Below are 57671 nucleotides of genomic sequence, written 5' to 3'. Positions count from 1 at the left end.
TATGAAAGCTTTAGAGAACGATTTACATATTCCTCTTTTCGATCGGTTAGGGAAAAAAGTGCTACTTACAAAAGCCGGTCATCAATTTCATCCTTATGCATTAGAATTACTTTCAATATATGAAAAAGCGCAAGAAATCCCCCAAAATACAGATTATTTAGAAGGTACATTAAGTATTACATCTAATGAATCATTAGCGGTATACCGATTACCACAATTATTACGTACTTACAAACAGAAAAATCCGAAAGTAAATATCGTACTTGAAACGAACACAAATGAACAAGCATTACAAAAATTACGTGAAGGAGAAACAGACGTTGTCTTCATAATTGGAGAAAGTATAGAACATAATGATTTTATTACGCGTACTTTTAGTAATGAAACATTTGGATGGATTTTACCAGCTTATTCCGCTGCACATACAAATCCATTCCAGTTATTACAGGAAACCCAGTTCATTTTTACAGAACAAAGCTGCGGCTATAGGACAATGGTAGATCGTTTTTTACGTCAAAGCGGAAATATTCCAGCTAAAACATTTGAAACTTCCAATGTTGAAGTCATTAAACAATCCGTCATGTGTGAGTTAGGCATTTCAATTCTTCCTTATATCGTTGTACAGGAAAGTTGTCAAAAAGAACAACTATGTTTTCAGCCTATCGAAACTCCATCCGTTATTCAAAGTCATGTAATCTATCATAAATCCAGATGGATTTCCCCGGTGTTACAGTCGTTTCTTTCCTTACTTGAACGAGATTAAGATATTAAGAAGTACATTTAAAAAGAGTAATTGCCTAATAAGCAATTACTCTCTTACATTAATTAGTATATTATTTATTAGTCTGTCCGCCACCTGCAATTAATTTACTACCTGAATATGTACCTTTGTTCATAAACACTTGATTAATTAATTCTTTTTGCTCAGCTTCCGACATTACTCCTTTTCCTTCTCCTAAATTCCCACTTTGTAATTTCCAAATCTTATTGTGATCCCCATCAACCTTTTCATATTTTCCTTGTTTCCATCGTTCTAAAATTTCTACATATGTACTTCCCTGCACAAGATCATTACTCTTTACAATATCAATTAAGCTTTCAATCCGCTCTTGTGTAATAAAAATATAACCCCACTTTTGATCAGCTTTCGCTTTTTGATGTGCCATTTCATGTAATGCTGTCTGTATGTTCTCATCTGTCCATTTAAAATTTTTATTAAAACCACTATTTGGCAATGAATAATTGCCATTTTCTAAAATCTTTGCATCTTCTGCTTTTACGTTACTATCAGCTAATACTTCTACTGCTGGAGCAGCTGGTGATGCCTTTTTCGCAGCTGGTTTACTATTATTTAAATAATGCAGCATACCATATGTTAAACCTACTCCGATTACCGCCATACCAGCTATAACACCTATTATTTTCAAAAATGTTTTCATCTCGCTTGTTTCCTCCCAAATATCTCTGTTCTGACTACCTAATTATTTCTTATATAAAAACTGTTACTTCATTCAAAATATCGCATCGCATCCCCTATCATATTATTTATATATACTTCCTCATATTGTATTTCTTTTTCTTTAAAATTGAAAGATTATTCTGTTAAATAATGAAAATATTCTACAAATTTTTCCTTTATATTTATAAAGAAACAAAAAAACAACGAGCGCGTTCTACAACACTCGTTGTTTTTACTTTATGCACGATTTTCTTTTAACCACTTCGTAATAGCATCTAACCTCGAAACATCAAAACGTCTTTCTTCACACACATCCAATTTTTTTGAGTTTCTCACTATTTCTAATTCATTATTTCTTACACTTTTCGCCTCAATTAATTTACAATACCCATCTGTAACAGTATTTAAATTTTCATAATAACGCTGAAACGATTTTGATATATGTAAATGTTTTTCAAAGTTTCTTCTTCTTTTCGTCTCATCAGATACTTTCCGCTTTCTAAGTTCTGCATCGTTCGTATATAAATAAAAATATTGATCCGGAAAACCAATTTCCCTATTTATCATCTTTTCTTTATAAAAATTTTCTATTAAAGATAATGGCTGATTAAATATATCAAAATGAAAGCACCAATTATAACTAAGTGGTTGATATATATCCCCATCGAGTATTACTAATTCATATTGCTCTGACTTCTGAACAGCTATATTCCAGCGCTCAACTTGTTTTTCAAAATACCATGTTCTATGTTCATTTTTTGGCCTTTCAAATAAAGAATTCACTTCAGGTATTATATAAGCACCATAATTCTTTTCTAATTCACGGCACGTGGTACTTTTACCAACAGCGCTTGCTCCCTCAAATGCTATTATCCCCATAGTTTCCCCCTCTTTCATTAACTAAAATTTCGTTGTTTCGCTTTTCTTCCCCATAACTTTCTCCATAAAACAATTGAAGCGATAGTGAGCATGATTGTTGTAATGATACTACCTTCAATTCCGAACGTGCCTCCATGCAATGTTTCTGGTCCATTTGTTATAGACTTAAAAATTGGAGTAGAATATACAGTTGTGCCACTAACTGCAAAGCCATATACATTATATTGAGCCCAGTTCCAAATTGAGTGCCATGCACATATTCCCCACAGACCATCTTCTTTCAATACGTATAAAGCTGCGAAAACACCCACTAATATTATATTCGATATAGATAATATTGTAATTCCCGGATTAAGTAGATGAAGAAATCCAAATAAAAATGAAGTTACAATTATTCCAACCCATATACGACTTCTAACAGAAAGAACCGGGAATAACCAACCTCGTACAATAATTTCTTCCGTTGCCCCTTGTATTAAAAATGCAACTAGAGATCCTACTATTCCTACTATTACTGTTGAGGTAATATGTTGTACTTGCAATTTCACACTCCCCATTAATAATAGTAGAATAACTGGCGTTGAAATAAATACAAACCCTATTAACGCACCTTTTAAATACTTTCTCATCCATTTCTCTTTCCAAAAGCCAATGGATGAAAAAGGTCTTTTTTCTACAAAACGAACCCATATAAATAAAATAAATATAGCTCCGCCAAACGTTAACACCATTCTAACATTGTCATAAATACCTTTCATGAATATCGTTTCAGCTTTTGGTAAAAATAACATAAATAACATAAAAAGTTCGCCTAAAGTCAAAAATATAATGGCTAATATTACAGCAAAGACTGGATGCACCTTTTTTCTCCCTGCTTTTGCTGCTTCAATTATTATAAATGAATTATTTTTCACTTTCTTTTCTCCTTTTATAATATTTAACTACTAACAGTTAACAACCATATTTTACCATAAAAAATGCAATATTAATATTTACTCTAAGTTTTTCTTACATGATTTTGCATAAATCCAAATTAGGAATAATATATAAATAAAAGAGGTGCCTTTGTGCCTTTACTATTATCACCCAGATTACTCAGTGGTATTACCAGCACTTGCTATTTCCAACCATTTGTTGTAAGATAGTAATTAAGGTCAATTTAACACTATATTTTCTTTGCATATTATCAAGTATCAATCAGGACATTTTGTATTCCTTATGGGTTTTTGATAATATGTGAACTTTTATTTTCATTCAAATAAGGCCGATCATATTGTAATTTTTCTACTTTTAGGAGGCATTACCATGACATTAACAGGTAAAGTAAAATGGTTTAACAGCGAAAAAGGTTTCGGTTTCATCGAAGTTGCAGACGGTAACGATGTATTCGTTCACTTCTCAGCTATCACTGGCGACGGTTTCAAGTCTCTTGACGAAGGTCAAGAAGTTAGCTTCGAAGTTGAAGAAGGTAACCGCGGACCTCAAGCTAAAAACGTTGTAAAGCTATAATTCAAACAATAAAAAGGTTGTTACCAGCAAGGTTAACAACCTTTTTAATATATAACTAAAATTTTTTACATAAAAGGAGTGGTTACATGTATCGCAATCGAAAGAACGATGTAGCAGAAGTACCACCAGAACAAACCCCTGTTTGGGAATGTGAATCAGAGGATTGTTTAGGATGGATGAGAAAGAACTTTTCATTTGAAGAAGAGCCTAAATGCCCTTTATGTAAAAGTAGCATGAAAAGCGGAGAACGTTTATTACCTAAATTAGGTTAATTTATAATAAAAAAAACCTCTTTTAATTAAGAGGTTTTTTTTATTATAAATTTATGTTCTCAATATCAGTTCGTACTATAGAATACAATAATGCATCGTGTTGCTTATTTCCTTGATGAATATATCCACGCAATAGACCTTCCTTTTGGAAGCCAATTTTAGATAACATTCTACAAGAAGTATCATTTTCAGGATATGTAATAGCTCCAATTCTAAACAAACCTAAATCTTTAAATCCATAATCAATAATTTCTCGAGCTGCTTCCGAAGCGTAACCATTTCCCCAATAACGAGGATGCAGATCATATCCAATCTCAGATCGTTTACTCCATAATTGTAAATTGTTTAGTCCAATTGTTCCTATTAAAACGTTCGTTTCTTTTAACACAATTCCCCATCGTATTGCCTTTTTCTCAAAGTAATTTTTTGAAAAAGATTCGATCATACGTGAAGCTTGTCCAAACTCCGTAAAAGAATTCATACCGTAATAACACGTCACTTCATCCAATGAAAAGATTTCATATATTTTTTGACAATAAGATTGTTCTATTTCAACTAAACGTAAGCGTTCTGTTTCTAATATAGGAAATGCCATAGGATCACTCCTTTCTCTCTACTCATTCATTATATCAGAAAAAATATGTATAATTAGTAAAGTCCTTATTGTTCCATAAGTCAAACATTTCTAATGGCGCATTCCCTCTTTATTCTATATACACGAATTGGATACCTTCTGATTGCGACTCAAACATGACGCTATAATTTCCATAAATCAAATTTTAAATTATAAAGAACTGTAAAGAATTTGTTCCTTCATTTTTTCCTTCTAAACAACCACCCTAACCCATACATTTATGGTAAAATATAGTTAATCCATTTTACGCTATGGAGGTGTAAAAATCTATGTATATATTCATCGGCTTATCCCTCTTACTCATATTACTTATTTTTTTATTCGCAAAAAAATTCACACCAAACTCATTCATGATGACTAGCTTTAAAGGCAATAGCTTTAAGACATTTTCAATCGGTATTTTAATCGCTGCCATACTCTCACTTTCATATGGAACTTATCATGCAGTAACATATCAACCTAGTTATTTAGATATTAAATTAAAAAATCAAAACTATACTGTTTTCGGTAATGTAGGCGAATTCGGTTATTTCTCCGAAGAATTATTAAAAAAAGATACAGAAGTACAACTATATTTCGTCTCTTGGAAAAAAATGCAGTTAAAAAATCCGGTAATACTTATAGAATATCCTTCAGGAAAACAAGAAACATGGAAGCCAAATATCGTATCAATACCGGTAAATAAATTACAAGAAAAACTTGATATAAAAGATATTTATCAACTATCACCGTATTCATTTAAAGAGTCTGGAGAAATAATATTAACAATAAAAGAAAACAATGTAAAAAACAATACAATTTCCATTCAAATAAAATAAATAAAAACTGTTCCTCCATTTTGCTGAAGGGACAGTTTTTATTTATTCTACAGTATTATTTATTTAATGTATCCATTATTTCATTGGCTATATTCTTTCCATTTCCAATACACGCACCAATTCCAACACCATAATATGAGGCACCAGCTAAATATACATTTGGATAAAGATTCATCATTTTTTCTTGTAATGCTTGAACCGCTTGATTATGTTCTAAATGATATTTCGGCATTAAATCTTTCCAATTTGTAACTTCAACTACTTCTGGTTCACCTTTAATCCCGAGACTCTTTTCAATATCATATAAAGCGACTCGTACTAATTCTTCTTCATTGTAATCCTTGATTGTTTCATATACCGGATTGGTACTCTTATAAAACATTCTAACTAATAATTTTTGTTTACCCGATGTATGTTTCCACTTTCGACTTGTCCATGTACAAGCATCACAATGTAAATCACTGTTTTCCGTTACAATAAACCCCGTACCGTCAGCTGGTAGTTGTTCATCTAGTATGTCAAATCCTAAATAAATACTAATAAGAGATGAGTTTTTAAATGTATTAAACTGCTCATTTAACTCATTAGACTGTAATAAAGTTTGCGCTATATCATGTGGAGCTGCTAAAACAACATAATCTGCTTGTATTGTTTCATGATTTGCAAAAGAAATCTCATATCGATCTTCTTGTTTACTTACAGCCGTCGTTATAGCACCTTTTTTTACGACAGTTTCAGTCAGCACTTCTTCTAAGCGATTAATTATCGTAGATAGTCCACCCTTAAATGATACGAATTTTTTATTTCCTGCTGATTGAAATTGTTTTTTATTCTCTTCAAAACCTTTAATAATACTTCCATACTTATTTTTATAATCCAGTAAATACGGTAATGTAGATGCCATTGTAAGCTCATTCAATTTACCAGAATATACGCCTGAAAGCACAGGAGCAATTTGTCTTTCCACTAACTCTTTCCCTAAAAAGCTTTCTAAAAATAGAGCAAGTGATGTATCTTTCGTAAACTCTTTATTTTTCGTTATGAAATCTTTTAAAGCTACGATTTTCCCCTTCGTTGAGACTAGCGTACTGCTAAACAACGACCGGGCGCTCATCGGTATCCCAAATATAGTATCAGAAGGAATCGGATGTAACATGTTTTCAGAATATATGTAAGAAATACCCGTTTCATTATATACCATTTCATTTTCTAAATTTAAATCTTTTACAAGTGGCATAACATGTTCATTACGAGCAACTATTGAATCCGCCCCTGACTCCATAATGAAATCCTTTTTTTCCACACTATGGATTTTACCACCTAAATACTCTTCTTTCTCAATAAGAATTAAATTTAAATCGATATTATAATCCTTTTTTAATTTTTCTAAATAAAACATAGTAGAAAGTCCCGTTATACCTCCACCGATAACAACAACTGTTTTCATATGTGCTGCGCTCCTAACCGATACAATTAATAATTCCTTTTTATTATAACCAAAAGTCCTTATATTCGACTAGCAAGTTGCGCATTCTGTAAGAAATTAGACAATATATTTTAATATATTTTCAAATTACCTAATAAAAAAGAACTATAACATTTACAAACCCCGTCATAGTTCTCTTTATTTTAAAAACATAAAGTAATTGATTAATTTGTCTAGTTCTTGACTCAATGCCAATACTTTTTCATGTTGAATTCCATAATCCGATACTAAATATAAAAGTTCTTCTTTTTTTATTTCAATTACTTTTTCCAATTTCGCTAGTTCCATGTCGTTTTACATCTCTCCAAAAATAAAATGTATGTATTTCAGTATAGCCTACTTACATAATTAGTAAAAGTAAAATACGCATGTAAAATCTTACATATTTGAAAAAATAATATACTACTAACAAAAAAAGAAACTAGATTAAGCTTCCTTTTACAGATCATTAACGTTCATTAAGAATGAATAACATAACGGAATTTTTCTAATGTGATATCTTTATAATTTGGAGCTCTCTGTATATGATTAAAATAACTATATGAGAATTTAAATACATGACCAAAATCCCAATCGAATTCACTATAGTCTTTTATCCAAAATATATTTTCAGTTGGTAAAATATTTGCACGTTTAGATTGAATTAAAGGTAATCGATCTATAGGTGAGTGTAAAGTTATTTCCGTATTCAGCTTGAGCTTTTGGCTAGCTCTTAGTACGTATACTAGTTTTAACAGCGGACGTATCCCTCGTTGAAATATATCTATATGTCCTAAATCGTACATTATATTAATTGCGTGGGAGTATGTAAGCAAATGCCCAATTAAATCATGATGTGATTCCGCTCGATAAATACTATTAAATTTCGATAACTCATTTAAAATGAACTGAGATACTTGTGTTGGATTACTCAATTCACTTTGTATCTCCTCTTCAAAACTTAATTGTTTTACTTCTTTCGTCGTATAACCAATCCACGATCTACCTGGAATTGTTTTTCGAAATGATAAAATAAGAGTAGTAATCCCTTTAATTGCTTGATTATCACCCCATTTTTGTAGCTCTTTCATAGCTAATAAACTTAATGACGCATAAATGACGTTATGCCCCACCCAATGAAGCTCATCAATCGTTTGTTCTAAAGATTTTATAATCATATTTTCCGCAATTTTAAAATCTATTTCTTTTTTATCATCAATCATCTCACCAATTTTTTTCTTGTTCAGCATCATCCTTGTTTGCGAATACATATTACGAGCTGTTTCTTCATCAATATTATTATCTTTCATAAAAAAATAACTAGCAATTGCAGCTGCTCCAAAATGTGCATGCCAAATATCATTTGTTTCTTTTTTACATTGAGAAATAATTGAAAGACCGCCTTTCAAAATACTTTTTTCCATTTTCTTTCTCCCCTATTAAAAATCACTATATTTTCATCCTAAAGATGGTGTCAGTACAAATAAAATGTGATTCGATTCATCACTTTTATTCAAAAATCGATGCTTCACATTCGGTGGAATACGTACAACATCGCCTTCTTCTAAATAATATTCTTTTCCCTCCAATTCCACATACACTTCCCCTTTCATAATAACAGCAATCTCTTCCTTATCTTCATGGGAATAATGGCTTTCTGTTGTGTTTGCTCGTTTATTTAAATCCATCATTAACATTTCAATACGTGCTTTCATAAAATCAGGTGTTAATACATCATATACAATGTGATCATTGTTTTCCCGATATACTTTTTTTCGATCTTTTTTCTTAGAAATGAGCGAATCTGTATCGATATCATTAATAAAAAGTGTAAACAGCGGTACATTTAATGCTTTTGCAATTAACTCCAAAACATTTAAAGAAGGATTAGCATGTCCTCTTTCAATTTGGCTAATTAGTGATGTACTAATCCCTGCATAATCAGCGAATTCACGAATTGTCATATTATTTTTCTTACGATAACTTAATACTGTTTGTCCAAGCCTATCATGTATCATAGTAAAACTTCCTTTCATCCATCATAATGCATATTTCATTGTCTTTGTGCTGACATACTAAACAAAGGCAAATAATCCTTTCCTATTATCTCCGGGACTTATATACTTACCTTTGTACATTATATCGTATTAAGTTTATTATAATAAACACTCTATCGGAGGGACAAACTTTGAAATCACCTATTCTTTCATATTTCATCTTATTTTTTGGTGTATTCGCCTTATCAACTTCAGCAATCTTTGTAAAATTGGCAGATGCTCCTGCGACAATCATTGCTTTTTACCGATTATTCTTTGCCACACTAATCCTGTTACCGTTATTACTATTTAATAAAAATAGTCGAAATGAGCTAAAAACTTTAACGAAAAAACAATGGACATTCGGATTCATATCTGGGCTATTTTTAGCTGCACATTATGTACTATGGTTTGAATCATTACAATATACTTCTGTAGCAAGCTCTACAGTTATCGTAACGTTACAACCTTTGTTCTCAATGATTGGTGGTTATTTTTTATTTAAGGAAAGATTTACGAAAGGAGCGGTTATTGGTTGCCTCATCGCTATTTCAGGTAGTATCATCATTGGCTGGCAAGACTTCCAAATTAGTGGAGAAGCTTTATATGGAGATATTTTAGCATTTATTGCTGCCGGTATCATTACTGCTTATTTTTTCATTAGCCAACACGTTCGTAAAGATTTGTCACTTATACCCTATTCAGTAATTAGTTATGGAAGTAGTGCTGGCTTTCTTGGCATATTTGCTTTCACGCAACAAGAATCTTTCATCCATTATTCTACACAAACTTGGTTGTGTTTTATTGGATTAGCTTTCATTGCTACAATTTTAGGACAAACCATTTTTAATTGGTTATTAAAATGGATGAGTGCTACTGTAATTTCAATGAGTATTTTAGGTGAAACAATTGGCACTTGTATACTAGCGTACTTTATATTACATGAGACCATTTCTTTACAACAAGGACTAGGAATTACCGTTATTTTTATTGGTTTAGTATTATTTTTATTGCAGCCAAGTTCTAATAAAAAAGCATGACAGTATACTGTCATGCTTTTAACTATTCATTATGTACAATTAAACCATTCGGTCTAAAACGACTCATCATAATTTCATTAATAAACTTTCCATGAGCTTTCAAATTCCCTATCTTTACTCCCTCTTCTACAAATCCAAATTTTTCATATAAAGCTTTTGCTTTTGGATTCGTTTCTAACACACCTAGTTCTACTCTCTCTAACATTAACCAATTATCAGCCAGATCAAGCATCTTCGTAAGAAGTGCTCTCCCAATTCCTTTATTATGATATTCACTGTCTACTCCAATGAATAAATCGCCTGAATGAGATCTTCGGCCCGGACTTTGTGTTAAACCTACAAACCCAACAACTTCTCCATCATATTCTGCAACAAATTCAAATTGATTTGGTGCTAAATTTCGAATTCTATTTTCCATAGCTTCTACACGCATGCTAGGTAAGAAAACCATATACGGTAAAACGTCATCCTGTATACATATACGATGAATTGCTCTAGCATCTTGTATTTCTACTGCTCTAACGTTGATTCCCATCTTTCTCTCCTCCATATAAATAACAATATATTTGTGTGTATTCTAGAAACGTTCACGAATGACCTTCTCGCCCGTATTTCTTTATGTCATTTTTACATAATTATTTCGATATAATACTTAATTTCCAAAAATATTAACGACTATATGGATTTGGTTAACTTTTCACCTTGTTATATAAATCAAGCAAATTTTCAATCAGAATACCATTTAGTTTCATGCCGACTATATCACAATTTTCTATTTCAATATTTTTCAGATTACTATTACTTATAGTGCTACCTTCCAAATCACATTTATCGAATACAATAGGTTCCTTCTCATCTCCGAGACTTGTATTTTTAAATTGCACTCCACCTAAAGTCACCAAATTAAATTTACTGCCAGAAAGATTTAAATCTGCATATGATGACCTTCTAAAATTTATATTTCTAAACTTGGATTGACTTACATTACAATTACTCATATTCATATTCATTATATTGCTACCAACAAATGAACTGTTTTTTAAATTCACTTGATAATACTCTGTATTTGCTAAATTACAGTTTTCGTATTGACTATTTTTCATATCTTTATTTGTAACTACACTCGCTTTGTTTGAGCTTGTTTTTATTCTTTTCACGTAACAATACTCATCTTCCGATTCAAAAATCATTTGGTAACCCATCTTTTTATAAAAGTGATGATTGTTAATTTGTCTACTAGATGTTTCGAGATCCCAAATCTTTATGTTCGGATATTCCTTTTCTATTAATTTCATAACATATGATCCAATTCCTTTTCCTTGATAAACAGGATCTACAAAAATACGATCAATTCGACCGTACGACTTACCAGAAATCGTAACTATTATCCCTCCGATTATTTCTTTATCCATTACAACTTTGAAAGAATCCAATTCTTCAATGGAATATTCCATCATTTCAACTGAAGAATATCCTGGCGGTTGAATGTTATAATCAATGACATCATCTTGGCCGTATAGCCATTGTTTTGCTTCTGCATCAAATGTTCTTTTCATTATTTCTGTTAATTTCTCAGCATCTAAAATTGTAGCTTTTTCTATAGATATTTTCGTCATTTTCGTTTTCCCCTTCATTATTACAAACCAACCATTTTTGTGAATGGCATAATTATCAATTCACTTTATTACCCCCTATTAAAACATTTATATTCTTAATTTTTTAAAAACAAAGAAAATTAACACTAATCACCCTCTTTACTATTAAACTACAAATCACCCTACATTTTCCACGATTGCTTAGTATTAATGAATAATAAAAAGAGACCATGTAATATAAACATGTTCTCTTCTTTTATTCATTTTCAATTTTATCCCGCTATTTGCCGGGCAGTAGGACCCCCACCTCAAAATTCAGCGAAAGCAAAGAAATTAGGTGGGGGTCGGGCTAATAATCAGCGGGGGCTGACACCCCACTGATTAAAGTTTCACTTTATATAATTAAAAATTAGATATTACTTAAGCCACTCGTTGCAAGTATTACTTAACTGCTGTAAGTCTTCTATAAATTGACTCCCATCATATCCATCACAAACCGAATGATGTACTTGTAATGAAACTGGTAGCATAACCTTGTTTCCTTCGTTAAAATATTTCCCACAAGTTATAATTGGCAATAGAAAATTTTCATCATTATTAATATTAAGATTAAATCCAGTAAAACTAATCCAAGGTATGCTAGAAATCGGAAATACATTAGGCGGAATATTTTCTTTCGTGAAAAGACCATGAACATTAGCATAGCATCTCATATCGTCTTCATAATTATTATAGAAAGTGCGGAAATCACTTGAATAATCCGTCCATATACTTGAAAAAGACTTATCATCTTTATGAAAGATTGTATAACTCGGTATCATTTCCTCCCAATAGCCTAAAACTCCTTCATCGTTAAAACATGTTCGAAATTTTTTATGATTATTTACTACTCTAGAAATTAAATATATAAAAACGGGATAAAATTTTATTCCCTTTTGATATACTTCCCCTAATAACATCGTGATATCAACATTCACAGTCATACTAAATGTACATTTCAACTTTAAATAATGCTCAAAATACCGCTCTCTATTCCAATCTTCTCTATCAATTACATGAAACTTCATTCTAATAGCCTCCTAAAATTTTCTTTTTATTTTAGAAGGCTAATTCCCTTGCTTTCACCATAATTGTTCACTCCTAACAGTTTACAATTCACCCTAATTATTTATTTAATTATATAACATATGTAAGAATAAATTCACATATTTCTGGAAATCCATCCACATACTATAGATAAATCAAATGAAATTTGGAGGATCCATACATGAATAACAAAAATATGAATAAAAAAGAAAATGTTACTGAAAACACTACATCTATTCAAAATAATAATACTGCAAATCTTACTATCGAAGAACAAGCAATGAACGGCTTATACGGGATGCCCGAAACAACAATTGAAGATGCTGATCACGCTGCAGCTGATGATTTGACTTCAAAAAATTAATTAACTACATTGAAAAAAGCCAAGGAAAATATCCTTGGCTTTTTTAACTATGCATCCACCTTTTGTGTTTCTTCACTCTTTCTTGAAAGTTTACCTGGCCAAAAAGCAAATCGGCCTAAAACTACTGTAATCGCGGGTACAAGTAACGGTCTTACGATAAACGTATCTAATAATACTCCAATTGCAGTTACAATACCAAATTGAACTAATACTTGAATTGGAAGTGTACCTAACACTGCAAAAGTTCCTGCTAAAATTAAACCTGCCGATGTAATAACACTACCTGTTTGTATTACACCATTTTTTACTGCATCCAAGTGATTTTGTGTCTTTCTGTTTTTCCATATTTCTGAAACCATAAAGATATTATAATCTTCACCTAAAGCAACTAAAAATACGAATGCGTACAATGGTATCGCACCTTGAATGGCCGGCGCTCCCATACCGTAATGAAGTAATATCCATCCTGCTCCTAACGCTGAGAAGAATGATAAGACAACAGTTACAATTAAATAAACCATTGCAACAACCGATCGTAAATAGACAAGTAATAGTAAAGCGATAATGCTAATCATTACTGGAATAATTACTGATTCATCACGTTCAGTAATTTGCTTTGTATCATATAATGAAGCTGTTTCTCCACCAATCCACAATTGCTCTTCAGCATTACTAATCCCAGCATCTTTTAATACTTTTTCTACACTGTTTTTCAATTTAGGAATTTGATCTAATGCTTCAATTGCGTATGGATTTTCCGCTAAAGAAACTTCATACATTTGTATTTGCTTATTTTCTTTTCCCTCTTTTGGCTCTTTCACTGTATTTACGAAAGAAAATTTCTCTAGTTCTTGTTTAACAGGAAGCTCTTTGCCTTTCGTATCAACAACAACTTTTATTGGTGCTAGTTCACCAGCTGAGAAATGATCACTAATTAACGTAAACCCTTCACGAGAAGGCATATCCTTTGGAAACGACTCTAATAAGTCATATGTGTATTGAATACGTGGTACGAATGAAGCCAATCCGCCTAATACAAATACAGTTAGCATAATTATTGTCCATGGTCTTCGTGCTACAATATCTCCAAGTTTTTTACTAAAGGAGCCTTTTGATTTTTTAACTTTTACAGCCCTCTTTTTCTTTCTTGCAAACTCCTCATTCATTGAAGTTGTTCTCGGTATAAACGGGAAAAATGCAATTCTACCGAAAATTAATAATAGTGCTGGTAAAATTGTTAAAGCCGCGATTCCCATTATAAATACAGCAACACTAAATGGTACTGCAAATCGATGAAAGGCACCATAATGAGCAAGTAGTAATGTTCCTAATCCAAGTACAACAGTTAACGCACTCATTATTATTGCACCGCCAGATGCTTTAATCGCAAGTTGCAATGCTTTATATTTACTTTCTTCTTCTAACAAGTACTCTCTATATCTCGAAATTAAAAATAGACAATAGTCCGTTCCAGCGCCAAACAATAATACTGTCATAATTGATATCGCTTGGGCATCTACTTTAATCCATCCGTGATCAGCTAAAAAACCGAGTGTAGGACTAATAATACCGTATGCAAAGCCAACAACAAGTATAGGTAAAATCGCTAAAATTGGTGAACGATACAGTAAAATTAACAAAACTAACACTAGTAGTACAGTAGCCACTAACAATTTCACATCTGCTTGACTAAATAAACTAACTGCATCCGTTTGAATACCTACAGGTCCTGATAATCGAACATGTAAACCAGATTCACTTATTTTTTGTTTAAATGGATCTTCATCCACCTTACTATTCACTATTTTTCTAAACTCTTCAAGATTTCCTTTTAATATATCCGTACCAGCAGATTTATTAAAAAATACCGGTGTAACAAATGATGTACCATCTTTTGACGCACTTTTTGATAATACTTGCTCTGGGATTGTATCAAATGGTGGTAACGTTGATTGTTCTTTTAAAGGACTAGCTTTTAACTCCTTATAAACATCTTGTATGAGTTTATAATCCTGTGACTGTAATCCACCATCTCTATACCATACTACTAACAACGGATTCCCTGCATTATTCGGAAACTCTTTTTTCATAAGCGCTTCCGCTTGCTGTGACATAGCTGTTTCAGGTAAATTTTTCGGATTCGGTTCTTTCGTACTGTTTACTTGTGGTAACGTAAATGAAAGTAATAATGTAATAAAAATCCACACCAATAAAGTGATCCACTGCGTATTTCTCCCTGCTACAAGCCTCCCTAACATATGTAACGGGTGCTTTTTCATAAAAACCCACCTTCCTTTTTTCCTCCATTATTAATTATATATACTGGTCGGTTAATTAATCAAGAATGATTGAAAATTATGTTATAATTATCTCAATCATAAATGTCAGGAGCGAATGTATTTGGAACAAAAACAACGTCCTCTCGGAAGACCGCGTCAAAATAAAAATACAAAATCTACAAAAGAAACCATTTTAGAAGTAGCAACCCGCTTATTTCTTACACAAAATTATCAAGTCGTTTCTATGGATGAGGTCGCAAAAGTTTGTGGTGTTACGAAAGCAACTGTCTACTATTACTATTCAACAAAAGCCGATTTATTTACTGCTACTATGATCGAAATGATGGTACGTATACGTGAGAATATGTTTCAAATACTCTCTACAAACAAAACGTTAGAAGAAAGATTATTAGACTTCGCTAAAGTTTACTTACACGCAACGATGGATATTGATATGAAAAATTTTATGAAAGATGCAAAACTGTCGTTATCTGAAGAACAATTGAAAGAATTAAAAAATGCTGAAGATAATATGTATGAAGTACTAGAAAAAGCACTCGATAATGCGATGCACATCGGAGAAATCCCGAAAGGAAACGCTAAATTTGCGGCTCATGCTTTCGTATCTTTATTATCAATTGGGAATTTTAAAGATGAAAATTACAATCCTATTCTTGCAAATATAGATGAATTATCACAAGAAATCGTTTCTTTTTATTGGAACGGATTAGGTCATTCATATTAAACTGATTTGCTTTAATAAAAGAGCATGTTTGAATTTTTTCAAACATGCTCTTTTATAATTTATTTATATACTAATAATCAGATTATACTTCAATGCTGTTTAACAAAAAATTTCACTTTAACTTTTACAAATTTTGAAGTTGAATTTTTATATTCCCCATGCTTAATCCCCCATGGTAACAAACTACAGATTCAATATCTAGATTTAAATACTTCTTCAAAGACTGCCGTGCTTCCATAATATTTAAAGTTGTTGGGGCATGAACTCCTCCTAACACTCCATTCACACTATACATCGAGTCTCCAGCGACAAGAATTTTGCTTTGTTTCAAATATAAACTAATATGACCTGGAGTATGAAGAATTAGTATTCCACCGCAATACGGAAGTTCTTGCCCATCAATCACAGTATCACTCACTTTTCCTTTTGGTCGGTTCTCTATATTTCCGTCCTTCAATAAAGGTAAATCCCCCTCGATATATGGCTTATCTAGTTCGTGCGCATAAACTTTAATATTACTTCGACAGCGCTGCAACAATTCCGGAAGACTACCTATATGATCAATATCCTGATGCGTCAAAATCACGACTTTTAACTTATCAAATGATACCCCAACCTTTTCCATCTCTACTTGTATATCTTCAATTTGTCCTGGGAACTGCCATTTCATCATCCCATAAAAGAATTGGATGAATAACAAATTCTTGAAATTCAAGTTGTAACATTTCTATCCCTTTAGCAATCTCCATACAGCCACTCTCCTTTATGTTGAAGTTTGAAAATATGTACGAGTAAACTGAAAATATAAAGTGAAACTTTAATCAGTGGGGGTTTTACTGCCCGGCAAATAGCGGAATAAAGCACCTCTATCTTATAATATGTTTTGTCATACCAATAGAGAATGCCTCAAACCCTATAGATTCATAGTAAGATTGCAATTTTTCTACACACATAAGTTGTGGAATAACCTTGTTTTGTTCACAGTGCTGGATTAATCGTTTCACTATTTCTTTTCCGATGCCACTAGACTGATATTTTGGCAATACACCAACTCCACAAATAATGCCTGTTATGACTCCATCTGATATGACACGCCCCATCCCTACTAACCTCTTATCATCAAAAACATAAATTGCATACCAACTTTGCTTACACATTCGTTCTAACTCGTTAACCGTTAATTTAAGAGAATTCCATTCTAAAGATTCGTATAAGGATAATAATCCATTAAAATCTGTAGGTTGTTCACTTGTGTAGCGTATACTATTTTCCATGTAAATACTCCCTATTCTCTGGCTTGTTTATATTTCATAAAATTCCCATTACACAAATCTGATCGATGTAAAAATAACTAGAACAAACTTCAATAAGAAAGATAGAATTCCTTCTCAACATAAAATAAAAAGAAGTTATCTCACTTAAGATAACTTCTTTTATATAAGAATCTCATTATATTATCAACCAAAAAATATACAACTGCATACGATTAGCACAAACAAAACTAATAAACCATTTGAGAAATAACCCATTGAAAACTACCCCTTTATTAAATTATGTAAAAGATTTTATCATAAAATCTTTTACAACTTAATAACTGAAAAAGACATTGTATTCATTAGTTATATATGTTTAGTAATATTTTATATTCGGTTATATTCTCGTTCCCTAAAACCACTTCTCGCACCTCCATAATTCATTCCACATAAATTCAAAAAAAACAGTTATTAGTAAACGTTCATTTACTATAAAGAGTAATTTCAATTGATTTATAGTAAATTTAGTAATAAAATAATAACTAAATTCATAAAGGAATCAAAAACAATGAACCAAAACGAATTATTAAACGAATACATGAATTTATTATTAAATATGTCAGGTACTTTTAAATTACTATCGGAGAAATCCTTAGAATTTACACATTTAGAACAACACGTAGTAGAGTATATCGCCCAGCAAAAGGTGCCTGTAAACTTAAAAATGATTGCTAGTTATTTAAACATCCCTAAACAACAATTAAGTGTAACAGTGCGTAACTTAGAACAAAACGGATACATCATAAAAAAGCAAGATTTGGTAGACAAAAGAGCTATATTAATCTCTCTGACAGAAAAAGCTGAAAAAGTACATTATGAGAGATGGAAACAAATATATAATAATTTCACAGTAAACCTCGAAAAGTTATCTGAAGAAGATAGGCGGGATTTAACTTATGGACTATATAAAACAAATACAATGCTCTCAAAAATGTTAAATAACGACTAAATATATTGTTTATTATTAAACGGAGGATGTTTCATGGTTAAAGAATTAGATTTGCAATCTGTACAAGGTACAATGCTTATTCCACTATGGGGAAGAGCATATGGCAGTGAGAAAAATAAGGATATTTTAGATGATATAGAAGCTATTCGAATAATTAAAGAATGTGATTTTGACTTCTCAACAATAGCAAATACATTTGGCGAATACGGATGTATCACATACATTACCCGTGCACGAAAAATTGACGATACGATAAAACAATTTATAATAAAACACCCGAATGCTACTATTGTAAACATCGGTTCCGGACTAGACACTACTTTTTCAAGAATCGATAACGGTACAATACATTGGTACAATCTTGATTTGCCCGATGCAATCTCTTTTCGCAAAACTTTAATTGAAGATACCCCTAGAAACATTAGCATTGCTAAATCATTTTTTGATACTTCTTGGTTTGACGATATAAAATATAATCCAAACGACGGTATTCTTTTTATATCAGCAGGTGTGTTTTATTACTTTAAAGAAGAAGATTTAAAAAAGATCGTAGTCGCTATGTCAAAACGTTTCCCTGGAGGAGAATTATATTTTGACGCTGAATCAAAGTTCGCACTGAATCTTTCGAATGCTACTGTAAAGAAATCTGGTAATAACGGGGCTATGATGTATTTTTACGTAAATAATCCAAAATCAATAGAAAAATGGTCCTCTACAATAAAAGTATTGAACTGCTCCCCTTTCTTTAAAGATATAGCTACAAATAAAGATTGGGACGGTAGTACGCGTATAATGATGAGAATTGTAAACTTAATAAAAATGTTGAAGTTTGTTCATTTACGGTTCAAAAAATAAAAAGTAAAGAAGAGCTCAATACATTTATACTTAGGTCATAAATGTTAATTTTAATAAAATCAAAGGCAGAAACATAATTGTGAAGTGAAACTTTAATCAATGGGGCTTTGCTCATCCCCCACTGATTATCAGCCCTCACCAATCAGGCTTTTACGGGCAGCCCGCTCCCCACCTAACTTCTTTGCTTTCGCTGAATTTTCAGGTGGGGGTCTTACTGCCCGTTAATGCGGGATAAAATCTTGCATGCGCTTTACGTGGGAGCTAAAATGTTGAATCTCATCGATTTTCAAATCATGTACACCATCTTGCAACATATATTGAATCACTTACTACTATTTATATGTATATGTTCTGACCATTAACAGCTTTTACCTTTAAATTCTTTAAACCCTATCCTTTCTTATATGAATAGCTTTCTTATTCGAAAATAGATTTTTAAAAATCCCTACTCCCACAATTAATAAACCTATACCAACTAATTTATTTACTTGTAATGGAACACTCTCCATTCCAAATAATCCGAATGTATCAATGCATAACGCAACGACCAATTGAGTAATAAGACTAATTAGCACCGTATATGCTGGACCTAAGCTCTTTATTGCACCCATTATACAAATAATTAACCCGATACCAAACAACCCACTTACATAAAACAAATAATTTGTAGTATACACTTTAATGTTAATACTGTTTTCTGTAATGATATAAAATAGAATAGAACTAATGAGACCTATTCCAAGGACACATGTAGTTGTTAACCACTGTCCTACATTTTCATTTACTTTTGCATTAAAAACAGATTGTACGCTAATTAATATTCCTGCTAATATAGCTAAACTAAATCCAATCAAAATCTTCCTCTCCCTTTCATTGCTCATATATATTATCTTTAGCGACTTCCTTCATTCTAGAAAAATCTTTAATTACAATAACTCCATTACTCTTTTCAATTAGTTTTTCATTATAAAATCTTTGTAATACCCGAATTACGTGCCTATAACTTACCCCTATAAAATCTGCAATACTCGTTACTGAAGTTGCATCCAAATCCCCTTTATACATATTCCCGTTACTATCTGTTGAAATTGAAAGCAAATAACTAGCTACACGTACTTCTACAGGATAAAGTAAATTAAGAGCAGTAAAACGAGTCGATATTTTTAACGTGTTGGCAATGTTTTCAAGCAAGAACTTCATAAATATAGGATCATGTAATAACTTGTTTCTAATAACCGTATTAGAAATAGAGATTGCTACAACATCTGAACAAGCTTCAACGACATTATGTGCTTTGCTATTTTGAATTAATTCAATATCACCAACAATTGCGAGTGGATTGATAAAGCGAAGGATTAGTTTCTTCCCTTCAGGTGTAATCGTGTAAACTTTTACTTTACCTTTAACAACAAAATATAAACGATCCATTTCGTCATCTATATTGCAAATAAGCTCGCCTTTTTCAAAGTGATTTAATTGAAAATAAGCTGTATCTATTTCTGAAAAAATCTCGAGCGTTTTATTGGTTCTCAAATAATGCGTAATTAAACCTGATTTATCCGCCATATTCATTTCTCCTTTCATTTACATATTAAATACAACAATACCTATAATCATTACTATTGTTCCCACAATATGATATCTCTCCATCTGTATCTTTTTTATATGAAACAGTCCTTTCATTTCAATAACTGTTGCCGTTAACAATTGAGCAACCATTAGTGTGCCAGCTGTCAATGTAACTCCTAGTGAATATATCGCCATAGTTTCTGCACAAATAATGAATCCACCAAATGCACCCGCTGCTAAATATACTTTTTTCACACTCTTTAAATCTGTTACTTTCTCTTCTTTCTTTAACAAAAATACAGTTGTTGCAATAAGGAATCCAATTAAATGGGTTATAATACTCGTCGACCATATACCGATATGTGAACTAAGTTTCGCATTAAAGGTTCCTTGAAGTGTTATAAATATCCCCGCAAAAACAGCAAATAGAATACCTTTCAAAAAATCATCTCCTCATCCTTTATTTCTGACTTAATTAAAAACCATCATCCTATAATGGCAAAAGGACAAATGTCACATCACTATGAAAATAACTTGGAATGAAAAAAACACACCTCAAAAATGCGAGATGTGTTTTTTATTTATATATAATGTTTTATAAATAAAAATTACGCTACATTAAAAGATTTCTTTTTCATAACAAACTTTGCAAATAAGAAACGTACAAGCGGTCCCATAATAATTAATTGTAATGGATATGCCATTATGAAATTTTTAATAAAAATCGAAAAATAAATTGAAACAAATGAATCTCCTTGTAGTCCACCATGTAAATGCATCATAGCCATACCAAAAAATGACATAAAGAACACCATTCCAATTACCATAGTTGTCGCCATTGCAACGATAATATTTATTTTCTTAGATTTATCAAATGGCAACATGAATACAATTTTTTTCGCACAAGGTCCAACTATACACATTTCAATTAATAGCGCAATAATAAAGCCAATTAATAGTTCTAATGCAATCTCTTTAATATAAATTGATCCTCCTGTTTCATTCATTAGTAAATTGTAAAACGTCATTACGATAACCATTCCAAGGCACATCATCATGCCAAATTGGAGGTTTTCCTTTCTTGTTGTTGGCAAATTTCATCATCCTCTCTCTTTGAGTCTTTGTCATTATATCGACATTGGAACCCCCTTCGTAAGTGAACATTTTGTGAACAAATTTAAAACGTTTTCATGTATTTTCTTTACTTTCAACTCAAATTCTCACTTTTACTTATAAAGGTTTTATATATTTCAATGTTGAATTACTAAATTTAACATTGCATTACATTATTACTAGGAGGATAACCATGAATGAAGCAGAATTTTACGCATATCACATCGTAACAAGGAAAAAAATGCATATCGGACAAATGATTCCTTTTAACAAAAATCAACACAATACTCTATATCACTTCTTTTTTGAAAGAGAACAATTAAATGCTAATGGTGAAGATGGCATACAAATTTTAAATAATCACTATAAAAATGACGAATTACATATAAATAATGAAAATGCTAAAGTAGTTATGAGTTATATGGATCAAACAATTAGAGCAGTTAGAGAAACAATAGTAGAAATGGTTAGACTACAAGAATTCCCTGAATACCCTTCCAGGTTATCTTGTTTATACGCTGCTAAAAGCTATGAGGATGCTTTGAAATGGAGAGCGCTATTTGATTCTTACAATCGAGAAGTTTTACAGATTGTTAAACTACGAGTAATCGGAAGTTCTTTTGAAGGTGACGGTAATCTTTTACCGAAAGAAGATGGCATTCCTTTTTCTCAAAAAATCGAACAAGCTAGAGAGTATTGGAAAGGAAATATTAGAAATGAGCTTCCTGAGCTACTGATTAATGGCGAAATTGAAGTTGTGGAAATTATTGATGACTTCTCCTCAATTCATATTTAATTTCTAACTAAATCATATAGGATGGAGATTACAATGAAGAAAAAAGTGTACTTCAATCATGATGGCGGCGTGGATGATTTAATTTCATTATTTTTATTACTTCAAATGGAAAACGTTGAACTTACCGGTGTATCTGTTATCCCAGCAGACTGCTATTTAGAACCCGCAATGTCTGCCAGTCGTAAAATTATCGATCGTTTCGGCAAAGGTAATATTGCCGTAGCCGCTTCAAACTCTCGCGGGCAAAACCCGTTTCCGAAAGACTGGCGGATGCATGCATTTTATGTAGATGCTTTACCAATTTTAAATGAGTCTGGAAAAGTTGTAACACCCGTGGTGGCAAAGCCTGCACATCACCATTTAATAGAAACACTCCTACAAACGGAAGGAAAAACAACTTTATTATTTACCGGGCCCCTAACTGACCTTGCTCGTGCATTATATGAAACTCCCATCATCGAAGATAAAATTGAACGTCTCGTTTGGATGGGTGGTACATTTCTTACAGCAGGCAATGTACATGAACCAGAGCATGATGGAACAGCTGAGTGGAATTCGTTTTGGGACCCTGAAGCAGTGGCTCGTGTATGGGATGCAAAAATTAAAATCGACTTAGTGACACTAGAAAGTACAAACCAAGTTCCGTTAACTATAAACATACGTGAACAATGGGCAAAAGAACGAAAGTATATTGGTATGGATTTCCTTGGTCAATGCTATGCAATGGTTCCCCCTCTCGTTCACTTCTCAACGAACTCTACCTACTATTTATGGGATGTACTAACTACCGCGCTTGTCGGAAACACTAACCTTGCAAAAACTGAAACAATTAATAGTATTGTTCATACATACGGACCAAGCCAAGGACGTACAGAGGAAACTGCTGATGGACGACCTGTAAATGTCGTTTACGATGTAAAACACGATGTTTTCTTTGAATATATTACTAAATTAGCTAAAAAAGCTGCTACTTGAAACCTCAATAACACGAAAAAAATTTATTAAGAATGATATACTTTAATTAATATAACATGAGGTGATAAGATGGATTATGAGTTACTAAAAGAACGAATAGAAATTATAACTTCTAGAATTAAATACATAGGTGGTGAAGTTCAAGAAGTTTGTATAGATGAACCATCTTCCCTTGAACAAATAATCCAAGTAGAAGAAAAACTGGATATTAAACTACCAAATAGCTTCAAAGAAGTACTTTTAGAGTTCTCAGGAAATTTTAGCTTACGCTGGTTTTTACCTGACGATGTAGAGCTACCAAATGAATTTACTGATATTTTTTGCGGAACACCCCACTGGAGTTTAGAAAGTCTTTCTAAATTCGAAAAAGAACGTAAAGACTTGGTTGACGAGTTTTTTTCAAATTTAGATGATGAATATGATGTAGTTTGGCACAACAAATTAGCATTTTGTGAAGTGGGAAATGGAGATTATTTAGCATTTGATATGAAAGATGATATAGATGCTCCAATAATTTACCTAAGCCACGACGATGGAGAAGGACATGGGTATAAGATTGCGAATAATTTCATTGAATTCATTGAGAATTGGTCAAGAGTAGCTTTTGTAGGATGCGAAGATTGGCAGTGGTTACCTTTCACTACCAGTTTTGAAAGTGGTATAAATCCAGATGATGAACCAGCCAAAAAATTTAGAAATTGCTTGGGACTTAATATTTAAAAGAGTATTGAATTAAATTTCAATACTCTTTTTGTGCAATTTAATTATATTTGATTAATGTAGTGTCTTACAGATTATTCATTTCATAACCATTGACAAAATACGTTATTTTTTCTAACTCATCTTCATTTAATTCTCTATCTAGTTCTTGTTTGTACGCTGCCTTTATCTTCTCTTCATCGCCCTTATGAGCTTCTGTATAAGTTCCTACTGCTTTTAACATGCGAATCTCTTGTAAAAACTCCTCTCGATTTATCGCTTCCCCATGAGAAAGAATATATGTCTCAGCATCAAATTTTTCTAATTCATCTATTAATGCAAACGTTCTTTTCGTCGTATAGTTCCACTTCGAGGAAAAAATATCTGCATATATACAGTCCCCTAAAAACAATATCTTTTCTTCTTTTATGTACATAACAACTGAATCATGTGCATGATCTCCGCCCACATGTTTTAACACGCATGTCACCTCACCAAGATCTAATTCCATTTGATCCTGGAACGTTAAGGCCGGAGGAATAATGTTAATATTTCTCGCTTTTTCTTCAAACTCTTTCTTGATGCAATCCGCACAAAATTCAATTTCAGTACCCTCTTTTACGCGTGCATCCAACGCTTCATCTGTCCATTCATAAGATACTATTGTCTGCATTTCTTTTTTCGTTTCAGCGTGCGAAATAGTTAATGCATTCCGTAATACAGATAATCCAAAAATATGATCCCAATGCCAATGCGTTAGTGCTACAAAATCAGGATTTGATACATTTTGTTCTTTTAACATTTCTAAAAATAATTGTGCATGTTCTTCTGAATTCCCTGCATCGATCATTAACGTTTTTTCTTTTCCAACAACCATTCCTAATATAGGTCTATCTGTTTCAGAAACAGGTGTCATATACCAAAATGAGTTTCCTATTTTTTTAATTTGTTGCATAACCAATTCCCCTTTTCATTTCCTCACTTAAGTTTAATATATAGATTATAACGAATCACTACTTTTTTCTCTATACTCAAACACAATTACTTGGACTAATCTAACTTTTCTTTTCGTAAGCTAAAAATAAGGGAATAGAATCGGAGTGTGATACTATGGAACGTTTATGGATCCCAATGATTGTAACATTTTTTTCGTTCGGTGGATTACTATTAGGCGGTGCTGTTGGAGTAGCAACACGCCAACTCATTGAAGAAAAGATGCATCGTTTATACGCATTATGTGGCGGTATTTTGTTTGGGTTATTGTCACTTGAAATTATTCCTGAAACATTTTCAAGCTATGAAATGATTGGACCTATACTTGGTATAGCTATCGGTATTTTAGTTATGGGCTTATTAGATAACTATTGTCACCATCCAATGATACATAAAAAAGATCAACAAGCATGGCAAACCTTTCTTTTTCTCTCTTTCGCTATATTTATTCATAATATACCGAGTGGATTTGCGTTAGGTACAGCTTTTATAAATCATAATGACTCTGCCATTCCCTTTTTAATAGCAATCGTCGTTCACCATATTCCAGAAGGATTAGCTTTAATTATTCCATTTCTTTTTACAAAACATAAATATATTTCCTTTTTATTAACGACTTTATTACTTTCTCTTATTCTCGGTACTGGCACAGTTTTTGGCATTTTGATGGAAGGAAAAGCTCTTCACCTGCAAGGCCTCATTATGGGAAGTGCTATTGGTTCACTTGGATATGTCACAATTCATGAAATGCTTTGGAAAGCTAAGAAACAGCTCTCTTTCCTTACATTTCTAATGTGGGCAACTAGTGGTTTTTTACTAATAACAGTGTTCACTTTATTCGCTGGTCATCATTAAAGTTGCTAAAGTGAAACTTTTGTTCCTCCCACACTGATTCTTGGATTACAAATAACCAGATAAATTTTCTTATTTGTATATTTTTCCTATTTTTCCAAAACATAATGTTATCTACCTATTATAAGGAGGAACAATTATGTTTGGGAAAACAGCCGGTGAAGCATTAGTTGATTTATTAATTGACTGGGGAGTAGAACACATATACGGCATGCCTGGAGATTCCATTAATTCTATCATTGAAGCTTTAAGAAAAAAACAAGATAAAATTAAATTCATTCAAGTTCGCCATGAAGAAGCTGGTGCATTAGCAGCGGCTGCCTATGCGAAATTAACAGGAAAACTTGGCGTTTGTATGGCAATTGCAGGACCTGGTGCTATTCATTTATTAAATGGTTTATATGATGCGAAACTCGATAAAGCCCCTGTTCTAGCAATTTCAGGTCAAGTAGAAACCGATTTACTTGGAACGGACTTTTTCCAAGAAGTAAATTTAGAAAGAATGTTTGATGATGTTGCGGTTTATAACCAGCGTATTATGTCAGCAGAGCAACTACCTGCCGTAGTGAATCAAGCAATTCGAATGGCTTATACGAAAAAAGGTGTATCCGTTCTTACAATTCCAGATGATGTCCCTAAATTCGAAGTAAAAAATGGTGCCCGTGTTACAAATACTTCTTTTACTTTGCCTGAGTTGTTTCCACAAAAAAACGATTTAGATGCAGCGAAACTCGCAATAAATGAAGCGAAAAGGCCTGTGATTTTAGCTGGAAAAGGAACAAAACATGCGAGAGAATCTTTACTTGCATTGGCAGAACATATTGGTGCTCCAATCGTACTTACATTACCAGCTAAAGGAATTATTCCTGATGAACACCCTCTTTGTATTGGTGGATTAGGATTAATTGGAACGAAACCTTCTTATGAAGCAATGAAGCATGCAGATACTTTAATTATGGTCGGTACTTCTTATCCGTTCACCGGCTTCTTACCTGAAAAAGCAAAAACAATTCATATCGATACAGATCCTGCCCAAATCGGGAAACGTTATGCGACAGATATTGGTTTAGCTGGTGATGCTGATAAAACATTACGATGGTTAATTGAAAATGTTGAAGAACACACAGACCATTCCTTCTTAGAACATCACCAAGAAATGATGAAAAAGTGGGAAGAAAAATTACACGATCAAGAAGAAGACTCTTCCATTCCAATTAAACCACAACGCGTTATGCATGCTCTGCAGCAAGTAGCACATGATGACGCAATTCTATCAGTCGATGTCGGAAATGTAACAGTATGGACCGCAAGACACTTCCGTATGACAAACCAGCAATTTGTCATTTCTAGCTGGCTCGCAACACTTGGTTGCGGTTTACCTGGTGCTCTTGCTGGAAAAATTGCATTCCCGGATAAACAAGTATTTGCAGTTTGTGGTGATGGCGGATTTGGAATGACGATGAATGACTTCGTAACAGCTGTAAAATATAAATTGCCAATCGTTGTCGTCGTATTAAACAATAATAAAATTGCGATGATTAAATTCGAGCAAGAAGTTATGGGTAATATCGAATTCGAAACAGATTTAACGAACCCTGATTTTGCAAAATATGCAGAGGCGTGTGGAGGTATTGGATACCGTGTTGAGAATTTAGATGAACTCCTTCCCGCTTTCGAAAATGCAGTAAAACAAAATAAACCGTGTATTATTGATGTAGTTGTAGATGCTAACGAAGCACCAATGCCAGCAAAAATCACATTTGGTCAAGCCGCTGGTTATACGAAGCATATGATAAAAGAATTATTTGAAGAAGGTAAGATTGATTTACCTCCACTTTAATCGAAAAAAGATAGCTGAAAACAATTTGTCTTCAGCTATCTTTTTTATTTTTGTATCTCTCTATAAAAAGAAAAGTCATTCATAGTTGGTTGTACTTGTTTCTCTACTTGTAATTCTTTACTTTCCCTCTCTAGCTTTCTCACATTTCCTAACTTAATCGCATCTTGCATGCCATTACTAATTAGATTTCCAGCTAAAATTGTCATACTATAAAAAGCAATCGGTATAAGTACAATCCATGTATGAGTAGTTAAATGACGGAAGTTTTGACCAATTAGGCCGGTCCATTCTTTTGTTACACTATCTGCCTCTGTACCAAAGATAATTGTTCCACCAAAAAATAACTCTAACAAGCCAAGATGCAAGAGAAGTAATAAAGTACTCACAAATTGTTGAGCAACAAGTAAAAAAAATGATGGTAATACGTGTGGCCATACGTGATTTTTCACTCTATGCCATTTACTGCCCCCAAGCACAGTTGCTGCCATCATAAATTCTTCTCTTTTTATCCGACGGACTTCCTGCGCTGTATATAACATAATTGTTGGTACCGCTAAACATGTAAGGATAACCATTTGAAATATTACCCTTAAATGAAACGGCTCTGGTACTGTCCCATTTTCAAACACTAAACCTTCCTTTAACACAAAAAAAGAAATCATAACCATAGGTACAATGCTGAACGGATCAAAAAAAGATGCTATAACTGGAAAAGAACGTTTGCTATACATACCAAGAAGCAAACCAATACCTCCTCCAACTATAACTCGTAGAATCGCTATAATTACGCTCGCACCAACTGTCCATTTCGCTCCTTCTATTATTAGCTGGAAAAGATCGCGTCCTTTCTCATCACTACCGAACCAAAATTTATTCGACGGTGAAAATGGAGCAGCCTCTAGTTCTCCTTTTTCGTTATACATCATCGTAAGTTCACGGATATTCCCATCGAAAAATAAAGTATTTCCAATACTAACAATCATAAGTACGCTTAAAAAAGTAACACCAAACCAAAATCTCACATCTCTTTTTACAACTTGCCACATGCTAAACACGCTCCTTTATTACATTTTGTAAAAACGTATGTAATAAACGAAATAGTATAAAAAGCGGTACGTATAATATAATTAAACTTACTGTAAATATTTCTAATTTTGAATTTTCTTTTACAAAAACAAACATACCGTACGTATTAAATATCCATTCAATAATATATAAATTTGATAACATAAATAAAATATTTGTTTTTGCATAATAGATTGTTGTTAACAAAACATTTCTTGAAATATGATTTGTTAAAATATGTCGTAAACTAAGCCCTTTACTTTTAGCAAATATACTATAATCTTTCTCTAATTCTTCTCTGAAACGTAATAGTAGTAGCTTAATAAATAATAGTGTTGTAGGCAAAGTTAGACATATTATTGGCAATAGGTGAGCCCTTTCCTCCCCAATCCCCGCTAGTTTCACTGGCATAAAGCCTGTCTTTTGAAAGATTATTACGACTAGAAGTTGCGATAATAAAATTATTAAAATATCTGGGATGCTTTCAAGTACGACAAAAATCCCATTCCACATTCGTTGCTTTGATTGAGACCGTTGTAATACCCACACAACGAGAACATACGCAATAAGTAATGACAGTAAAAATGCCGAAATAAATACAAACATTGTCTCTAAATAATGAATCCATATTTGCGGAAATAATTTCCTCGAATCTCGAAATCCATATGTAATTTCCCAAGGTTGGAGTAACTTTCCTCCAATAAACACAATCGTGTGCCAAAAACCAATTAAATCAATTTGTAATCCCTTAAATAATCGAGGAAGCGCACCTAAACAGATTATACATAGAATTGCAGCGAATAATTGTAAACAAGTAATCCCACACCACTTAGCAGTTCGCATCAACATAACTATTACCCCCTTTAAAAAGAATATTCAGAAAAAATAAACCTCTTTAACCACACCTTGAATTCTCTTTTTCCCACTTAGTAAAATAGCTTGGAATAAACACGTAACAAAAAATAATCAACCAAACACGATAAATCCCAAAAGTAATTTTTTTAAAGTTTCATTTTGGTATATATACCTAATCCCTTCTTTAAACTCTGTTATTAACATCTTCAAATTAACTTCTTTCCATTTTGTTCTACCATTTGGTAAACGAACTTTTTCTGGAATGGAGATCGTTTGAATCAAAATACCACTCGTAATAAAAGTAAGTATATTTACTAAAATGCTCCCGTAAATTCCAAAAGTCCAGTACACCATCGTTGCAATTCCTACACCAAACAAAGCATACAAACTATTTACCATTTGATTAATACCCGCTGCTGCACCATATTGGTCTGATTCAACTACTCCCTGTATCATCGATTGTTCTGATGGAGAGAAAAATTGTATACATGCATTTTCCAAAAATAAAAATATAAAGACAAGTATAATCATCCCGTAATAAAGCGAAATTAGGATTCCAATATTACAGAGCGAACAACATATGTTACTTACTGTACAAATACGTTGTCTATCAAATCGATCCACTACTGTCCCTACTAATAGAAAAAAGATTAATGCAGGTAATGCAATCATAATTTTTGTCATCGTTGCGTAAACTGGTTGTTTTCCGTATTGATCTAACAAGTAAAACATTAAAGAAATTCCAGCAATCATAGAACCGAGTCGCTCTAAAATATTTGCTAGAAAAAACGTGCATACACTTTGTTGCGAAATAACTGTAGCATTTCTTTCATACTTCGTATCCTTCCTCTCGACAAAATAGTATTATTTTAGTCATTTCTTGGAAGTTACATTATATTTTTCGACCATTATCCAATCTTTTCCTTCTTTATGAAAAACATAAAAAAGAGCCCCTATTTTCAAAACAAGGACTCTTTTCATAAAATAAAACTTTAATCAGCCCTCACCAATCGGGCTGCCTGGCAAATAGCGGGATAAACTATTTAGCTACCTCTTCTTTCGGCATTACCATACCTTTATAAAGTTGAACAGTTATCCAGTAATAGATGAAATAAATGACTAAGAATATCCCAATTGGCACCCACACTTTTACAAACGGGTCAACTAATATAAAGCTGAATAAGTTAAGCCCTACTAAAACGTGAGAAATGCCAATGATTGCTGGGAAGATAAATAAATATGAAATTTCTTTATATATACTTTTCGTTAACATACTGCGTCTCACACCAATTTTTCGTAACATTTCATAACGGCGTACGTCGCGAGAAGCACCTGTTAATATCTTGAACATAAGGGAACTTGCCATCATTGCTAAAAAGGCAATTCCGAGGAAAAATCCCATAAACATTGTTCCGCTCATGAAGCTGTTCATAAACTGATAAATTGTCATTTTCGTAAATAAGTCTACCTTTTCACCTGTTGCTTTTTCAATTTGTGCTTTTTGTCTCTTGTCTATTTCGATCAATAACGGTTTATATTTTTTCATATCATCTACTTTTGCTAATGTTACAGTGTGTTCTGTTCCTTGAATTCCTTTATAATGCTCTTCGTCTGCAATTCTTACTGGTTTTCCGTTAAATTGATTATGCGTAATTTGTATCTCTCTTACAACTGCGTCTTCCCAATCCTTTGGCATACGAGGGAATTTTGCTAATTCAGGAGCCTCTAAAGCTGAATATACAGGTTCTGTTAAAGGTTCAGTCACACGTTTACGAACAGGCTCTTTTAACGTTTTTGTATCAAAATGGTCTGAAACAAGTGGTGGTTTCGCAGTTAAGTCGTTACGTAAATAATAAACCGCTTCTCCATCTACTTTATATTTGTACTTGCTTTCTTCAACAATTTCCATTTCTTTTAAGGCAGCTTTGTCTTGATCATTCGGATCATGAATTACAACATCATATACACGAGAAAAGTCTGTCATAATACCTACATTTTTTTGGAAAGCCATACCTGCCGTCATCGCACCTGCGCCTAATGCAATTAACATCGCTACAGTACCTAATACTCTCGATAAACTATTTACTCGAAAGCGTAGCTGTGCATATGTAAAACTATTTAGACCAGTTTCATTTCGTTTTTTATTCCCCTTAATTTTCATCACAAAAAATGGGAGTAATGAACTAAAGATAAAATATGTTCCAAGTGTTGTAACGATGGTTGCTATAATAAAACCTAATTCAGCATATATTTTTACATTGATCATAAAATAGTACCCTATACTTACTAGTAATACACCAAGTACTGTCATTATAATAATGCGAGTTTTACTTTTCTTCACTTCATCTAGTGTTTCATCTTCACGAATTAACTCTAGTTCAGTTTTACGTAACAATCGGACACTGTTCATTAAGCCAGTAATGAAAAATAGTATTAAGAAGAAAATAGCTGTAACTAAAATTGCTGGTGTGTATACAGATGCATAACTACCTTTTGCTGAAATTTCCATTCCATTCATTAAAAAATTTCCTGCTACACTTGCAAGTAACATCCCTACTAAAATACCGATAATAATACTGACAATACCCATACCGAATGTTTCAATAAATAATAACTGTGCTACTTTTTTCTTTTTTGCACCAAGCATCATGTACATACCGAGTTCTTTTCTTCTTAACGTGAGTAAGAAAGAGTTGGCATATATAATATAAAATACAGTAATGAAAGATAATAGTATTGCACCTACCCAAAAGACGAGTCTAATACTACTAATTAGGCTATTATCTTTCGTAAATTCGCTATTCATCGCCATCGTTTGGAACATATAGAAAATACTAATACTAATAACGAGGCCAATAAGTAAAACCATATAATCTTTTAACATTTTTTTCATACTATGACGTGATAATTTAAATAACATAGTTTCGCCCCCTACTTAGACTCAGCAGCTGAGCCCATATGAGCGAGCACACCTAAAATGTCTTGATAGAAATTCTCTCTAGTGCCTTGACGATTTAATTCTTTATAAAGAAGACCATCTTGAATAAATAAAATACGCTCACAATAACTTGCACTAAATGCATCATGTGTAACCATCAAAATACTTACATTGTGATTTTCATGTAAATCTTGCATTGCTTCTAATAAACTTTTTGCGTTTTTACTATCAAGCGCACCTGTCGGTTCATCTGCTAATACAATTGCTGGATTATGTACTAAAGCTCTTGCCGCCGCTGTTCTTTGCTTTTGTCCACCAGAAACAGCAGTTGGATATTTTGTTAAAATTTCAGTAATCCCTAATTTCTTCGCAACGTCATTTACCTTTCCAGTAATCTCACTTGATGGTACGCCTTGCAGAGAAAGTGGTAAAGCTATATTTTCATAAATTGATAAGTTTTCTAGTAGATTAAAATCTTGAAAAATGAAACCTAATTTTTGAGAGCGAAAATCAGATAACGCATTGCCCTTCATAGAAGTAATATTTGTACCAGCTATCGTCACACTACCACCTGTCGCTTGGTCAAGTGTACTTATCACATTAAGTAAAGTCGTTTTTCCAGACCCAGAAGGACCCATAATCCCGACAAATTCTCCTTCTTTAATACTTAACGATACACCCCTTAATGCTTTTGACTGATTCTCATTTCTTTTTCCATACGTTTTTTCTACACTTTCTACAGTAACTACATTTGTTGACATCTCTTTCACTCCATCCCTTTTGTATAAAATTAATTTCTCACATATTTCTTATTATTTTGTCATGTAAATCCTTAAGATTTTTTAATTATTCATTCAATAAGAGTTACACCTGTAACATGAACCTATTTCCTACTTCATATTCTCATTTTTCTACAACTCGTTCCCTCGATTTCGCTTACATTTACCTTACATTTTTGTAAGATAAAAAAGAAAACACACTAATTTCTAATAGTGTGTTTTCTTTTTTATCAATATTTTCTATTCTTTATTTCTTCTTCAATAGTTGCCACAAATACATCTAGTGCAATAACTTCTGACTTCTCTTCCCCATATTTACGTACATTTACAGCTCCGTTTTCCATTTCCTTATCTCCAATAACAAGAACATACGGTACTTTTTGCATTTGTGCTTCTCTTATTTTATATCCTAATTTTTCATCTCGTGCATCTTGTTCAACACGAACTCCAGCTTGTGCTAATTTAAGTGCAATCTCATTGGCATATTGTTCATGTACTGCATTTGAAACTGGAATTACTTTCACTTGAACTGGTGCCACCCATGCCGGGAACGCACCTCCAAAGTGCTCAATTAATATTGCTAAGAAGCGATCTAATGACCCTAAAACTGCCCTGTGAATAACAACTGGTCTTTTCTTTTCATTATTTTCATCTATATAATTTAAATCAAATTTCTCTGGCATTTGGAAATCAAGCTGGATTGTTCCGCACTGGTGACTTCTATTTAAAGCATCTTTAATATGAAAATCAATTTTCGGCCCGTAAAATGCACCGTCACCTTCATTTAGTCTATATTTATAATTTAGCGATTGTAATACATTTTCTAATGCTGCTTCTGCTTGCTCCCATAATTTATCATCACCCATTGAGTCTTCTGGACGAGTAGAAAGCTCTACTTCATATTCGAATCCAAAAGTTTTATATACGTAATCAATTTGCGCCATTACTGATTTAATTTCATCTTCAATTTGTTTTGGAGTTACAAATAAATGTGCATCATCTTGGCAGAAAGTACGTACTCTTAATAATCCGTTTAAGGCACCACTAAATTCATGGCGATGTACTTGACCAAATTCACACATACGAATCGGTAATTCACGATAAGAATGCAATTTGTTTTTAAACATAAGCATGTGCCCTGGGCAGTTCATCGGTTTTAATGCAAAACTTTTATTATCTACTTCAGAGAAATACATATTATCTTTATAATGTCCCCAGTGCCCTGATCTCTCCCATACTTCTTGGTTCATCATGAACGGAGTGCGTACTTCTTGATAATTGTACTCTTTTTGAATTTCTCTTAAAAATGCTTCCAATTCGTTACGAATCATTTGTCCTTTCGGTAAATAAAATGGCATTCCCGGAGCCTCTTCAGAAAACATAAATAACTCAAGCTCACTGCCTAACTTACGATGATTTCTTTTTGCTGCTTCTTCAACGAAATGTAAATACTCTTCTAATTCTTTTTGAGAAGAGAATGCAACACCATATATGCGCTGAAGCACTTGGTTATTACTATCACCTCGCCAATATGCACCGGAAACGTGAGTTAATTGAAATGCTTTCAAATAACCTGTAAATGGTAAATGTGGCCCTCTACATAAATCTACAAATTCACCTTGTTTATATAGTGTTACACTTTCCCCACTAGGAATTGCTTCTAAAAGTTCTAATTTCAAGCGATCGTTCATTTCTTGAAACAGTTTTGCTGCTTCTTCTCGAGAAACCTCAACTCGTTCTATCTTTATATTTTCATTTATAATCTTTTTCATTTCTTTTTCTATTTTCCGTAAATCTTCTACGTTTACACTACTTGGAAGATCCATATCATAATAAAATCCATTTTCAATAACAGGCCCCACCCCAAGATTTATATCACCATACAATCTTTTTACAGCTTGCGCTAAAATATGTGCCGCAGAGTGTCTTGCAATTTCTACACCTTCATTTGAATCTATAGTAATGATTTCTACTTCCGCATTTTCTTCAATCTTTCGGCGTAAATCATATAATCCATCATTTACTTTCCCCGCGACTGCTTTCTTTTTCAAACTACTGCTAATGGATCCCGCAATTTCTTCTAAAGTAACTCCATTTACAAATTCTTTCACGCTACCATCTGGAAATTTAATTTCAATCATTTGTTCTTTCATTTTTCATCTCTCCATTTCATAATAAAAAGCACACTCATCCCTAACATAGGGACGAGCGTGCTTTTACCCGTGGTTCCACCCAGATTCCCATCACAAAATGCAATGGCTTCTTTTACGGTAACGTCGTTTATACGGCACTAGATACTTAATTTCCCCAGTGCAGCTCTAAGGTGGTAAGTTATTTTTCTGCGTTAGGAAGTTCTCAGCTTTCCTTCCTTCTCTGTATAACCGGGGAAAATAACTCGTGTCCTTTTCTTCGCTTTTTATGAAATTGAATACAAAAAAGCATATTCATCCCTAAATATAGGGACGAATATGCTTATATCCGTGGTTCCACCCAGATTCCCATCACAAAAAACATAATGGCTTCTTTTGCGATAACGTCGCATACACGGCACTAGATACTTAATTTCCCTAGTGCAGCTCTAAGGTGGTAAGTTATTTTTCTGCGTTAGGAAGTTCTCAGCTTTCCTTCCTTCTCTGTATAACCGGGGAAAATAACTCGTGTCCTTTTCTTTGCTTTTTGTAAAACATCCATTTATTGTTATTTAATATATCTTATTCATTTTATTTTTGCAAGTGTTTAAAAAAATTATTTATTTAATTAAAAAAGTGAAACCAAATTTTTTTGGTTTCACTTCACAATTTTACCAATCTTGTGGTTCGTAATTTAAGTCTGCAAATAGACGTCTTTTCTCTTTCTTTGTTAAATCTCTCCACTGCCCAACTGGTAAATTATTCAATTCAATATTCATAATTCTCGTACGTTTTAACGTGTATACTTGATAACCTAAAGCTTCACACATACGGCGAATTTGACGATTTAGCCCTTGTGTTAAAATAATTTGGAACTCATATTTTGATAACTGTGTAACCTCACAAGGAAGCGTTTTTGTTCCTAAAATTTTAACACCCGCTGCCATTTTCTCTAAGAAATCAGGTGTAATTGGCTTATCTACTGAAACAATATATTCTTTCTCATGTTTGTTTTCAGCACGTAAAATTTCATTAACAATATCACCATCATTCGTTAACAAAATTAAACCGTCTGAGTCTTTATCAAGACGTCCAATGTGACTAATTCGTAAAGGATGGTTCACTAAATCGATAATATTACCTTTTACTGATTTTTCACTCGTACATGTAATACCTACTGGTTTATTTAAAGCGATATATACGTGATCTCGAGCAATTCGAAGCTGCTCTCCATTTACTCGTACATCATCACCTGGGTTCACTTGGTCACCAATTTTTGCAACCTTACCGTTAATAATTACTCTTCTCTCATTAATTAGTTTATCCGCTCCACGTCGAGACGCTTTTCCAGCTTCACTAATAAATTTATTGATACGCAAATTAGGCACATCCTTTTCTAAAAAAATTTCAAGCTCACACTGCTTCTACCGTACAATACAAAAGGGTAAGCCTCCTATTATAACTTAAATATATTAACATGAAAGGGTATATAACGTCTTCTATTAATTACTTGTTTATAAGAAAATATCTTTATTATACATTCATTTATACACTTTTTCAGCGTTTAATATACAAGCCATTCTTCCTTACATACAGCTTGTTTTCCTTTTATCTCTTCTATATCTTCATGAATATTAGCTAATTTATATAAATCTGGGAAAATCTCTTTCACATAATGTTGATGCGTCTGTTCATCTTTCCAATACGTTAACACTATGTAACGATTTTCATTTTTTAAAGACTTCCCAACTACTCCACCTAACATTCCTTTTGCTTTTTCCATTCCTTTATTCCAAATTGTTTCTTGCTTCTGTAAAAAATACTTTTCCTTTTCCACCTTTACATCACATATAGCAACTCTTACGAATGATCCTTCTGTAACAACGTCTTTCAAATGCGTATCAGTTATATCATACAACGTTTGAAATAATTCAATTTCACACGAAAGAAACGTATCCTCTTGATTACTATTTAAATAAATTGTATCGTGAGCACCATTCATAAATGATTGATATGTACTTCTATCTTCCCATAAAGTAAATACACATGCCTCATCTTCATACCATCCACCAAATTGTCCATGAAAACCATCTAGATGCCGTATATCACTCCATTTTTCTTGCGCATTTGAAAACAATTTCTTTTTCTCTTCTTCCACCTTACAGTAGATCGTTTTTAGTAACATTTTTAATTCCCCCTTTAGCATATAATTTATCTTCTTCTCACAATAATTAGTTCACATAATATTTTTATAATCACCCTAATACTCTTTATAGACATATAGAACTAATCATATTTATCACTACATCTATCAAAACATCTATCGAATTTAATTTCAAATGATTCAGAATAAAAAAAGATGTAACTCTTAATGAATTACATCTTTAGCTAATCTCCCTTATTCATCTTTTTCTCAAATAAATAATACGTAATTTCTCCCGGATAATGTACTACTGCTACCTTCCTTTCCCCTTTTTTAAAACTAACAGTATGCCCGTTTTCCCCTAAGTTCTCCCATCCATTTGCTTTTGTAATAGGCATTACACTTATATATTGATAGTCCTCTTCATTATCATCGTTAATATGGATTGCTGACATTGGCACTGGAAAATCTTTAATTTTAGATTCTTTGTCTACATATATGAGTGCAAATAAACCAACTAATAACATAGCCATTGAAATACTTAAAACCAGTTTTCTTCTATTCATTTTCACTAAAAACCCTCTTTTCTCGCATATAGCTTTCATCATTTTATTAAATTTAATTATTCATGTATATAAAATAAGTAATTTAAATTATTTCTAACCTATTTTCTCTACTTTAAACAACATTATTGTTATATATTATAATTATAAGTTTTTAAATTTTGGAGGCGTTACATATTGCAGAAATTACTTTTTACTAAATGGACAGTTGTTATTTCTATTTTCATCATTTTCGGTACGATTTTCTATGTTACTAATGTTAAAAATAACAACGAAAAAGCAACTGTAGAAACAGCGGAGACAAAAACTTTCAAAACGAAATTACAACCTAAAATTCATGAATTGACTACTCATTATAATGACATCATCGAAAAAGATTGGTTACCTGCCTGGGAAGAGATTAACACGAATGGAGATTCAGTAGATCGAAATAAACTATTAGTTACAATGAGTGCTGTTTCCAAACAGTACGAAACAATTATGAACGAAATAGACACGCTTAAAATTGAAGAAAACATAACAGATATAGATATACAAAAACAACTACTTCAATTCACAACTCAGTTTAAATCCGCATCAAATTTCATGAAAAATGCAGCAAATTTGATTATAGACGGAGCAAATAACTCTACTTCAACCAATGAAACTATTGAAAAAACAAAACAAGCTTTAGGACTTGCGGATCAACATATTGTCATCGCTTTATCTACTTTAAATGAAGTTGAAGATAAATTAGGACTTACAAAAAAATAAAACTATTTACTATTTTAAAATAAAAAATGATTGCAATTCACAATTTGTATGTCTATAATGTTTTTATTGATTTACAATCAATGTGTTTATAAATTTTATAATTCGGATGAACCATTCAGGAGAAGGTCTATTGATCTACCGACGGGGCAAAAAGTTGTTATACCAACTTTGAAACTCTCAGGTCTTGGTTACAAGTAGAACTGCATGGGGACGAATCTCTGGAGAGACTCCCTCTCGCTTTCATAGAGCGCGGAGGAAAACGAGCACCGAAGGAGCAAATCCGCTACTTTAGCGGATAATCTCTCAGGTAAAAGGACAGAGACAAGCGAAAGAAAAAGCCGATTGTATCGGTTTATTTTTCTATCCCTTGTTTCTCCAGAGACCATTTCATTTACTTGAAGTGGTTTTTATTTTTTCTAAAAAAGGAGAATAAAGATGGAGACAGTAAGTAAAGTATTAGAACAACTAAATCAATACGTGTGGGGATTACCAACTTTGTTGCTACTCGTTGGAACAGGTATCATTCTCACAGTGCGTTTGAAAGGTTTACAGTTTAGTAAACTATTATACGCTCACAAACTAGCGTTTAAAAAATCAGAAGATACTTCTTCTTCTGGAGATATTAGTCACTTCCAAGCACTCATGACAGCTATGGCCGCAACGATTGGTATGGGTAATATAGCCGGTGTTGCAACAGCGGTTACAATTGGTGGTCCTGGTGCAATATTTTGGATGTGGATTACCGCTTTATTCGGTATGGCAACAAAATATGCAGAGGCAATACTTGCAGTGAAATATCGTGTTAGTAATGAAAATGGTGAATATTCAGGTGGACCAATGTATTATTTAGAGCGTGGTTTAGGTAAGAAATGGCTTGCTATATTATTCGCTATATTTGGTACAACTGCTTCTTTCGGTATTGGTAATATGGTGCAATCTAACTCAGTTGCAGAGGCAATGCGAATTAATTTCTCTTTCCCTCCTGCTTTAACTGGTATAGTAATGTCATTTTTAATCGCAATTGTTATTTTAGGCGGTGTAAAAAAAATCGGGAAAGTGACGGGATATGTCGTTCCTATTAAAGCTTTCTTTTATATAATTGCTGGTCTTATAATTATTTTCTATCACTACGACCAAATTCCAGAAGCATTTTCACTTATTTTTTCTGGTGCATTTAATGGTACAGCAGCTGCTGGTGGTTTTATTGGGGCAACAGTTGCATCAGCTATCCAAATCGGAATGGCGCGTGGTGTATTTGCGAACGAAGCTGGTTTAGGGAGTGCACCAATTGCGGCGGCGGCGGCAAAAACCGATTCGCCTGCAAAGCAAGCTTTAGTTTCAATGACTGGTACTTTTCTAGATACGTTTATTGTATGTACAATTACAGGACTAGTATTAATTACTACAGGCGCTTGGAAATCAGGTAAAACTGGTGTTGAAGCTACAACACTTGCATTCCAATCTGTATTCGGTACTGCTGGTAGTATGATTCTCGGTATCGCAATTATTTTATTTGCCTACTCTACTATTTTAGGCTGGTCGTATTATGGAGAAAAATGTGTAGCTTATTTATTCGGAGAAAGTGCAGTTAAATATTATAAAGCAATCTTTATTTTCATGATTGCAATTGGTGCTAATTTAAAGCTAGGAATCGTATGGACATTTGCTGATATTGCAAATGGACTTATGGCAATTCCAAACTTGATTGGTCTGATTGGATTAAGTAGTATTGTTGTTGCTGAAACGAATCGCTTTTTACAAGCAGAGAAATTGAAAGAAAATAATAAAAAACAGGCAAGTTAATCTATGAAAAAAGGAATGACTCATACATGATGAGCATTCCTTTTTTCATCCCCTCTTTTACTTAATTACTATCATTAAAAATATATTTATATCAATATTTACTCCTTTTTATTCCTCCAAAAGTTTTTCACATAAATGTCATAAATCGTATGGTCTAACTATATAGTTGAAAAGGAATGCGACATTAAAGTGTCGCTGAAAAACTCATCCAAGAAAAGGGAGGAAAAATCTTTTGAAAAACAAAATCATTGTTTTCCTATCTGTTTTATCATTTATTATTGGTGGTTTCTTCTTTAACACGAATACTTCAAGTGCTGAAACATCATCTACTGATTACGTTCCTAACCAATTAATCGTTAAGTTCAAACAAAATGCATCTTTAAGTAATGTGCAATCTTTTCATAAATCTGTCGGAGCTAATGTCTTATCTAAAGATGATAAGTTAGGTTTTGAAGTCGTACAATTTTCAAAAGGTACTGTAAAAGAAAAAATAAAGAGTTATAAAAATAATCCAGATGTGGAATATGCAGAACCAAATTATTACGTTCACGCCTTTTGGACTCCAAACGACCCATATTTTAATAATCAATATGGATTACAAAAGATTCAAGCTCCACAAGCTTGGGATAGCCAACGAAGTGATCCTGGTGTAAAAGTAGCTATTATTGATACAGGAGTTCAAGGCTCACACCCTGATCTGGCTTCGAAAGTAATTTACGGGCATGATTATGTTGATAACGACAATACATCTGATGATGGTAATGGTCATGGTACACATTGCGCTGGAATTACTGGAGCACTTACGAATAACAGCGTCGGAATTGCTGGTGTTGCCCCACAAACTTCAATTTATGCTGTCCGCGTATTAGATAATCAAGGAAGTGGTACTCTTGATGCTGTAGCGCAAGGTATTCGAGAAGCTGCTGATTCGGGTGCAAAAGTAATTAGTTTAAGTTTAGGAGCTCCAAATGGTGGTACTGCATTACAACAAGCCGTTCAATATGCATGGAATAAAGGCTCTGTTATAGTTGCAGCTGCTGGAAATGCTGGAAATACAAAAGCTAATTACCCTGCTTATTACAGCGAAGTAATTGCAGTTGGTTCTACAGATCAATCAGATAGAAAATCTTCATTCTCTACTTATGGTAGCTGGGTAGATGTTGCAGCACCAGGTTCAAATATATATTCAACATATAAAGGAAGCACGTATCAATCATTAAGTGGTACATCTATGGCAACACCTCATGTTGCAGGAGTCGCTGCTCTTTTAGCAAATCAAGGATATAGTAATACACAAATTCGCCAAATTATTGAGTCAACTTCTGATAAAATTAGTGGTACAGGTACGTACTGGAAAAACGGTAGAGTCAATGCATATAAGGCTGTACAATACGCTAAGCAATTACAAGAAAATAAAGCTTCTTAAGAAAACTTTAATCAATCGATCTACCATGAATGCGGAATAAAATAGAAGGAGAGACTTCTATAATTAAAGCCTCTCCTTCTTACAAACTATATTACTCTCCCTGCTTTTTAACCATATGTAAATACAGTACAAAATCCATCATTGTCGACGAATGACCAAGTTGACGGATCATCGCTGTTATATTTCCTCTATGATATGTACCATGATTTACGACATGTTGCACTAATTCTAAAATCGAAGTTTCTAATTTCCCTACATATGGATTCTCAATAACAAATACAGCATTCACATCTTGTATTGTAATTAAAAAATCTTTATATTGATTTGCCATGTTTTCAAACATTTTTTCTAATTCATGTAACGATTTAGTTTCAATTTGTTTTCGTAAATCTTCTCGGTCTTGTATTGCTTCATTCATACTTTTACCATGCAATATATGTAACCACACTTGATCTGTAATATAAATATGCACAAAAGTATCCTTAATGGATGGAAATACACTCTGTATCTGCTCCTTAAAAATTGTCTCATAGTTTGGTAACTCTTTTAATCGATTGAATAATCTTGTATTAGCCCAAGCATGATAATCACACTGTTTTAATATATAATCTTTCAATTTATATTACCTCCTTATTGTATGAAACGAATGGTTTGTTTCTTCATTTCTGATTCTCTATCAGCCTTTGCAATCCCTTTTTCTTTCATTTCATGCTCATTTATCGTTTTATATTTTACATACGTATAAAATTCCGTTTGAAATGGAAATGGTGTAATCCGAATTGTTTCCTCGTCCACCCATTCAGCTTGAATAAGTTTCTCCTCTTTACCATTAAACATTTCTGTTCCTTCAAAACCATCTTTAAATAAATCAATTTCATCTTTCTTTTTGACACCAGGCTTATTCATACATACGTATAAAGAAAGTTCATCACAAAACTTTAATAATCTATAATGTTTATCGAACATCGCAAACTGTTCCTTTGTTAACGTTTTCAAGATTCTTTTTTGTCGTTCTAATTCATGTTTATAAAATGACATCATCTCTTCATCTTCCTCGTTTAGTGGAAATGATAAAAAATGTTTACTACAAAGCAATGCCCCGTATGGATTAGAATTTTCAATTTCATTCAAACCAATCGTATAAAAAACAAAACGTAATGGGCTTGGACAATCCATAAATGTATATGGAATATTTTTAGCATCATTCAAAATTGGTACTTTATCAAGCTCTATCCATCCTCTGTCATGCTCATATATTGCATCAACTGTTTCTTTTAAATATGTTTTACTTTCAAAAAAGTCTTCTTTTATATGTTTTGCAATCTCTCCAGCTAAAAAACCATGATCATGTTGACGAATTAATATACTTTCCTTCTCATTTTTTTCACGAAAAATCATTCATATACTCCCCCTCATCCTCATATTAAAGCTTTTTATATGCATCGATTCTTAATTAATCCCTAAATAATAGAAGGGATTCAGTCTCTTGCAACGAAATTAACATAATTATATAGTATTCTATCTAATCATAGTGATAGCTTTATCTTTACTATCTATTATACTAAAACATTCATTCCAAAAATTTTTTTATGAGGTGAAAACATGAACAAAACAGAATTAATTAAAAACGTAGCTCAATCAGCTGATATTTCTCAAAAGGACGCTTCTGCAGCTGTACAATCCGTATTTGACACAATTGCTAATGCATTACAATCTGGAGATAAAGTTCAACTAATCGGTTTTGGAACTTTTGAAGTGCGCGAAAGATCTGCTCGTACAGGACGTAATCCGCAAACTGGCGAAGAAATTCAAATCGCCGCTGGTAAAGTTCCTGCATTTAAAGCAGGTAAAGAATTAAAAGAAGCTGTTAAATAAACAAGAAACCAGCCATTTTATAGGCTGGTTTCTTGTTTTTATTTAAGCAATTGCTTTATATTCTCTGCATGATACACTTCACAAATATAAAATACACATTTGCATTTACTTACAATTTGATACTTTCTAGTTGGATACACATTCGCTGTAACAGAACATCCATCAAACAATTCAATAATATTTCCAGATGGCTGATATCCTTCATATAATACATTTCTTCTTACTTCCATCTTTTCTATAAGCTTTTCAACAGGAATATTTCCACTCTCTAATTCACTCTTTATTGCGTCCGGTAAAAACGAAGTGTCTGCAAAAATTAGATTTTCAGATAACACCTTGCCTTTATAACTAACATTAGATACACGGTAAAGAAATGTTCCATCTTTATCAAAGAAATTCTTTGCTTCTTTCGGAATGTACTGTCTACCAAGTGCCTCTTGTTCAAGAACATCAAACTGAACTGTATCATTTAAAAGCTTTTCTAAAGCATGAATGGATGATGTATCTCCAGAAAATAAAATATTTTTAATTGCTTGTACGTTATAAGTGAATTCATTCTTTCTATTTTCCGCTACTAACATGAGGAACACCTCTTCTATAATTTTTTTATTTAAGATTTAAAAGTGCTGCCGCATCTAATTGCGTAATTTCAGTTACTTCCTTACTGAATATTGCAACAGAGGCCCTATAATCTAAACTAGGCTTTACATCTTCCATCATTGTATTATTTAATAACTCTTGTCTATCCTTAAAAACCAACAAGTTTGGAGGATCGTTTGGAGCTGATACTGTAATATGTACTGGCGGAATCATTAGTCCTTCACCTGTCGCTTTCAGCACCGCTTCTTTTCGAGTCCAATATGTTAAAAATCCTTCTATTTTCTGTTCATTTGGCAGTTTCATAACTTGCGCTATTTCAATGTCTGTTAATACACCTTCTGCCATTTTCATAACATCTACATTTGGATTCATTTGTTCTACATCTATGCCAACAGGTGCAGATTTTGTAAAAGCAACGACAACCCACTCACCTGAATGCGAAACGGATAATTGCGGCATACCTTCTGGTAATTGTGGTCTTCCATGCTGCACTTTACATACTGAGCACATTCGATCAATTGGTACTTGGACTGGTGACATAGAAAGTATCTTACCGAGAACTAATCTACTTATTACGCAACCTATTATAAAACGAGCTCGATCTGCCGAATGATGATACGAATTTGCTTTCTCTCGCTCTATATCATTTAGTAAATTGTAATGCCATGATTGTAAATCCGAAATTCTTGCCCACCATATTTGACAATCATTCTCATTCAAAGTTGGAATAGAATCTACAACTTTACTTTCTATCATGTAAACTCTCCTTTATTCAACGAATATCAATTTTCATAAGAAAGCATGCGTATATTGTTATTCATTGACAAGTACTTTCTCTTTTTCTGATACAGATAATGTTTTTTCTTTCTTCTTTGACATTACCTCTTTATCGGAAATACGTAAAGAAAATAGTAGTGCAATGAGCAAAAATATTGCTGATCCAATTAATGCTGCTTGATATGGTAAAAAATCGGATTGAGCGTTATTACTTCCAAAACCAGCTAGTATACTAGCTAAAACAGCTACTCCTATTGCTGAACCTAATCGATTTTGCACATTGAATATAGTAGTAGCTCTCCCCATAGAAGGCGGCGTGATATTGTTAAAGGCAGAAAATTGAACCGCACCGACAGATTGACCTAAGAAAATACCGATACCAAACAATAATGCGCGGATTTGCCACGGATTCGTATCGTGATTTACAAAACTTAATAAAACAAAGATAACCACGGTACAAATTAATCCAATAGAAATTACCTTTCGCGCTCCTAATTTTTTATATGACCATGGCACAATTTGTGAAGAAATCATTAATCCAATCGCCTCTGGAAATGTCGTAAGTCCTGATTCCAGCGCGGAAACTCCTATCACATTTTGATACATAAGTGGAAAAACAAATAACATTCCTAGTAAACCAGCTGATGAAAATAATGATATAAGACTCATCTTTCTAAACACTGGTTCTTTTAATAAACGTAAATCTAACATCGGTTGCTTTACTTTCAGTTCTACGATTATAAACAATGTAATGAATACACCCCCAGCTATCCCAGTACTCATAATTTCTGGAGAAATCCACCCTTTTGATGGTCCCTGGCTGAGCGCATATATGAGCATCGCAAATCCTGGTGCTGATAAAATAAAGCCGAGCGAATCAAAGCGACCAGCTGATTTTTCAACATGCTCTGCTAAAAATAGAAGTCCAAATAGCAATGCAACGATTCCAAACGGTAGATTAATATAAAATGCCCAACGCCAAGACATTTGATCTACAAAGAAACCACCGATGATAGGACCAATTGCTGGTGCTACAGCAATTGGAAGTATAATGAACCGAGAAATCTTCGGTCTTTCCTCTAGTGAAAATGTTCGAAATAACATTGCCATTCCAACTGGTGTTAAAAGCCCTCCACCAGCACCTTGAATAATACGGAAAATATTCAATGAAGTAATATCGTTAGCCATTCCGCATAAAGCAGAGGCAATTGTAAATACGAAAAGAGCAATTAAAAATACTCTTTTCGTACCAAATCGATCTCCTAACCAACCAGAAATCGGAAGGAAAACAGCTAAACTAACTAAATACCCAACATTAACCGTCCCCATTGCAGATGCAGGTACTTGTAGTTCTCTACTTATCGATTGCAGTGCTACATTTACAATCGTTGCGTCCATCGCAGCCATAAACATCGCAGTTATATAAACGATACTTACAACTACTTTTGGATTTAGTTTTTCTTTCATTATCGTTTTCCTGCTAATGTTTTTTCGCGAACTTGATTACTTTTTGGATTCAAATCTTTCCAGTTATATTCAACATATTCTAAGCAGCTCTGCCTACTAGCTTCTTCATATACGATATTCCAGCCAATAGGTACATCGAGAAAAGCAGGCCAGAGAGAATACTGGCCCTCCTCATTTATTAATACTTTATATGTGTAATTATCATTTTCAAATGGATTCGTCATACTCTACTTACCCCTTTCTTATTCTGCAAATATTTCGCTAATACTTGTCCAATTTCCGTAAGCGGACCTGGCTGACATAGATCTTTATGTCTACAATCAATATCGTGCTGCACAATTTGCCCGTCTAAATAATTTAGCCACGTATTTGGAGAAATAGGATCAAACCAGTCTGGTATAACAGTAGATCTAAAGAACAGGATATCTCCGTTATAAACTTTCGGTACATATTTCCCTAACAACCCTACTGAATTTACATATGTTTCTTTCAAGTTCAATATAGTCTCTTCTTCAAGACTTGCTAATGCACTTCCATCTTTACGAAGGATTTCAACTGCACTTTCCATTGTAAGTGGTTTACCATCCATGTTATCTGGGTCATATCCGCCTAAAGCAAGTAATGCGATTAACGCTTCCTCTTCAGTAGGCGCTTCCGTATTCGGTAAGAAGTGTCCAGGATAAGAGTCAAGCATAACAAGTAATTCTACTTCTTCCCCTTCATTTTGTAATTGCGCCGCCATTGCATGCACAACATTTCCTCCAAGCGACCAACCTAATAAACGATATGGTCCATGAGGCTGTACTTCACGAACGTGTTTCAAGTAATCCGCCGCCATCTCCTCTAAACTTTTTGGAAGTTCTTCATTTTTAGCAATACCACGTGCTTGCACACCATAAATTGGATAATCTGTTCCTAAAGATTTCATAAGTCCTGCATAGCACCAACTTAATCCACCTGCTGGATGTACACAAAATAGTGGTAATTGATCCCCGCTTGCTCGTAATGGAAGCAACACATCAAGTGCACTTTGACCATTCCCCATCTCAAGTCTTTCAGCTAACCCTGCAACAGTCGGTGCTGCAAATAAAGTACCAATGTTTAGTTCCACTCCAAGCGCCTCTTTCATGCGGCTCATAAGCTGCACTGCAAGGAGTGAATGACCACCAAGATCAAAGAATCCGTCATCAATTCCAATTTGAGGTACACTTAGCACTTCTGTAAACAAGTCACATAACATTTCTTCTTGCGGTGTTCTTGGACCACGACTAGAAGATGATGCGATAAATGCTGGAGCTGGCAATGCCTTTCTATCTAATTTACCGTTTGGAGTTAAAGGTAACTCATTTACTACTACAAAAGCGTATGGAACCATATAATCTGGTAAACTACCACTAGCAAACTGACGCATTTCATTCGTATCAATTGCTTCATTATTTGATGCAACGATATAAGAAACTAACCGTTTATCCCCTGGTTGATCTTCACGTACAATAACGGCTACTTGCTCAGCTTTAGGGTGCTTCATTATGACTGCTTCTATTTCTCCTAATTCAATTCGGAATCCACGAATTTTGATTTGATGATCTGCACGTCCTATATAATCTAGCGTCCCATCATTACGCCAGCGAGCTAAGTCTCCTGTACGATACATTCTTGTACCTGGCTTGCCAAATGGATCTGCGATAAAGCGTTCAGCCGTTAATCCTGCTCTTCCTAAATATCCACGCGCAAGTCCTGCACCTGCAACATACATTTCTCCAACTACTCCAGGTGGGACTGGTTGTAAATAGTTGTCTAACACATACACTTTAAGGTCAGGTATACTGCACCCAATTAAACTATTTGCCCGTAAAGAGACGATAGTTTCATCTAATTCAATATAACTAACATGTACTGTCGTCTCTGTAATACCATACATATTAATAAGCTTTGGTGCGTTATGAGGATGTCGACTATACCAATCTTCTAAGCGACTTAGCTCAAGTGCTTCTCCTCCAAAAACAACATATCGTAAAGATAATTTTTGGCCAATCTCTTCATTTTCACGATCTGCTTGCATCAATTGGTAGAACGCTGATGGAGTTTGGTTTAAAACCGTAACCTTTTCTTTAACAAGAAGCTGTAAAAATTCTTTCGGCGAGCGACTTACAGTATGTGGAACTACAACTAAACGCCCTCCGTATAATAAAGGTCCCCAAATTTCCCAAACCGAGAAATCAAAAGCATATGAATGGAACATCGTCCAAACATCGTTTCCGTCAAACTGGAACCAATGATCAGTTGCTCCTAAAAGTCTCACTACATTTTGATGAGGTATCATAACGCCTTTCGGTCTGCCCGTTGACCCTGACGTATAAATAACGTAAGCAATATGTGATGGAGATAATGGCTTAATTCGTTCCACTTCATCAATATTGTCTTCACTATATTTCTCAACCTCTGCTATTACTTTCACATCATCAACTAAAACTTTTAGTGCCTCATTACATTCAATTTCCACTTCTGAATTCGTTAAAACACATGATGGTTTCGCATCGTGTAGCATAAATGAAATACGGTCTGCTGGGTAATCTGGATCTAACGGAAGGTATCCAGCACCAGCTTTAAGAACAGCTAATAAGCTTACAACCATGTTTAATGATCTTGGCATCGCTAAAGCAACGAGTTGATCAGGACCAATCCCTTTTGCTATTAGGAATCGAGCTATTTTATTTGCTTTTCTATTTAACTCTTCATAAGTTAATTTCTTATCTTCAAAGACAACAGCAATAGAATTTGGATTTATATGAGCCTGCTTTTCAAACAATTGTGGCAATGTCATTTCTGGTGCAATTTGAAAACCACCATTCCACTTTTCTAACACTGTATTTTTCTCTGCTAAAGTTAATATTTCTAATCTGCCAATGGATTGATCTGGATTTGTAGTTGCATCATCTAATAACAAAATGAATCGTTCTATTAGTTTTTGAACCGTTTCACGTTTATATAAATCGGTACTAAACTCTAGTAATCCATGTAAACCGTTCGGAGTACCATCAACCCCGTTACTCTCACTAATTTCAAATGTTAAATCAAATTTTGCAGAACCAACGCTTTGAATTTCAAGGCTCGCTTCTAAATCTGGTACATGAAACGTTGCTTCTGGTGTATTTTGAAAAGCTAACATAACTTGAAACAACGGATGGCTGTTTCGAGTACGTACTGGATTTAATACTTCAACAAGCCTTTCAAATGGAACATCTTGATTTTCATAAGCTGCAAGATTTACCTGCTTCACTCTATTTAATAATTCTTTAAAACTTGGATCTCCTGAAGTATTTGTACGTAACACTAATGTATTTACAAATAAACCAACAATATCTGAAAGTACATCATCATTTCTTCCAGCAATCGGACTTCCAATTGGTATATCAGTGCCTGCACCTAATCTTGTAAATAGTGCACTAAGCCCTGCTTGCAATACCATAAACAAACTAACTCCATTTTTACGTGCAAGCTCTACTAACCTACTATGCATACCTTCATCTATATGAAAATGAATTGTTTCCCCGCGGTAACTCGTCTCAATTGGACGCTGGAAATCTGTAGGTAACTCCATTTGGTCTGGTAAACCTTTAAGTTCTTCTTTCCAAAAATCTAATTGTGTTGAAATAAGACTCTCTTGTGTCGTTTCATCACCTAGCAATTGCTGTTGCCAAAGTGCATAATCTGCGTATTGAACTGGTAGTGTCTCCAGCTGAACTCTGTCACCTTGACATCGCGCTTTATACGCCGCTGTAAAATCTCTCGTTAACGGCTGTAATGACCAGCCATCACCTACAATATGATGTAATAGAATTAATAATACATGTTCGTTTTCACTCATTGTAAAAAGTTGCAAACGAACTGCCGGCTCAAAATCGAGGTTAAAGCTATATCTTACCGCCCCTGAAAGTACACTTTCTAATTCATCTTTACATGTATTAGTTATAACCATTTCTAAATTTAAGTTTTCCATATCTAAAATTTTCTGATAGGAACTACCTAATACGTTAGGGAAAATTGTTCTAAGTGTTTCATGTTTCTCAACTACATCATAAAAAGCACCTTGTAATGCTTCCCGATTCAATATTCCATTCATACGAATGACTAGCGGAATATTATAAGTAGGACTTGGACCTTCTAAACAATTTAAGAACCATAACCTGCGCTGTGCAAATGAAAGTGGAACTTCATTTGGCCTACTTGCTTTCTGAATAGCTGGTCTTGCGCTTTTTGCATGGTTTAATTGTTCCGCCAGTTCGGCAACAGTTGGTGATTCAAATAGTTTCCCAATTCCTAATTCCACACTTAACGTTTCACGAATTCTTGCCATTAAACGAGATGCGAGAAGTGAATGTCCACCCATTTCAAAGAAATTATCATCAATGCTAATTCGAGAAACACCAAGTACTTCTGCAAATAAATCACATAATATTTCTTCTTTCGGATTTCTAGCAACTCTCTCATTGTTCATTCCATTAAAATCAGGAGCAGGTAATTTCTTTCTGTCAACCTTACCATTTGGCGTTAATGGTAATACTTCTAGCACAACAAATGTCGATGGTATCATATAATTCGCTAAACTTTCTGAAACATAAGAACGAATTTCTGAAAGATTAATCGGTTCCTTTTCTTCTGCAACGATATACGCAATGATGCGTTTATCATTTGCACGATCTTCTCGTACCATTACTACCGCTTGTTGAATATTTTCATGTCGTTGTAATACCGTTTCAATTTCAGCTAATTCAATTCGGAATCCACGAATTTTAATTTGATGATCTGCGCGACTAATGTACTCTAACGCACCATCACTACGCCATTTCACAAGATCTCCTGTACGGTACATGCGCTTCCCTGATTCTCCATAAGGATTTGCAACAAACCGTTCAGCTGTTAACTCAGGTTTTCCAAAATATCCGCTTGCAAGTCCTTCCCCTGCAATATATAATTCCCCAATAACTCCAGGTGGCACTGGTTGTAACCCTGCATCCAATACATACACTTCTGTATTGCAAATTGGTTTTCCAATAGGAGGTATGCCCTTTTCACCTTCATCAATGTTCATGAAAGTAGACCAAATCGTCGTTTCAGTTGGTCCATATAAATTAGTTATTGAGCAACCTAATTCTCGTAATTTATTTGCTAAATGCGCTGGAAGAGCTTCACCACCAACAAGTATGCTTAGCCCTTGTAGCTTCTCTGGATAATCAGTTACTAACGCCTGCCAAAGCGTCGGTGTAGCCTGCATAATGGTCACTCTTTCTCCATGTAAAAGTGTCGTTAATGCAGAAGGCTCTTGTATGTCTTCTTTTTGCGCAATTGTTAAACTTGCACCACTAATAAGAGGTAAATAAATTTCTAGTGCAGAAATATCAAATGCAAACGTTGTAACTGCTAATAAATGATCATTTTCATTTAATGAAAACTTTTGTTGCATAGCCATTAAAAAGTTACTTAAACCTCTCATAGGAACAATTACACCTTTTGGGTTTCCTGTTGAGCCTGAAGTATATATTGTATAGGCTGGATTTAACAGTGATACATCATTCTTACATGCTATATTCATACGAGAATATGTATGTAACGCTAGTTTCGTTTCTTCGTCATCTAATACAATTTTTTTCATATCCTTTTCTATAACTAACTTAGATGAAACAGATGAATGTGTTATGATACAAACTGGTTTTGCATCATTTACTATATAAGTAACTCTATCTGCTGGGTATTCTGGATCTATTGGTAAATACGCTGCACCAGCCTTTAAGACTGCTAGCATACTAACTACCATTTCTATTGATCTAGGGAATACTAAAGCTACAAACTGATTTGGTCGTATTCCTTCTTCTACTAAATAATGTGCTAGTTCATTCGCTCGTTCATTTAGCTCTTTATACGTAAGGATTACACCGTCACAAGTAATCGCTAGTTTATTGGGATTTTTTTTCACTTGTTTTTCAAATGATATAGGCAGACTGATTAATTCATCGTCTTCCTTCGTTTCATTCCATTCCAATAAAACTTTATGATTTTCTTCAGGCAGAGTAATGTTTATTTTTCCAATCGACTCGTTTTTCTCATAATTATTTATTACTAATTCAAATAGATTCATAAATCTTTCTTTATGCAATGCTAGCTCCGCGTTATTATATACTTCAGGATTTGCATCAAAATGAATCATTATCTCATTTTGATCAAAACGTTTATATACATTTATCGATAAATCATCGACAGGTCCTGCTGATAAGTTATGCGTAATACCACGATTTCCAGCAAAATTAAGCCCGTAATCAAAAGGCATAACATTCACTAACGGTCCAAACAACCTTTGATTTTCACCTAGTAACTTTAAATCTCTTCTTAATTCCTCATGACGGTATTTATAATGGCGACGTACATCTCGGATTTCTTTAGAAACTTGCTGCAATAATTCCGCAAGAGTTATATTTGGAGTTACTGTAATACGAAGTGGAACTAAATTCATTACCATACTTGGTGTATGAATAGATACAGAACCTAGACGTCCCATCATCGGTAAACCTAAAACAATATCATTTTCACCTGTTAATTTATGCATATAAATACTTGTTACAGCCACAATGAATTCCGGCCAACTTGTTAACGAAATATTGATATCTTCTAGTAAAGTTTTCGTGCTAGAACTAGATAAATAAGCTGTTTCTCGTGAAAATCCATTTGATGTTCTCGGTGCTCGTTCTGCCAAACTTACAACTTCTGGGGCATCTGCAAACTTTTCTAACCAAAAAGTACGATCTCCCTGAAATTGTTTAGACTCACGATACTCAATATCTTCTTGCACGACTTTTGCAAGAGAACCAAATGGTTTTTCATTCTTGTTTGTTTCTTCTATAAGTGATGTATACTCATTCGCTACTTTTTGGCTAAGAAGTGAAAATCCATAGCCATCCATCACAATGTGATGGATGCGCTGATACCAAAAGAAACGATTATTTTCAACTTGAATAAGTGCTTCAGTAAATAAAGTATCTTTTTTCAAATCGACTGGCATAGATAAATCATTTTTCATCCATACTTTAGCAGCTTCTTCAGGATTTTCTTCTTTACGAACGTCAATAAAATGCATATGAAACTGTGATTCTTCAATAACTTGCCATGGGCCAATTTCATCCTCTTCGAAGCGAACATGAAGTGCTTCTGTTTCCATTACAACTTTACGTACAGCTAATTCAAAAATGTCTTGATGAATATTTCCGTTTATTTCTACATATTCCCCAGTATTATAAATTGGATTAAGCGGATCTAATTGTTGCGCAAACCACATACCAGACTGCGCAGATGATAACGAATGACGAATCTTTTGACTGTTAGGCATTCTTTACTACCCCTTTATTATGTAGTCTATTTGTTACAGCACCTGTGCTGTTTGTGAAGATAGTAAACTGTACCAACCTGCAACAGTTGGACGTTCTGCTAAATCTGCAAAAGTGATTTCTTTCCCTTCACGACGCCACTTCTCTACTAAACTCATAATTCTGACCGAATCAAGCCCTCTATTTAATAAGTCCTCATCAATATCAATACTCTCTACTGGCTCACGAAGTAGTTGTGCAACTAGTTCATGCACTTCCTGTATAGTGATTCCTTCACCCTCATCACCTTTTACACTTTGTAAATCTTTTAACAGTAGGTTTGTTGATGTCGTTACTGCACATCTATTAGATGCATACTCCAATGCTTGTTTATGATGCTCTAGTGAAAAATCAGCAACTGCATCTGCTACAAAGAACGGCTCTATACCATCCATAAATGCTTCACAAGCTGTTAAAAGACAGCCAATATGCGCATAAATACCGCAAATAATGAGTTGATCTCTTCCTTGTTCATTTAAAATTTCTAATAGATTTGTCTTTTTAAATGCACTATATCTCCATTTTGTTAGGAATATATCATCTTCATCAGGAGTAAGTTCATCAACAATTTTCTTTTTATCTGGTCCAGCAGGTATACCGTCACCCCAAAAGTCTTGTAATAAACCTCGTTGTTCTAACGTTTGCCCACCAGGTTGTGCTGTATAAACAACTGGTATACCAAGTTCCTTACATTTTTCTCTTATCATTTTAATATTTGAAACAAGTTCTACTTTTGGTGATTCTTTATCGCTATATGCATCAAGAAAATATTCTTGCATGTCATGAATTAAAAGTACTGCACGTTTCGGATCTGGTGTCCAATTCACTTTATTTTTCGGTAGTTCTGATTCAATTGGCATTTTATATACTGAAATAGATGGAATAGCCATCTAATCACTTCCTTCCGGTTTTTATTATTGTTTTACTGTAATAAGTTTTTCAGCAATGACTTTACGTAGTTCTTTTTTGCTGACTTTTCCGACTCCTGTTTGCGGAAATGATTCAATAAATTCAATTCGATCTGGAATTTTATAAGCCGCTATACCACGTTCTCTTAAAAACATTTTTAATTCACTTACTGCCGGAACTTGTCCGCGAGCTATAACAAAAGCACAGGTGCGTTCACCTAAATAATCGTCAGGCATAGATACAATTGCTACGTCATGGACCGCATCGTGTGCTAATAGATGATTTTCAACTTCTTCTGCAGCAACTTTCTCACCACCACGGTTAATTTGATCTTTATCTCTTCCTTCTACAATGATGTATCCTTGTTCATTTACTTTTACAAGATCACCTGTGCGATAAAATCCATCCTTTGTAAATGATCGTGCATTATGCTCTTCGGCTTTATAGTAACCACGAATTGTATATGGACCTCGTGTTAATAAACTACCTACTTCGCCCGGTTGTACATCGTTGTCATTTTCATCAACAACTCGTACTTCATCGAGTGCAGACATTGGTCTACCTTGTGTATGAATAATAATTTCTTCCGGATCGTCTAATCTTGTATAGTTCACTAATCCTTCCGCCATACCGAATACTTGCTGTAACGTACATCCAAATGTAGGGCGTATACGTCTTGCTACCTCAGCACTAAACTTAGCACCACCTACTTGAATAACCTCTAGGCTCGATAAATCGGTATTACGAGAAGATGCAGCATCAAGCCAAATCATTGCTAATGGCGGAACGAGCGCTGTAATTGTAACTTTTTCTTTTTCGATAAGAGCAAATGCCTCATCTGGACTACCACCAGTTGCCAATACCACTTTTCCACCCGCATAGAAAGTTCCAAATGTCCCTGGAGAACTCATTGGGTAATTGTGTGCTACTGGAAGAACTGCCATATAGACGCTTTCTGCATTCAAATTACAAATTTTAGCGCTAACACGTAAACTATAAATATAGTCATCATGTGTTCTAGGAATTAATTTAGAAAGACCTGTTGTGCCTCCTGATAATTGGAGAAACGCAACATCACTTGGCTGAACTTCTGGTAATGAGACGGGATCCATATACAGATCATTTATGTTCACAAACTCTTCTTCTTCTCCCACTACAATTACATGTTGTAAATTTGGCACTTTCTCTTTCACTTCTCTTGCTAGTTTTCGATAATCAAAACCGAGAGCCTTATCTGAAATAACGTAAGCGCTCGCCTCGCCAAAATCACAAAAATAACTAATTTCACTGCTTCGATGTGACGGCAGTGCAAAGACAGGAAGCGCTCCAATTCGAAATAGTGCAAAACATATTTCGAAAAACTCGATAATGTTAGGTAACTGGATTACAACTCTGTCCTCTTTCTTTATTCCTAAATTCAGTAAACCTGCTGCTAAACGATCTACCTTTTTATTAAGTTCACTATATGTTATATGCTTCTTACCACTTACAACCGCGATTTGATCTCCATATTTCTCAGCCCGCTCTCTTAACACTCCTCCAAATGTTTCACCAAGCCAACATCCTTCTTCTCGGTAACGATCGGCAAATTCTTTGGGCCATTCTGTATAACCTACTAGCATTCTTTCTTCCCCCTATTTTTCATTAAGTGAACTATCTCTTAACCCTAAAGCTTTTAGCATTGTTTGGAACTTAGCTGATGTTTCTGCTAACTCATCTTCTGGTTTTGACTCAGCAACAACTCCAGCTCCTGCATATAAACGCAGTGTATTTTCTTGTACTTCAGCACAACGAATTGTAACAATCCATTCTCCATCTCCATTTAAATCGCTCCATCCTAGCATTCCTGTAAAGAACTCGCGGTCAAATGGCTCAATATGCTGTATAGCCTCTCTTGCTTTTTCCATCGGAGTTCCGCAAACTGCTGGCGTAGGATGAAGGGCAATTGCTAATTGTAAAGAAGAAGTATTTGGATCCTTCAGTTCACCTTTCACTTCTGTAGACAAATGCCACATCGCTTCACTATGAATAACTGATGG

Annotated in this window: 54 protein-coding genes, 2 pseudogenes, 1 riboswitch and 2 other annotated features (2 of these 59 only partly in view); of the genes and pseudogenes, 18 read left to right on the top strand and 38 right to left on the bottom strand. The window is 33.7% G+C overall.

The features are described from left to right. Positions 1-763, top strand: partial view of a LysR family transcriptional regulator gene (locus tag MR112_RS05620; protein WP_000425898.1) — the 3' portion only. The gene continues 104 nt to the left of window position 1, outside the view; the window shows 763 of its 867 coding nt (coding positions 105-867); its start codon lies beyond the left edge, outside the window; it ends in the stop codon at positions 761-763. A 70-nt stretch (positions 764-833) separates the two neighbouring features. Here MR112_RS05620 and MR112_RS05615 read toward each other — a convergent pair whose 3' ends face one another. The 3 genes from MR112_RS05615 to MR112_RS05605 all read right to left on the bottom strand — a co-directional run bounded on the left by MR112_RS05615 (position 834) and on the right by MR112_RS05605 (position 3252). Then, a complete protein-coding gene (locus MR112_RS05615; protein WP_000846978.1) occupies positions 834-1439 on the bottom strand; it encodes a PRK06770 family protein in 606 nt (201 codons plus the stop codon). 257 nt (positions 1440-1696) lie between these two features. Then, complete coding sequence (locus MR112_RS05610; protein WP_226368446.1) at positions 1697-2356, bottom strand: ATP-binding protein; 660 nt, start codon at positions 2354-2356, stop codon at positions 1697-1699. Continuing rightward, positions 2356-3252, bottom strand: a complete 897-nt coding sequence (locus tag MR112_RS05605; RefSeq protein ID WP_000794822.1) for a CPBP family intramembrane glutamic endopeptidase — start codon at positions 3250-3252, stop codon at positions 2356-2358. Before MR112_RS05605 ends, MR112_RS05610 begins: the two co-directional genes overlap by 1 nt. Before the next feature lie 391 nt (positions 3253-3643). Here MR112_RS05605 and cspD point away from each other — a divergent pair, with 391 nt between their 5' ends. Beyond that, positions 3644-3847, top strand: a complete 204-nt coding sequence (gene cspD, locus MR112_RS05600; protein WP_000176366.1) for a cold-shock protein CspD — start codon at positions 3644-3646, stop codon at positions 3845-3847. An 86-nt stretch (positions 3848-3933) separates the two neighbouring features. Further along, a complete protein-coding gene (locus MR112_RS05595; RefSeq protein WP_000286203.1) occupies positions 3934-4119 on the top strand; it encodes a cold-shock protein in 186 nt (61 codons plus the stop codon). Between the two features lie 43 nt (positions 4120-4162). Here MR112_RS05595 and MR112_RS05590 read toward each other — a convergent pair whose 3' ends face one another. Then, positions 4163-4714 carry a GNAT family N-acetyltransferase gene (locus tag MR112_RS05590; protein WP_000885397.1) on the bottom strand — a complete coding sequence of 184 codons (552 nt, stop codon included), beginning with the start codon at positions 4712-4714 and terminating at the stop codon, positions 4163-4165. 308 nt (positions 4715-5022) lie between these two features. On the opposite strand from MR112_RS05590, the gene MR112_RS05585 reads away from it, so the two are divergent. Further along, positions 5023-5571, top strand: coding sequence for a hypothetical protein (locus MR112_RS05585; protein WP_000275236.1), 549 nt, complete (start codon positions 5023-5025; stop codon positions 5569-5571). A 55-nt stretch (positions 5572-5626) separates the two neighbouring features. On the opposite strand, the gene MR112_RS05580 is transcribed toward MR112_RS05585, so the two are convergent. The 4 genes from MR112_RS05580 to MR112_RS05565 all read right to left on the bottom strand — a co-directional run bounded on the left by MR112_RS05580 (position 5627) and on the right by MR112_RS05565 (position 9054). Beyond that, a complete protein-coding gene (locus MR112_RS05580) occupies positions 5627-7018 on the bottom strand; it encodes a protoporphyrinogen oxidase (RefSeq protein WP_242244835.1) in 1392 nt (463 codons plus the stop codon). Positions 7019-7195: 177 nt separating this feature from the next. After that, a complete protein-coding gene (locus MR112_RS05575; protein ID WP_000417698.1) occupies positions 7196-7345 on the bottom strand; it encodes an aspartyl-phosphate phosphatase Spo0E family protein in 150 nt (49 codons plus the stop codon). A 170-nt stretch (positions 7346-7515) separates the two neighbouring features. Beyond that, positions 7516-8460 (bottom strand): hypothetical protein, encoded by a 945-nt coding sequence (locus tag MR112_RS05570; RefSeq protein WP_226368448.1) that lies wholly within the window; start codon positions 8458-8460, stop codon positions 7516-7518. A gap of 33 nt (positions 8461-8493) precedes the next feature. Then, the gene (locus tag MR112_RS05565; RefSeq protein WP_000581032.1) at positions 8494-9054 is read right to left on the bottom strand and encodes a helix-turn-helix domain-containing protein; all 561 of its coding nucleotides are present in this window, start codon (positions 9052-9054) and stop codon (positions 8494-8496) included. Between the two features lie 170 nt (positions 9055-9224). Between MR112_RS05565 and MR112_RS05560 the strand changes: the two genes are divergently transcribed. Further along, complete coding sequence (locus MR112_RS05560; RefSeq protein ID WP_000841810.1) at positions 9225-10112, top strand: DMT family transporter; 888 nt, start codon at positions 9225-9227, stop codon at positions 10110-10112. 22 nt (positions 10113-10134) lie between these two features. Here MR112_RS05560 and MR112_RS05555 read toward each other — a convergent pair whose 3' ends face one another. The 3 genes from MR112_RS05555 to catA form a co-directional block, all read right to left on the bottom strand. Beyond that, positions 10135-10647, bottom strand: coding sequence for a GNAT family N-acetyltransferase (locus MR112_RS05555; RefSeq protein WP_000512619.1), 513 nt, complete (start codon positions 10645-10647; stop codon positions 10135-10137). A 154-nt stretch (positions 10648-10801) separates the two neighbouring features. Beyond that, positions 10802-11746 (bottom strand): GNAT family N-acetyltransferase, encoded by a 945-nt coding sequence (locus tag MR112_RS05550; protein ID WP_140158356.1) that lies wholly within the window; start codon positions 11744-11746, stop codon positions 10802-10804. A gap of 377 nt (positions 11747-12123) precedes the next feature. Next, positions 12124-12774, bottom strand: a complete 651-nt coding sequence (gene catA, locus MR112_RS05545; protein ID WP_086404658.1) for a type A chloramphenicol O-acetyltransferase — start codon at positions 12772-12774, stop codon at positions 12124-12126. A 200-nt stretch (positions 12775-12974) separates the two neighbouring features. Here catA and MR112_RS05540 point away from each other — a divergent pair, with 200 nt between their 5' ends. Further along, positions 12975-13157 (top strand): DUF4021 domain-containing protein, encoded by a 183-nt coding sequence (locus tag MR112_RS05540; protein WP_001060657.1) that lies wholly within the window; start codon positions 12975-12977, stop codon positions 13155-13157. Between the two features lie 47 nt (positions 13158-13204). On the opposite strand, the gene MR112_RS05535 is transcribed toward MR112_RS05540, so the two are convergent. Further along, entirely contained in the window at positions 13205-15436 is a 2232-nt protein-coding gene (locus tag MR112_RS05535) for an MMPL family transporter (RefSeq protein WP_086404657.1), read from the bottom strand. A gap of 121 nt (positions 15437-15557) precedes the next feature. Here MR112_RS05535 and MR112_RS05530 point away from each other — a divergent pair, with 121 nt between their 5' ends. Beyond that, on the top strand, positions 15558-16181 hold the full coding sequence (locus MR112_RS05530; protein ID WP_140158355.1) for a TetR/AcrR family transcriptional regulator: 624 nt from the start codon (positions 15558-15560) through the stop codon (positions 16179-16181). A 124-nt stretch (positions 16182-16305) separates the two neighbouring features. Here MR112_RS05530 and MR112_RS05525 read toward each other — a convergent pair. Next, positions 16306-16930: pseudogene (locus MR112_RS05525) on the bottom strand (MBL fold metallo-hydrolase). A gap of 117 nt (positions 16931-17047) precedes the next feature. Further along, the gene (locus MR112_RS05520) at positions 17048-17455 is read right to left on the bottom strand and encodes a GNAT family N-acetyltransferase (protein ID WP_017657653.1); all 408 of its coding nucleotides are present in this window, start codon (positions 17453-17455) and stop codon (positions 17048-17050) included. Between the two features lie 547 nt (positions 17456-18002). Here MR112_RS05520 and MR112_RS05515 point away from each other — a divergent pair. Together MR112_RS05515 and MR112_RS05510 are read left to right on the top strand one after the other, a co-directional pair. Further along, a complete protein-coding gene (locus MR112_RS05515; protein ID WP_086404655.1) occupies positions 18003-18443 on the top strand; it encodes a MarR family winged helix-turn-helix transcriptional regulator in 441 nt (146 codons plus the stop codon). Between the two features lie 33 nt (positions 18444-18476). Next, positions 18477-19298 (top strand): class I SAM-dependent methyltransferase, encoded by an 822-nt coding sequence (locus tag MR112_RS05510; protein ID WP_086404654.1) that lies wholly within the window; start codon positions 18477-18479, stop codon positions 19296-19298. A gap of 383 nt (positions 19299-19681) precedes the next feature. Here the strand turns inward: MR112_RS05510 and MR112_RS05505 are convergent, their stop codons facing one another. The 4 genes from MR112_RS05505 to MR112_RS05490 form a co-directional block, all read right to left on the bottom strand. Next, positions 19682-20152 (bottom strand): DMT family transporter, encoded by a 471-nt coding sequence (locus MR112_RS05505; protein ID WP_086404653.1) that lies wholly within the window; start codon positions 20150-20152, stop codon positions 19682-19684. A 16-nt stretch (positions 20153-20168) separates the two neighbouring features. After that, positions 20169-20864: a Crp/Fnr family transcriptional regulator gene (locus tag MR112_RS05500; RefSeq protein WP_134208046.1), complete on the bottom strand. Its 696-nt coding sequence runs from the start codon at positions 20862-20864 to the stop codon at positions 20169-20171. Between the two features lie 18 nt (positions 20865-20882). Continuing rightward, complete coding sequence (locus MR112_RS05495; RefSeq protein ID WP_063536324.1) at positions 20883-21308, bottom strand: DMT family transporter; 426 nt, start codon at positions 21306-21308, stop codon at positions 20883-20885. A 167-nt stretch (positions 21309-21475) separates the two neighbouring features. Continuing rightward, the gene (locus tag MR112_RS05490; RefSeq protein ID WP_006918614.1) at positions 21476-21961 is read right to left on the bottom strand and encodes a DUF2798 domain-containing protein; all 486 of its coding nucleotides are present in this window, start codon (positions 21959-21961) and stop codon (positions 21476-21478) included. Between the two features lie 212 nt (positions 21962-22173). On the opposite strand from MR112_RS05490, the gene MR112_RS05485 reads away from it, so the two are divergent. From MR112_RS05485 to MR112_RS05475, 3 genes are all read left to right on the top strand, one after another. After that, positions 22174-22776: a DUF2441 domain-containing protein gene (locus MR112_RS05485; protein WP_006918613.1), complete on the top strand. Its 603-nt coding sequence runs from the start codon at positions 22174-22176 to the stop codon at positions 22774-22776. A 21-nt stretch (positions 22777-22797) separates the two neighbouring features. Continuing rightward, entirely contained in the window at positions 22798-23751 is a 954-nt protein-coding gene (locus MR112_RS05480) for a nucleoside hydrolase (protein ID WP_085964407.1), read from the top strand. A 69-nt stretch (positions 23752-23820) separates the two neighbouring features. After that, complete coding sequence (locus tag MR112_RS05475) at positions 23821-24471, top strand: SMI1/KNR4 family protein (RefSeq protein ID WP_242244834.1); 651 nt, start codon at positions 23821-23823, stop codon at positions 24469-24471. Positions 24472-24538: 67 nt separating this feature from the next. On the opposite strand, the gene MR112_RS05470 is transcribed toward MR112_RS05475, so the two are convergent. Beyond that, positions 24539-25405, bottom strand: a complete 867-nt coding sequence (locus MR112_RS05470; RefSeq protein ID WP_001184098.1) for an MBL fold metallo-hydrolase — start codon at positions 25403-25405, stop codon at positions 24539-24541. 155 nt (positions 25406-25560) lie between these two features. Between MR112_RS05470 and MR112_RS05465 the strand changes: the two genes are divergently transcribed. Both MR112_RS05465 and MR112_RS05460 read left to right on the top strand, forming a co-directional pair. Next, positions 25561-26298 (top strand): ZIP family metal transporter, encoded by a 738-nt coding sequence (locus MR112_RS05465; RefSeq protein WP_000440615.1) that lies wholly within the window; start codon positions 25561-25563, stop codon positions 26296-26298. Positions 26299-26434: 136 nt separating this feature from the next. Then, complete coding sequence (locus MR112_RS05460; RefSeq protein WP_000467241.1) at positions 26435-28135, top strand: pyruvate oxidase; 1701 nt, start codon at positions 26435-26437, stop codon at positions 28133-28135. 44 nt (positions 28136-28179) lie between these two features. On the opposite strand, the gene MR112_RS05455 is transcribed toward MR112_RS05460, so the two are convergent. From MR112_RS05455 to MR112_RS05415, 9 genes and pseudogenes are all read right to left on the bottom strand, one after another. Next, the gene (locus MR112_RS05455; protein ID WP_242244833.1) at positions 28180-29181 is read right to left on the bottom strand and encodes an ABC transporter permease subunit; all 1002 of its coding nucleotides are present in this window, start codon (positions 29179-29181) and stop codon (positions 28180-28182) included. A gap of 1 nt (position 29182) precedes the next feature. After that, the gene (locus tag MR112_RS05450; RefSeq protein ID WP_242244832.1) at positions 29183-30049 is read right to left on the bottom strand and encodes an ABC transporter permease subunit; all 867 of its coding nucleotides are present in this window, start codon (positions 30047-30049) and stop codon (positions 29183-29185) included. Between the two features lie 120 nt (positions 30050-30169). Then, positions 30170-30888: pseudogene (locus MR112_RS05445) on the bottom strand (MFS transporter); the annotation flags it as partial. A gap of 206 nt (positions 30889-31094) precedes the next feature. After that, the gene (locus MR112_RS05440) at positions 31095-32975 is read right to left on the bottom strand and encodes an FtsX-like permease family protein (protein WP_226368453.1); all 1881 of its coding nucleotides are present in this window, start codon (positions 32973-32975) and stop codon (positions 31095-31097) included. Between the two features lie 11 nt (positions 32976-32986). Continuing rightward, on the bottom strand, positions 32987-33754 hold the full coding sequence (locus tag MR112_RS05435; RefSeq protein ID WP_000106426.1) for an ABC transporter ATP-binding protein: 768 nt from the start codon (positions 33752-33754) through the stop codon (positions 32987-32989). A gap of 248 nt (positions 33755-34002) precedes the next feature. Further along, a complete protein-coding gene (thrS, locus tag MR112_RS05430) occupies positions 34003-35925 on the bottom strand; it encodes a threonine--tRNA ligase (RefSeq protein ID WP_063219978.1) in 1923 nt (640 codons plus the stop codon). Between the two features lie 44 nt (positions 35926-35969). Then, positions 35970-36191: a binding site (T-box leader), on the bottom strand. Between the two features lie 36 nt (positions 36192-36227). Continuing rightward, positions 36228-36451: a binding site (T-box leader), on the bottom strand. Positions 36452-36572: 121 nt separating this feature from the next. Continuing rightward, positions 36573-37280: a 23S rRNA pseudouridine(2604) synthase RluF gene (gene rluF / locus MR112_RS05425; protein ID WP_001222171.1), complete on the bottom strand. Its 708-nt coding sequence runs from the start codon at positions 37278-37280 to the stop codon at positions 36573-36575. Positions 37281-37465: 185 nt separating this feature from the next. Beyond that, positions 37466-38086, bottom strand: a complete 621-nt coding sequence (locus tag MR112_RS05420) for a DUF4937 domain-containing protein (RefSeq protein ID WP_242244831.1) — start codon at positions 38084-38086, stop codon at positions 37466-37468. 203 nt (positions 38087-38289) lie between these two features. Continuing rightward, the gene (locus MR112_RS05415; RefSeq protein WP_002197739.1) at positions 38290-38652 is read right to left on the bottom strand and encodes a hypothetical protein; all 363 of its coding nucleotides are present in this window, start codon (positions 38650-38652) and stop codon (positions 38290-38292) included. Between the two features lie 132 nt (positions 38653-38784). On the opposite strand from MR112_RS05415, the gene MR112_RS05410 reads away from it, so the two are divergent. The 3 genes from MR112_RS05410 (at position 38785) to MR112_RS05400 (ending at position 42589) form a co-directional block, all read left to right on the top strand. Further along, the gene (locus tag MR112_RS05410; protein WP_033696325.1) at positions 38785-39360 is read left to right on the top strand and encodes a hypothetical protein; all 576 of its coding nucleotides are present in this window, start codon (positions 38785-38787) and stop codon (positions 39358-39360) included. 208 nt (positions 39361-39568) lie between these two features. After that, positions 39569-39689, top strand: a riboswitch (glycine riboswitch). A 106-nt stretch (positions 39690-39795) separates the two neighbouring features. Further along, positions 39796-41163 (top strand): alanine/glycine:cation symporter family protein, encoded by a 1368-nt coding sequence (locus tag MR112_RS05405; RefSeq protein WP_000451037.1) that lies wholly within the window; start codon positions 39796-39798, stop codon positions 41161-41163. 232 nt (positions 41164-41395) lie between these two features. After that, positions 41396-42589, top strand: coding sequence for a S8 family peptidase (locus MR112_RS05400; RefSeq protein ID WP_000790938.1), 1194 nt, complete (start codon positions 41396-41398; stop codon positions 42587-42589). A 91-nt stretch (positions 42590-42680) separates the two neighbouring features. Here MR112_RS05400 and MR112_RS05395 read toward each other — a convergent pair whose 3' ends face one another. Together MR112_RS05395 and MR112_RS05390 are read right to left on the bottom strand one after the other, a co-directional pair. Continuing rightward, positions 42681-43205 (bottom strand): DinB family protein, encoded by a 525-nt coding sequence (locus tag MR112_RS05395; protein WP_000656263.1) that lies wholly within the window; start codon positions 43203-43205, stop codon positions 42681-42683. Between the two features lie 14 nt (positions 43206-43219). Beyond that, positions 43220-43987 carry a DUF3891 family protein gene (locus tag MR112_RS05390; protein ID WP_075676965.1) on the bottom strand — a complete coding sequence of 256 codons (768 nt, stop codon included), beginning with the start codon at positions 43985-43987 and terminating at the stop codon, positions 43220-43222. Between the two features lie 204 nt (positions 43988-44191). On the opposite strand from MR112_RS05390, the gene MR112_RS05385 reads away from it, so the two are divergent. Next, positions 44192-44464: an HU family DNA-binding protein gene (locus tag MR112_RS05385; protein ID WP_001043905.1), complete on the top strand. Its 273-nt coding sequence runs from the start codon at positions 44192-44194 to the stop codon at positions 44462-44464. Positions 44465-44502: 38 nt separating this feature from the next. Here MR112_RS05385 and MR112_RS05380 read toward each other — a convergent pair whose 3' ends face one another. The 8 genes in view from MR112_RS05380 to dhbC are tightly spaced (at most 57 nt apart) and all read right to left on the bottom strand, a layout consistent with a single transcriptional unit that may run on beyond the window. Continuing rightward, on the bottom strand, positions 44503-45045 hold the full coding sequence (locus tag MR112_RS05380) for a hypothetical protein (protein WP_000959125.1): 543 nt from the start codon (positions 45043-45045) through the stop codon (positions 44503-44505). Between the two features lie 25 nt (positions 45046-45070). Next, entirely contained in the window at positions 45071-45820 is a 750-nt protein-coding gene (gene sfp, locus MR112_RS05375; protein ID WP_000573004.1) for a 4'-phosphopantetheinyl transferase Sfp, read from the bottom strand. Positions 45821-45877: 57 nt separating this feature from the next. After that, positions 45878-47308, bottom strand: coding sequence for an MDR family MFS transporter (locus MR112_RS05370; protein ID WP_242244830.1), 1431 nt, complete (start codon positions 47306-47308; stop codon positions 45878-45880). Then, positions 47308-47532, bottom strand: a complete 225-nt coding sequence (locus tag MR112_RS05365; RefSeq protein WP_000184055.1) for an MbtH family protein — start codon at positions 47530-47532, stop codon at positions 47308-47310. The genes MR112_RS05370 and MR112_RS05365 overlap by 1 nt, the downstream gene beginning before the upstream one ends. Further along, positions 47529-54686 (bottom strand): amino acid adenylation domain-containing protein, encoded by a 7158-nt coding sequence (locus tag MR112_RS05360; protein ID WP_242244829.1) that lies wholly within the window; start codon positions 54684-54686, stop codon positions 47529-47531. The genes MR112_RS05365 and MR112_RS05360 overlap by 4 nt, the downstream gene beginning before the upstream one ends. 33 nt (positions 54687-54719) lie before the next feature. Next, a complete protein-coding gene (locus MR112_RS05355; protein WP_001007283.1) occupies positions 54720-55613 on the bottom strand; it encodes an isochorismatase family protein in 894 nt (297 codons plus the stop codon). 24 nt (positions 55614-55637) lie between these two features. After that, the gene (locus MR112_RS05350) at positions 55638-57254 is read right to left on the bottom strand and encodes a (2,3-dihydroxybenzoyl)adenylate synthase (protein WP_000960125.1); all 1617 of its coding nucleotides are present in this window, start codon (positions 57252-57254) and stop codon (positions 55638-55640) included. 12 nt (positions 57255-57266) lie between these two features. Continuing rightward, positions 57267-57671 carry the final stretch of an isochorismate synthase DhbC gene (gene dhbC / locus MR112_RS05345; RefSeq protein WP_001002068.1) on the bottom strand. The gene runs 795 nt beyond the window's last position, so only the last 405 of its 1200 coding nucleotides appear in the window; its start codon lies off the right edge, out of view; it ends in the stop codon at positions 57267-57269.

The sequence above is a fragment of the Bacillus cereus group sp. BfR-BA-01330 genome (assembly GCF_022663885.1).
GTDB classification, from domain to species: domain Bacteria; phylum Bacillota; class Bacilli; order Bacillales; family Bacillaceae_G; genus Bacillus_A; species Bacillus_A cereus.
The sequence above is the reverse complement of the archived record's forward strand: the minus strand, read 5'-3'. Positions and strand labels throughout refer to the sequence as shown.

What these genes read in the sequence shown, in the direction of transcription:
- MR112_RS05615 (WP_000846978.1), bottom strand. Translation starts at nt 1,439, where the DNA reads ATGAAAACATTTTTGAAAATAATAGGTGTTATAGCTGGTATGGCGGTA.
- MR112_RS05610 (WP_226368446.1), bottom strand. Translation starts at nt 2,356, where the DNA reads ATGAAAGAGGGGGAAACTATGGGGATAATAGCATTTGAGGGAGCAAGC.
- cspD (WP_000176366.1), top strand. Translation starts at nt 3,644, where the DNA reads ATGACATTAACAGGTAAAGTAAAATGGTTTAACAGCGAAAAAGGTTTC.
- MR112_RS05595 (WP_000286203.1), top strand. Translation starts at nt 3,934, where the DNA reads ATGTATCGCAATCGAAAGAACGATGTAGCAGAAGTACCACCAGAACAA.
- MR112_RS05590 (WP_000885397.1), bottom strand. Translation starts at nt 4,714, where the DNA reads ATGGCATTTCCTATATTAGAAACAGAACGCTTACGTTTAGTTGAAATA.
- MR112_RS05585 (WP_000275236.1), top strand. Translation starts at nt 5,023, where the DNA reads ATGTATATATTCATCGGCTTATCCCTCTTACTCATATTACTTATTTTT.
- MR112_RS05580 (WP_242244835.1), bottom strand. Translation starts at nt 7,018, where the DNA reads ATGAAAACAGTTGTTGTTATCGGTGGAGGTATAACGGGACTTTCTACT.
- MR112_RS05575 (WP_000417698.1), bottom strand. Translation starts at nt 7,345, where the DNA reads ATGGAACTAGCGAAATTGGAAAAAGTAATTGAAATAAAAAAAGAAGAA.
- MR112_RS05570 (WP_226368448.1), bottom strand. Translation starts at nt 8,460, where the DNA reads ATGGAAAAAAGTATTTTGAAAGGCGGTCTTTCAATTATTTCTCAATGT.
- MR112_RS05565 (WP_000581032.1), bottom strand. Translation starts at nt 9,054, where the DNA reads ATGATACATGATAGGCTTGGACAAACAGTATTAAGTTATCGTAAGAAA.
- MR112_RS05555 (WP_000512619.1), bottom strand. Translation starts at nt 10,647, where the DNA reads ATGGGAATCAACGTTAGAGCAGTAGAAATACAAGATGCTAGAGCAATT.
- MR112_RS05550 (WP_140158356.1), bottom strand. Translation starts at nt 11,746, where the DNA reads ATGAAGGGGAAAACGAAAATGACGAAAATATCTATAGAAAAAGCTACA.
- catA (WP_086404658.1), bottom strand. Translation starts at nt 12,774, where the DNA reads ATGAAGTTTCATGTAATTGATAGAGAAGATTGGAATAGAGAGCGGTAT.
- MR112_RS05540 (WP_001060657.1), top strand. Translation starts at nt 12,975, where the DNA reads ATGAATAACAAAAATATGAATAAAAAAGAAAATGTTACTGAAAACACT.
- MR112_RS05535 (WP_086404657.1), bottom strand. Translation starts at nt 15,436, where the DNA reads ATGAAAAAGCACCCGTTACATATGTTAGGGAGGCTTGTAGCAGGGAGA.
- MR112_RS05520 (WP_017657653.1), bottom strand. Translation starts at nt 17,455, where the DNA reads ATGGAAAATAGTATACGCTACACAAGTGAACAACCTACAGATTTTAAT.
- MR112_RS05515 (WP_086404655.1), top strand. Translation starts at nt 18,003, where the DNA reads ATGAACCAAAACGAATTATTAAACGAATACATGAATTTATTATTAAAT.
- MR112_RS05510 (WP_086404654.1), top strand. Translation starts at nt 18,477, where the DNA reads ATGGTTAAAGAATTAGATTTGCAATCTGTACAAGGTACAATGCTTATT.
- MR112_RS05500 (WP_134208046.1), bottom strand. Translation starts at nt 20,864, where the DNA reads ATGGCGGATAAATCAGGTTTAATTACGCATTATTTGAGAACCAATAAA.
- MR112_RS05485 (WP_006918613.1), top strand. Translation starts at nt 22,174, where the DNA reads ATGAATGAAGCAGAATTTTACGCATATCACATCGTAACAAGGAAAAAA.
- MR112_RS05480 (WP_085964407.1), top strand. Translation starts at nt 22,798, where the DNA reads ATGGAGATTACAATGAAGAAAAAAGTGTACTTCAATCATGATGGCGGC.
- MR112_RS05475 (WP_242244834.1), top strand. Translation starts at nt 23,821, where the DNA reads ATGGATTATGAGTTACTAAAAGAACGAATAGAAATTATAACTTCTAGA.
- MR112_RS05470 (WP_001184098.1), bottom strand. Translation starts at nt 25,405, where the DNA reads ATGCAACAAATTAAAAAAATAGGAAACTCATTTTGGTATATGACACCT.
- MR112_RS05465 (WP_000440615.1), top strand. Translation starts at nt 25,561, where the DNA reads ATGGAACGTTTATGGATCCCAATGATTGTAACATTTTTTTCGTTCGGT.
- MR112_RS05460 (WP_000467241.1), top strand. Translation starts at nt 26,435, where the DNA reads ATGTTTGGGAAAACAGCCGGTGAAGCATTAGTTGATTTATTAATTGAC.
- MR112_RS05455 (WP_242244833.1), bottom strand. Translation starts at nt 29,181, where the DNA reads ATGTGGCAAGTTGTAAAAAGAGATGTGAGATTTTGGTTTGGTGTTACT.
- MR112_RS05450 (WP_242244832.1), bottom strand. Translation starts at nt 30,049, where the DNA reads ATGTTGATGCGAACTGCTAAGTGGTGTGGGATTACTTGTTTACAATTA.
- MR112_RS05440 (WP_226368453.1), bottom strand. Translation starts at nt 32,975, where the DNA reads ATGTTATTTAAATTATCACGTCATAGTATGAAAAAAATGTTAAAAGAT.
- MR112_RS05435 (WP_000106426.1), bottom strand. Translation starts at nt 33,754, where the DNA reads ATGTCAACAAATGTAGTTACTGTAGAAAGTGTAGAAAAAACGTATGGA.
- thrS (WP_063219978.1), bottom strand. Translation starts at nt 35,925, where the DNA reads ATGAAAGAACAAATGATTGAAATTAAATTTCCAGATGGTAGCGTGAAA.
- MR112_RS05420 (WP_242244831.1), bottom strand. Translation starts at nt 38,086, where the DNA reads ATGTTACTAAAAACGATCTACTGTAAGGTGGAAGAAGAGAAAAAGAAA.
- MR112_RS05415 (WP_002197739.1), bottom strand. Translation starts at nt 38,652, where the DNA reads ATGATGAAAGCTATATGCGAGAAAAGAGGGTTTTTAGTGAAAATGAAT.
- MR112_RS05405 (WP_000451037.1), top strand. Translation starts at nt 39,796, where the DNA reads ATGGAGACAGTAAGTAAAGTATTAGAACAACTAAATCAATACGTGTGG.
- MR112_RS05390 (WP_075676965.1), bottom strand. Translation starts at nt 43,987, where the DNA reads ATGATTTTTCGTGAAAAAAATGAGAAGGAAAGTATATTAATTCGTCAA.
- MR112_RS05385 (WP_001043905.1), top strand. Translation starts at nt 44,192, where the DNA reads ATGAACAAAACAGAATTAATTAAAAACGTAGCTCAATCAGCTGATATT.
- MR112_RS05380 (WP_000959125.1), bottom strand. Translation starts at nt 45,045, where the DNA reads ATGTTAGTAGCGGAAAATAGAAAGAATGAATTCACTTATAACGTACAA.
- sfp (WP_000573004.1), bottom strand. Translation starts at nt 45,820, where the DNA reads ATGATAGAAAGTAAAGTTGTAGATTCTATTCCAACTTTGAATGAGAAT.
- MR112_RS05370 (WP_242244830.1), bottom strand. Translation starts at nt 47,308, where the DNA reads ATGAAAGAAAAACTAAATCCAAAAGTAGTTGTAAGTATCGTTTATATA.
- MR112_RS05365 (WP_000184055.1), bottom strand. Translation starts at nt 47,532, where the DNA reads ATGACGAATCCATTTGAAAATGATAATTACACATATAAAGTATTAATA.
- MR112_RS05360 (WP_242244829.1), bottom strand. Translation starts at nt 54,686, where the DNA reads ATGCCTAACAGTCAAAAGATTCGTCATTCGTTATCATCTGCGCAGTCT.
- MR112_RS05355 (WP_001007283.1), bottom strand. Translation starts at nt 55,613, where the DNA reads ATGGCTATTCCATCTATTTCAGTATATAAAATGCCAATTGAATCAGAA.
- MR112_RS05350 (WP_000960125.1), bottom strand. Translation starts at nt 57,254, where the DNA reads ATGCTAGTAGGTTATACAGAATGGCCCAAAGAATTTGCCGATCGTTAC.